This window comes from Mesorhizobium sp. B1-1-5 (genome assembly GCF_006443065.1).
Lineage (GTDB): Bacteria > Pseudomonadota > Alphaproteobacteria > Rhizobiales > Rhizobiaceae > Mesorhizobium.
This window is the reverse complement of the sequence record NZ_VFWS01000027.1, coordinates 1-52,306: the sequence shown is the minus strand read 5'-3', so window position 1 is coordinate 52,306 and position 52,306 is coordinate 1. Positions and strand designations below refer to the sequence as shown.

Genomic DNA, 52,306 nt, shown 5'->3' with positions numbered 1-52,306 from the left:
CCCCGGTGGGGAGAAGAGGCTGGCTCAGCCGCCGGCGACCTCTTCTCCCCTCGGGGAGAAGGTGGCCGCGAAGCGGCCGGATGAGGGGGAGTCCGTTCAGAGTGATTAGGCTCGCATGCTGCTGCAAAGATTCCTCGTTCGTCTGCTGACGATGCTGGTGACGCTTTTCGGCGTCGCCATCGTCGTCTTCGTCGTCATCCGCGTCGCGCCCGGTGACCCGATCGCCATGATGCTGCCGCCCGGCGCCAGCGATGACGACATTGCGCGGCTGCGCGCGCTCTATGGGCTGGATAAGTCGATCGTGCAGCAATTCTTCATCTGGCTCGGCGGCGTGCTGCATGGGAATTTCGGCACGTCGATATCATTGCGCCAGGACGTGCTAGGGCTGGTGTTCAACCGGCTGCCGGCGACGCTGGAGCTTGCGACGGTCGCGCTGCTGATGGCGATCGCGATCGGCACTACCGCCGCGATCCTCGGCGCGCGCTCGCGCGGCACGGCGGTCGAGGCCGGCATCGACATCGCCAGCGGCGCGACGCTTTCCATTCCCGATTTCCTGTGGGGCCTGGTGCTGATCCTGCTGTTCGGCGTGCTGGTGCCGGTGTTCGACATTTCGGGCCGGGTGTCGCCGCAGCTCGATCTGCCCTTCGCCACCCAGTTCTACCTAGTCGAGAGCATTCTAAGGCTTCGTTTCGACCTGACCTGGGACCTGTTGAAACACATGCTGATGCCGGCCGTGGCATTGGCGCTGCCGCTGGCGGCGATCATCGCTCAATTGCTCAAACAGTCGCTGAAGGAAGTGCTCGACCTCGACTATGTGGTGCTGGCGCGCGTGAAGGGGTTTTCCGAGACGCAGGTGATCCTGCGCGAGGCGCTGAAGAACGCGGCATTGCCGACGCTGACGCTGGTCGGCGTGCAGTTCACCTTCCTCATCGGCGGCACCGTCATCGTCGAGCGGCTGTTCTCCTATGAAGGCCTCGGCAACATGGCGATCGACGCCGTCATCAACCGTGACCTGCCGCTGATCCAGGGCATCGTGCTGGTGTTCGCGCTGCTTTTCGTGCTGATCAACCTCGCCGTCGACATGATGTATGCGCTGCTCAATCCGAGGCTGCGCCATGGATGACGCAAGTGTCGCCAGGCGAGGTTTGAGCCCGAGGCTGTGGCTGGCCGGCGGCTGGCTTCTGCTGGCGCTGCTCGCGGCCATCTTCGCGCCGTTGATCGCGCCGCAGGACCCGCTGGCGCAGGATTTGATGCTGGAGCGCCTGCCCCCCTTCTGGCTGGACGGGGCCGAGCCCGGCTATTGGCTGGGCACCGACAGCCTGGGACGCGATCTGTTGTCGCGGCTGATCTTCGGCGGCCGCATCGCCTTCATCGTCGCCTTCGCGGCGGCGACGTCCGCTTGTGTTCTCGGCTCCACGCTGGGGCTGATCGCCGGCTATTTCGGCGGCTGGCCCGACCGCATCATCTCGCGCATCGTCGATGTGTGGATGGCCTTCCCGCCAGTGCTGTTCGCCATTTTGCTGGTCGCCGTGCTCGGCACCGGCCTGAGCTCCGTCATCCTCGCCATCGCGATCATCGACTGGACGCGCTTCTGCCGGGTGATCCGGGCCGAGGCGATGAGCCAGGCACGCATGGATTATGTCGAGAGCGCGCGCATCGCCGGCTATGGCCGCATGGGCATCATGCTGCGCGAAGTGTTGCCCAACGTGCTGCCGTCGGTGGTGGCGCTGCTGTCGCTCGAAATGGGCATCGCCGTGATCGTCGAGGCGATCCTGTCCTTCGTCAATCTGTCGATCTCGACCGACGACCCGACTTGGGGCAGCATCATCGCCGAAGGGCGGCTGTCGATCCACCAGGCCTGGTGGGTGCTGGTGTTCCCGCTGATCACGCTGATCCTGACCGTGCTTTCCTTCAGCCAGTTCGGCGAAGCGCTGAAGACGCGCTTCGATCCGGTGCTGCGATGAGCGCGTGCCTGGACATCCGCGGCTTGAGCGCCGTGCTGCCCAACGGCCAGCGCGTGCTGCGCTCGGTGTCGCTTGTCGTGCAGCCGGGCGAAGTGCGCGCGCTGGTCGGCGAAAGCGGCGCCGGCAAGACGATGATCGGCAAGGCGGTGCTCGGCGTGCTGCCGAAAAGCGTGCGCATCGTCGAAGGCGAGATGCTAATCGAGGGCGAGGACCTCGGCCGCCTCGATGTCAAGGCGCGGCGAAACTTGATCGGCGCGCGCACGGCGCTGATCCCGCAGGATCCGCTCACCGCGCTCAACCCGTCGCGCCGCATCGGCCCGCAAATGACCGACCGGCTGGTGCGCATCCTTGGCTGGAACACAGAGAGAGCCGACAAGCGCATACGGCAGTTGCTCGACGAGGTGCAGATCCGCGATCCCGAGCGCGTGCTGAAGAGCTATCCGCATGAGTTGTCCGGTGGCATGCGGCAGCGCGTGCTGATCGCGGCCGCCTTCGCGGCGGAGCCCAGGCTGATCGTCGCCGACGAGCCGACGACGGCGCTGGACGTGACGGTGCAGAAGCAAATTCTGCGGCTGATCGCGCAACTGCAGCGCGACCACGGCACGGCGATCCTGTTCGTCACCCACGACCTCGGCGTCGTCGCCAAGATCAGCCAGAAAGTGTCGGTGCTCTATGCCGGCAAGGTGGTCGAAGAGGCCGAGACCGAGGCGCTGTTTGCGGCACCGCAGCACCCCTATACGCGCGCGCTGATGGCGGCGACACCGCGCTACACCGACCCATACGCCTCGCTGAAGCCGGTGGACGAAGGCGTGCTTGCCGGATTGGCCGTGGAGATCGCCGCCGCCGACAAGGACTGGAGGCCCGGCCATGGCTGAGCCGCTGTTTTCCGTGCGCGGGCTGAAGGTGGCGCTGCCCGACATGACGCGCAAGCCGCTGATCGGCCGCGCGCCGCTGGCCGAGATCCTGAAAGGGCTCGACTTCGACCTGCCGAAGGGATCTGTCACCGGCATCGTCGGCGAATCCGGCTCCGGCAAGTCGACGCTCGGCCGCGCGCTGGTCAGGCTGATCGAGCCGAGCGCCGGCTCGATCAGCTTCGAGGGGCGCGACATCAGCCGTCTTTCGGAAGCAGAGCTGCGACCGCTGCGCCGCGACCTGCAGATGATCTTCCAGGATCCGATGTCGTCGCTCAATCCGCGACATACGATCTTCAACATCATCGCCGCACCCTTGAGGCAGAACGGCCTTGGCGACAAGCTGAAGGAACGCGTCGCGGAAGCGCTGCAGCGCGTCGGCCTGCCGCAGAGTTTCGCCAGCCGCTACCGCCACGAATTGTCGGGCGGCCAGCGCCAGCGCGTCGGCATCGCACGGGCGCTGGCGCTGTCGCCGAAATTCGTGCTGGCCGACGAGATCGTCTCCGGCCTCGACGTCTCGACGCAGGCGCAGATCCTGACGCTGCTGGAGAAGCTTGCCGCCGAGATGGGGCTGACGGTGGCCTTCATCAGCCACGATTTGTCGGTGATCCGGCGGCTCTGCCAGCAGGTCATCGTCATGCGCGAAGGCAGGATCGTCGAGGCCAGCGCCACCGACGCGCTGTTCGAGAACCCGAAGGAGACCTACACGCGCGACCTGCTCGCCGCCATTCCGCTTCCGGAAATCGATCCTGACTGGCTGCAACCGACGCGTAGGGCGTGAAGAGCCGGATTGGACCGGTGAAGGAAGGGCAGGCGGCGATCATTCAATTATAAAACTTTAAGCTTGAAATAATTGCGACCCGGCGCGATACTGACAATTGGGATCGCCGTCTTGCCGGCGTTCCCGATGCAGCGTTTCATGCAATTCCGGACGGAAAACCGCTACGCATTTTTCCCGGAATTGCTCTAGAGGAGATCGCAAGACATGAAGGTTGCGGTTCTCGGCGGCGGACCAGCCGGCCTCTACTTTGCCATCTCGCTCAAGCTGCGCGACGCCGCACATGAGGTGACGGTCTATGAGCGCAACCGCGCCGACGACACATTCGGATGGGGCGTGGTTTTGTCGGCGGAGACGCTGGAGAACCTGACCAGGAACGACCCTGTCAGCGCCGTCTGGATCAAGAAGCATTTCGCCTATTGGGACGACATCGCCGTCATTCATGACGGCGTGCGCACGGTGTCTTCCGGCCATGGCTTTTGCGGCATCGGCCGCAAGCGGCTCCTGATCCTCTTGCAGCGGCGCGCCCGCGAGCTCGGCATCAAGATGATGTTTGAGACCGATATTTCCGACCCGAAACCCTTTATGGAAACGCATGACCTGGTGGTCGCCGCCGACGGGTTGAACTCGAAGTCACGCGCGGCCTTCGCCGATGTCTTCAAGCCCGACATCGACACCCGCAAATGCAAGTTCGTGTGGCTGGGCACCACGCAGAAATTCGACGACGCCTTCACCTTCATCTTCGAAAAGACCGAGCATGGCTGGGTGTGGGCGCATGCCTACCAGTTCGACAGCGAGACCGCGACCTTCATCGTCGAATGCAGCGAAGAGACCTGGGCTGCGTTCGGCTTCGGCCAGATGACGCAGCAGGAATCGATCGCGGTCTGCGAACGCATTTTCGAAAAGCATCTCGGCGGCCATCCGCTGATGACCAACGCCAATCACATTCGAGGTTCAGCGTGGATCAACTTCCCGCGGGTGCTGTGCGAGCGCTGGTCGTACAAGAATCTGGCGCTTATGGGGGATGCGGCGGCTTCAGCGCATTTCTCCATCGGCTCCGGCACCAAGCTCGCGCTGGAGAGCGCGGTGGCGCTCGCCGACTATGTCGAGTCCGAGCCGGACCTCGATGCGGCTTTCCGCAAATATGAGGATGCGCGGCGCACCGAGGTGCTGAAACTGCAATCGGCGGCGCGCAATTCGCTGGAATGGTTCGAAGAAGTCGAACGATATCTCGGTTTAGATCCAGTTCAATTCAACTATTCGCTGCTCACCCGCTCGCAGCGCATCAGCCACGAGAACCTTCGGCTGCGCGATGCCGAATGGCTGGCGGGCGCCGAAGAATGGTTCCAGCGCAAGGCCGGCGCCGGCGGCAACAGCTTACGCCGCGCGCCGATGTTCGCGCCGTTCAAGCTGCGCGGCATGACTTTAGCCAACCGCATCGTCGTCTCGCCGATGGCACAGTACAAGGCCGTCGACGGCTGCCCAACCGACTGGCATTTTTCGCATTATGCCGAGCGCGCCAAGGGCGGCGCCGGCCTGCTCTACATCGAGATGACCTGCGTCAGCCCGGAAGGGCGCATCACGCCCGGATGCCCAGGCTTCTACAGACCGGAGCATGAGGTCGCCTGGAAGCGGCTGGTCGATTTCGTCCATGCCGAAACCGAAGCAAAGATCTGCGCCCAGATCGGCCATTCCGGCGCCAAAGGCTCGACCCGGGTGGGCTGGGAAGGAACCGACGTGCCGATGCCGGACGGCAACTGGCCGGTGATGGCGCCTTCGGCCGTGCCATGGTCGCCGAAGAACCAGGTGCCGAAGGCGATGGACCGCGCCGACATGGATCTGGTCCGCGATCAGTTCGTCGCCTCGGCGCAAATGGCCGAGCGCTGCGGCTTCGACATGCTGGAGATCCATGCCGCGCATGGCTACCTGCTCTCCGCCTTCATCACGCCGCTGACCAACCGCCGCACCGACGACTATGGCGGCTCGCTGGAAAACCGCATGCGCTATCCGCTGGAAATCTTCCATGCGGTGCGCGCAGTGTGGCCGGCTGAAAAGCCGATCTCGATGCGCATCTCGGCCAATGACTGGGTGGGCATCGAAGGCGTCACGCCTTCGGATGCGGTCGAGATCGCGAAGATGCTGCACGAAGCCGGAGTCGACCTTTGCGACGTATCGGCCGGCCAGACCTCGATCGCCGCCAAGCCGGTCTATGGCCGCATGTTCCAGACGCCGTTCTCCGACCGCATCCGCAACGAGGTCGGCATGGCGACGATGGCGGTCGGCAACATCTATGAGCCGGACCACGCCAACTCGATCCTGATGGCCGGTCGCGCCGACCTGGTGGCGCTGGCAAGGCCGCATCTTGCCGATCCCTACTGGACGCTGCACGCGGCGGTGACGCTCGGCGACCGCGGCGTCAAATGGCCCGATCCCTATCTGCCGGGACGCGACCAGATCTACCGCCTGGCGGAGCGCGAAGCGTCTGCGGGGCTGAAGGTATGAGCGCCGTGCGCGAAATTGCCGGCAAGCACGCACTGGTCACCGGCGGCGGTTCCGGCGTCGGCAAAGCCATTGCGCAAGCGCTGGCGGCAGAAGGTGTGGCCGTCACCATATGCGGGCGGCGCGAGGCGGCGCTGGCCGAGGTTACAAAGGAAAACGACCGCATCTTTGCCGTCACTGCCGATGTCACGAACGAGGCCGACATGGCGGACGTGTACCAGAAGGCGGAAGCCGCGCGCGGACCCTTCGACATCGTGGTGGCCAATGCCGGCATGGCGGGCAGCGCGGCGGCGCACAAGACCGCGTTCGCCGACTGGCAGCGCACGCTCGACGTCAATCTCACCGGCGCCTTCCTGACCGTGAGGCCGGCGCTCGCCGGAATGCTCGCGCGAAAGGCAGGCAGGATCATTTTCATTGCCTCGACTGCGGGCCTCAAGGGTTATGCCTATGTCGCACCTTACGTCGCGGCCAAGCACGGCGTGGTCGGGCTGATGCGGGCCTTGGCGGCCGAGACCGCCAAATCCGGTGTCACCGTGAATGCCGTGTGCCCGGGCTTCGTCGAAACCGAGATGCTTGAGGAGTCCGTCCAACGCATCGTCGAGAAGACCGGACGTTCCACCGACGAGGCGCGCGCGAGCCTTGCGGCGACGAACCCGCAAGGGCGTTTCGTCCAGCCGGAGGAAGTCGCGGCGGCGGTGCTTTGGCTGTGCAGCGACGCCGCTCGGTCGATCACCGGGCAGGCCATTTCGATCTCGGGAGGCGAGACATGGTAGCGGGACCGACTTCCGCCGGGCCGGGCAAGGACAGGCTGCGGCTGTGGATACGCCTGCTGCGCGCCTCGCGCACCATCGAGGCGGAGCTGCGCGAGCGTTTGAAGAAGGAGTTCGACACCACGCTGCCGCGCTTCGACGTGATGGCGGCGCTCTACCGCTCGCCGGAAGGCATGCTGATGAGCGACTTGTCGCGCTTCCTGTTGGTGTCGAACGGCAATGTGACGGGCATCGTCGACCGGCTGGTTTCCGAAGGGCTGGTGACGCGGGCGCGCCGTAACGGCGACCGCCGCACCTCGATGGTGCGGCTGACCGAGGAAGGCTCGAAATCTTTCGCCGCGATCGCCGCCGCGCATGAGAATTGGGTCGGCGAGCTTCTCGGCAATGTCAGCGAGGACGAGGCGCGGCAGCTGACCGGCATGCTGAAATCGTTCCGCAGCAATTGGGAGGGACGCGAATGAGCGCCATGGCCAAGCTCAAGCCGAAGCATTTCCTCTGGCAGGTCGAAGGCCGGGTCGCAACAATCCGGCTGGACCGGCCGGAGCGCAAGAACCCGCTGACCTTCGACAGCTATGCCGAGCTGCGCGACACGTTTCGCGAGCTCGTCTATGCCGATGATGTCGATGCCGTGGTGTTCCTGCCCAATGGCGGCAATTTCTGCTCGGGCGGCGATGTCAACGACATCATCGGGCCGCTGGTCAAGATGGACATGAAGGCGCTGCTCGCCTTCACGCGCATGACCGGCGATTTCGTCAAGGCGATGCTCAACTGCGGCAAGCCGATCATTGCGGCCGTCGACGGCGTCGCGGTCGGCGCCGGCGCGATCATCGCCATGGCCTCCGATATCCGCATCGCCACGCCGGACGCGAAGACCGCCTTCCTGTTCACCCGAGTCGGGCTGGCCGGCTGCGACATGGGCGCCTGCGCGATCCTGCCGCGCATCATCGGCCAGGGCCGCGCCGCCGAACTGCTCTACACCGGCCGCACCATGAGCGCCGCCGAAGGCGAGCGCTGGGGATTCTACAATCGGCTTGTCGAGCCCTCGGCGCTGGAGGACGACGCGCTCGACATGGCGGCGCGCATCGTCTCCGGCCCGACCTTCGCGCATGGCATCACCAAGACGCAGCTCAACCAGGAATGGTCGATGGGCCTCGACCAGGCGATCGAAGCGGAAGCGCAGGCGCAGGCGATCTGCATGCAGACCGGCGATTTCGAGCGGGCATACAAGGCGTTCGCCGCGAAGGAAAAGCCGGTGTTCGAGGGGAGTTGAGGATGGGTGTGTTCTTGGAGAGATTGGCGGGACAGCGCCCCCCTCTGGCCTGCCGGCCATCTCCCCCTCTAGGGGGAAGATCGGATGTCGCCCCCGCTTTCGCCAACCACCAACGCCGCAGGATTGAGCGGGGCACCAAAACTGCCAATCTCCCCCCCAGAGGGGGAGATCTCCGGCAGGACAGAGGGGGGCGCCGTAGAGCGGAAACTTTTGAGAATAGCGGAGGCAAGCATGCCTGACCGCACCTTCCTCTCATGGCCCTTTTTCGAAGACCGCCACCGCCAACTCGCCGAGCGTCTCGAAGACTGGTGCGCAAAAAACCTTCCCGTCGACCATCACGACGTCGATGCCGCCTGCCGCGCGCTCGTGGCGATGCTTGGCCGCGACGGATGGCTGAAGCCGACGGCGCTCGACCCGGCCAAAGCCGCGCCGCTCGATGTGCGCACGCTCTGCATCACGCGCGAGACGCTGGCCCGCCACGATGGGCTCGCCGATTTCGCCTTCGCCATGCAGGGGCTGGGCACCGGCGCGATCACGCTGTTCGGCACGCCGGACCAGCAGCGCTGGCTGGAGAGGACGCGGGCCGGCCAAGCGATCTCCGCCTTTGCGCTCTCCGAACCACGCTCAGGATCGGACGTCGCCAACATGGAAATGACCGCCGTCCGCGACGGCGGCGACTATCTGCTTTGCGGCGAGAAGACCTGGATCTCCAATGGCGGCATCGCCGATCTCTATGTCGTGTTCGCCCGCACCGGCGAGGCGCCCGGCGCGAAAGGGATTTCCGCTTTCGTCGTGCCGGCGGAGACGAAGGGGCTCAGCGTCGCCGAGCGGCTCGAGGTCATCGCCCCTCACCCTCTGGCGCGGCTGTCCTTCGACAATGTGCGCGTTCCGGCTTCCGGCCTGATCGGCAAGCCCGGCGACGGTTTTCGGATCGCCATGTCCGTGCTCGACGTCTTCCGCTCGACGGTCGGCGCCGCCGCCCTCGGCTTTGCGCGGCGCGCGCTGGACGAAAGCATCAAACGCGCGGCCGAGCGAAAACTGTTCGGCGCGCCGATGGCGGAGCTGCAGATGGTACAGGGTCACCTCGCCGACATGGCGCTCGATGTCGACGCCGCTGCGCTCCTCATCTACCGCGCCGCCTGGACCAAGGACATGGGAGCCGCGCGGGTGACGCGCGAGGCGGCGATGGCGAAGCTCTTCGCCACCGACAGGGCGCAGGAGGTGATCGACAAGGCGGTGCAACTGCATGGCGGCGACGGCGTGCGCAAGGGCCACATCATCGAGAGCCTCTATCGCGAGATCCGGGCGCTGCGCATCTATGAAGGCGCCTCGGACGTGCAGAAGGTGGTCATCGCCAGGCAGGTGATGGGCGGGGCGTGACAACGAGTTTGAACCAGGGGGAACTGGACATGCACACCATCCTGCAGCCGGAAGGCTGGGCCAAACCGATCGGCTACGCCAATGGTGTGGCCGCGCATGGCCGGCTCGTCTTTATCGGCGGCCAAGTCGGATGGAATGCCGAATGCCGGTTCGAGACCGACGACTTCGTCGGCCAGGTGCGCCAGACGCTCGCCAATGTCGTCGCCGTGCTCGCCGAAGCCGGCGGCGAGCCGCGGCACATCACCTCGATGACCTGGTACTTTACCGACAAGGCCGAATATGTCGGCAATCTCAAAGGCATCGGCGAGGCCTATCGCGACGTGATCGGCCGACACTTCCCGGCGATGGCGGCGATGCAAGTGGTGGCGCTGGTCGAGGACCGGGCCAAGGTCGAGATTCAGGCGACGGCTGTTATCCCGGAATAAGCGCCCGATCGCTTCGTCATCCACGGGCGGAGCAGGAGCGATAGCGACGCAGCGCAGACCCGAGGATCCCTTCCGTGACTTCGACGCGCCGCATCGGTGCAGAATTCTGCTCCGCTGCGCCCTGCGTTCGAGGTAACGGAATGGATTCCAGGGTCTCCGCGACGGAGCTTCGCTCCTGCTCCGCCCTGGAATGACGAAGTTGCGAAAGCCCCCGCCAGCAGGTACCGACCGGACCTTATCCTCGCAGTCCTGCCTGTCTCAAAATCGGCAGAACATGGTCGCAGAAATAGGGCAGTTCCTGGGTGTAGTTGACGAAGGACAATGCGATGCCCTGGTAGCCATGCCCGGCAATGGCGACCATATCGGCGGCAATCTTTTCAGGGGTTCCGATCAACGGATAAGTGCCGGCGCCGCCGGCAAAGCGCTGGCGGTAGAGATCATAGGCGTGCGGATCGTGCGACTGGGAGAATTCCTTCTTGCCGGCCATATGGGCATCGACGGCTTCGTGATCGGCCATCGCGACGGCGTAGCGCGTGTAGTAGGCCTGCGCCTCTTCCACCGTCGGGCGGCAGACGACATGCGCTACCGTATAGACGCCGACATCGCGGCCCGCCTTGTCGGCGCGCTCACCGATGTCGGCGACATGCTTGCCGGCATCGTTCATCTCGGAAAAGGTCGTGAACAGATAGTCGCATCTGGCGGCGGCGAAATCCCGGCCTGGGCCGCCGAAAGCGGCATTCATCGTCACCGGACGCGGAACCTGAAGACTGGCCGGCCGGCTCACCGCCTCCTTGAGCCGATAATAAGCGCCTTCATAGTCGAGAGGCTCGCTCGACGTATAAAGCCGCTCGAGGATCTCGATCCATTCCGCCGCCTGGTCATAGCCCTTCTCGACCAGCGGCGTGCCGAACATGCCGAACTCCTTCGGGTTCCAGCCGCAGACGATGTTGAGCCCGGCGCGGCCCTGGCTGATGTGATCGACCGTCGCCAGCGCCTTGGCGGCGTAGAGCGGATGCACCAGCGGCACATGCACCGTCATGAACAGGCCGATCTGCTCGGTCACGGCCGCGAGCGCCGCCGCCCAGGTGAAGGTCTCGAAGGAGAATTCGCGGACCTTGTTGCGGCCGCCGAAACCGCGCCAGCGCGCGATCGGCAGCATGAATTCGAGCCCGGCGCGGTCGGCTATCTGGGCGGCCGTCAGATTATCCCGCCAGCTCGCGGTCCAGCGTTCCGGCACGTCGGTGATGGCAAGCCCGCCATCGGCATTGGTCGAGAAGACGCCGAGCTTCAGTCTGTTCGGGCCGTGCAGGGGATGGGCTTTGATCATCTTGGAAACTCGCGGCGGGACGCCACACGCTAGGCCGGCGTGAAAATATTTCAAGCCTGAAATAGCTTCGCCTCGCCGTCATTTGCGGGTATGCATTGGACAACTCAGAAGGGGACGGCATGAGCGAGTTCCGCCAGAAGTGCATCGGCAAGACGAACCTCATCGGGTCATTCGCCGCCATTCCCCATCCGGTCGCCGTCGAGGTGATGGCACTGTCCGGCCTCGATTTCCTCTGCATCGACTGGGAGCACGCGCAGATCTCGCGCGACATGATCGAGGCCATGGTGCGAGCAGCCGACGTGCATCGCGTGCCGGCGATGGTCCGGGTTCCCGGCCATGCGCCGGAAGCCATTCAGGCGGCGCTGGACAGCGGCGCGCAAGGCGTGCTCGTGCCGCGCGTCTCGACGGCGGAGCAGGCCGCAATGGCGGTGAAGGCCTCGCGCTATCCGCCGCAAGGCGCGCGCGGTGTCGGTCCCGGCCGGGCCGCGGGCTATGGCTATCGCATTCCCGAATATCTTGCCTCCGCCAACGACCGAACGATCGTCGCGGTCCAGGTCGAGACATCGGAGGGACTGGCCAATATCGAAGCGATCGCGGCGGTTGACGGCGTCGACGTGGTCTTCGTCGGCCCTGGCGATCTCTCGGTGTCGATCGACGCGATCGGCCCGGCAGGCGCGGACAAGCTCTCCGAGGCGATCGGAACAATCATTCGCGTAACGATCGCACATGGCAGGACTGCCGGCATATTTTGCGCCAGCCCCCAGACCGTCAGCCGATGGGCAGCCATCGGCGCGAGTTTCTTCGTGCTGGCCAGCGACACGATGTTTCTCGGTGCCGGGGCCGCGGCCAACGGCACCGCCGCCCGCGCCGAACTGGCGCAAGGGGCCGGCTAGGCGAGAGCATATCGGCAAGGCAGAGGGTCGCCAAACTTTAAGCTTAAAACTTTCGCCTTGAAAAGCGCCGTACTTTGGATAGCATCAGATCGCGACTGTCCGGCTGGAGGGGCTTTTCCGGTCCGTCGCAGTGTTCCGGGTGAGAGGGGTTCGGTCCTTGTCGTTCATACTGCCCCATTCATCGTCCAGCGCGCGCTATGCTTTCGACGGCGTGCGCGCCCAGATTCGCGACCTGCACACGGAGAATATCGCCAACCTCGCGGTTCGCGCGCGGGAACTCGGCGATGTCATCGCGCTCTGGTACGGCGAAGGCGATATGGTGACGCCAGCCTTCATCCGCGACGCGGCGAAGGCCGCCTTCGACGAAGGCCTGACCTTCTACGTTCCCAACATGCGTGGGCACGGCCCGCTGAACGAGGCGCTTTCAGAGTACCAGACGCGCATCCACGGCCGCTCGATCCCGATCGCGCGAACCACGGTGACGCCGGGCGGTATGCAGGCGCTCTATCTGGCGCTGGAACTGCTGGTCGATGCCGGCACCAATGTCGTCTATGTCGGGCCGCAATGGCCCAACATCCACAACGCCATCCATCTGATCGGCGGCGAGCCGCGCCCGTTCTCGCTCGATTTCAAGGGCGACTGGCAGCTCGATCTCGAGCGATTGTTTGCAAGCTGCGACGCGCGCACCCGCGCGATCTTCCTGTCGACGCCGTCCAATCCGACCGGCTGGACCGCGACGCGCGCGGAAATGCAGGCGCTGCTCGACTTCAGCCGGCGCACCGGCATCTGGATCATCTCCGACGAGGTCTACGGCCGGCTCTATTTCGACGGCGACGTCGCCCCTTCTATCCTGCAGATCGCCGAGGACGGCGACAGGGTGCTGTCGGTCAACAGTTTTTCGAAGGCCTGGGCGATGACCGGTTGGCGCATCGGCTGGCTGACCCATCCGTCGGGCGTTGCCGACCAGCTCGGCGCGATGACGCAATATGTCAACAGCGGCACCGCCGCGCCGATCCAGGCCGGCGCCGTCGCGGCGATCCGCCAGGGCGAGCCGCTGGTCGAGGAAATCAGGCAGCGGATCAGGATAGGCCTCGATCTCGCCTATGACCGGCTGGCGCGAATCCCGGGCACCATCCTGCCGACCAAGCCGCGCGGCGGCATGTATGCGTTCTTCGCCCTGGAGGGCGAGAACGACGCGCGCCGCGCCTGCGCCCGCATTCTGGAGACAGCGCGGGTCGGGCTTGCGCCCGGTCACCTGTTCGGAAATTCGGCGGCGGCGTTCCTGCGCATGTGCGTGTGCCGCGACAGCAACCAGATAGAAACGGCGCTTCAACGCATGACCGCCGCAATGAATTGACGCCCTGCCGGAAGCGGAGCGGCAAAAAGCCGTGCGGGGAAAACCCGCCCGTTCAACAACAGAGGGAACAGAAATGAGCTTTACTCGTCGCAACCTGCTTCTCATGGCCGCCGCCATCGGCATCGCCGCCGGCCCCGCCACCGCTTACGCCGCGGATGTGCTCAATGTCGGCGCTTATCCAACCAATCCACCTTTCGAATACAAGAACGAGAGCGGCACCTTCGAGGGTTTCGAGGTCGACATCGTCAACGAGGCGGCCAAGCGCATCGGCATGACCACCGACATCGCCGATCTCGGGTTCCAGGCGCTGTTCGCCGCCACCACCTCCAAGCGCATCGACGTCGCCATCTCCTCGATCACCATCACGCAGGAGCGGCTGAAGTCGCAGTCCTTCACGCAGCCCTATTATGACTCCGACATGGGCATAGCCACCAAGGCCGACAGCCCGATCAGCACTGAGGCGGACCTCAAGGGCAAGGTCGTCGGCGTGCTTTCCGGTTCCACTGGCGAAACCTGGGTCAAGGACCATCAGCAGGCCGACGGCTTCAGCGACGTGAAGGGCTACGACACGCAGCAGAACCTGTTGCTCGACCTCAGCGCCGGGCGTGTCGATGCCGCCGTCAGCGACATTCCCGGCATGCAATACTCCTTCAAGAAAATGAAGGACCTCGTCGTCAAGCAACGCATCAAGACCGGCGAGCAATACGGCCTGATGATGACCAAGGACCACCCGCTGCTCGGCAAGCTGAACGACGCGCTGACGGCGATGAAGAAGGACGGGACGCTGGCCGCGATCCATAAGAAGTGGTTCGACAGCGATGCTCCGGCGGACTCCTCCACGGTCAAGGAAATGCCGCTGCCCAAGGCCTGAGCGGCGACGAACGCAACAGGACGTGCCGGCGCGAGATGCCGGCACGTCCGTTTCTTTCACGCATGAGCCCTGCCATCGCCGAAGCCGGCGCGGCAAATCGGTGTCGGTGCCTGGCTCTGGCGTCTGTCTCCTTGATTTGACGCAATTCCAGACGAAAAGCCGTTTCGCATTTTTCGTCGAGTTGCTCTGGACGCAAAACGGTTCGGGAACCCTCGCATGTCGCTGATCGACACCTTCTTCAATCCCGATGTTATTGCATCCAGCCTGCCGGCGCTGCTGCGCGGTTTCCTCAACACGCTGCTGCTTGGGGTGATGAGCATCGTCATCGGCATCGCGGCGGGGCTGGCGATCAGCCTCGTGCGGCTCTATGCGCCGAAGCCGCTGCGGCTGCTCGCAGTCGGCTACACCGACATCTTTCGCGCTTTGCCGGTGCTGGTGGTTTTGATCCTGATCTACTACGCGCTGCCCTTCCTCGGCATACGCCTGTCGTCCTGGGCGTCCGCCGTGACGGCTTTCGCCATCATCATGTCGGCCTATTCGGCCGAGGTGTTCCGCTCCGGCATCGAAAGCATTCCGCGCGGCCAGTTCGAGGCGGCGCAGGCGCTTGGCCTGCCGTTCATGCTGACCCTGCGCAAAGTCGTGCTGCCGCAAGCGATCCGCGTGGTCATCCCGCCGATGACCAGCAACTGCGTCTCGATGTTCAAGGATACCTCACTTGCCTCGACTGTGGCGCTGCCGGAACTGCTCAAGGAAGCGACCAACGCGCAGTCGCTCTATGCCAACCCCTCGCCGCTGATCGGCGCGGCGCTTGTCTACCTCATCTTCCTCTGGCCGATGGTGCGCCTCGTCAGCCTGCTCGAGCGCCGCTTCCAGACCGAGAAGACGCGCTGAACCCGCCAACCGTCCAAGTCCCCCGCAGGAGCGTACCCCCGTGAACAAGTCCGACAATACCAACGCTGCCGCGTTTCCGGTCGATAAGATCCGCGCCATGTTTCCGGCGATTCAACAGGCGGGCGACTTCATCTTCCTGGACAATGCCGCCGGCGCGCAAATCCCGCAAAGCGTGCTCGACGCGGTAACCAACCATCTGGTGTCGCACAATGTGCAGCGCGGCGGCCGCTATGGCCGCAGCGTCACCGTCGATCAATCGGTCGCCGACGCGCGGACAAGTGTGGCACTGCTGATCAATGCCTACAGTCCGTCCGAAATCTGCTTCGGCATGAATGCGACATCGTTCATCCGCCTGGTCAGCCTCGGCATCGGCCAGATGCTTCAGGAGCGCGACGAGATCGTCATCACCGACATGGACCACGACGCCAACATTGCCACCTGGCTGGCGCTGGAATCCGCCGGCGCCAAGTTCAAATGGTGGCGCATGCGCGAGGACGGCAATCTGCACGTCGACGACCTCAAGCCGCTGGTGTCGGAGCGCACGCGCCTCGTCGCCTGCACGGTGACGGCGCATTCGATCGGCTCGATCGTCGACGTCGCCGCGGTGGCCAGGATCGTGCATGCGGCCGGCGCCGAAGTGTTCCTCGACTGCGTGCATTACGGCCCGCACGGGCTGATCGACGTGCAGGCCTGGCAGTGCGACTACCTCGTGTGCTCCGGCTACAAGAATTTCTCGCCGCATATGGGTTTCCTGTGGGGCCGCTTCGAGACGCTGAAGCGGCTGCCGACCTTCCGCGAGGATTTCATTCCCGACGAGCCGCCCTACAAGGTCGAGGCCGGAACCTTCATCTACGAGAACGTCTCCGGCATGGACGCGGCGGTGCGCTACCTGGAATCGATCGGCCGCAACTTCCTTCCCGAAAACAACCGCTCGCGCCGCGACAACATCGTCGCCGGCATGAACGCCATCCGCGACTATGAGCTGATGCTGGCGCGCGCAATGCTGAAGGTGCTGAAGGACTGCGATGCCACGATCTACGGCGTCGCAGACGAGAAGCGCATCACCGAGCGCGTGCCGACCTTCTGCTTCAACATCGGCAAGCTGTCGCCGCAGAAAATCGTCGAGGAGATGGCCGCCATGCAGATCGGCATCCGCGACGGCCACATGTATGCGCCGCGGCTGATGAAGCGGCTAAACCTGTCGATGGACAGCGGCGCGATCCGCGCCTCGCTGGTGCACTACAACACGGTGGAGGAAGTGCGCCGGTTTGGGGAAGCGCTGCGGGCGATTATTGCGAAGCTGTCTTGAAACAACCGAGCCTTCTTAGGGGGTGCGTAGCAAGTTCCGCTTCGTCATCCACGGGCGAAGCAAGGAGCGAAGCGACGCGGCGCAGACCCGAGGATCCATTCCGTGACATAGGAGCGTCGCAACGGTGCAGAATTCTGCTCCGCTGCACCTTTCGGCTGAGGTAACGGAATGGATCCTAGGGTCTGCGCGACGCTTCGCGTCGCTCCGCCCTAGGATGACGACCTCCTAGGCCGCGGCCTTCTTCTTCGCCAGTCGCGCCTTGATGCTGGAGATGTCGGCACGCGGCGTCGCGGCGAACAGCGTCTTGGTGTAGGCGTGCTTGGGATCGGAGAAGACCTCGTCGCGCGGGCCGTATTCGACGGCTTCGCCGAAATACATGACCATCACGTCGTCTGCGATATAGCGCACCACCGAGAGGTCGTGGCTGATGAAGACATAGGTCAGCTGGAATTCGTCCTGCAGGTCGGCAAGCAGGTTCAGCACCTGCGCCTGCACGGAGAGGTCGAGCGCCGAGACCGGCTCGTCCAGCACCAGCAGGCTCGGGTTCAGCATCAGCGCGCGGGCAATGGCGATGCGCTGGCGCTGGCCGCCCGAGAACATATGCGGATAGCGGTTGTAGTGCTCCGGTCCCAGCCCGACCTTCTTCAGCATCTTCATCGCCAGGTCGCGGCGCTCCTCGGCCGGCCTGTCGGTATTGATCAGGAGCGGCTCGCCGAGCACGTCGCCGATCTTCTGGCGCGGGTTGAGCGAGCCATAGGGGTTCTGGAAGACGATCTGCACCTTGCGGCGCATCTCCTTGGTGAGCCCGTCCCTGGCGATGTCGACCTTGTTGCCGTCGATGAAGAGCTCGCCGGAGGTGGCCGGATCGATCAGCGTGATGATGCGGGCAAGCGTGGACTTGCCGCAGCCGCTCTCGCCGACGATGGCAAGCGTCTTGCCCTTCTCGACGCTGAAGGACACGCCCTTCACCGCATGCACGGTGCGCGCGCCGCGGAACAGGCCGCCGCCGACATGGTAGTCGCGCTTGATGTCCTTGCCTTCGACGACCTTGGTCATGCGCCGGCTCCCGAAGGTGCGGGCTCGAACAGCATGTCGGAGACGGTCGGCAGCCGGTCGCCGACGGCGTTCTCCGGCAGCGCCGAGAGCAGCGCGCGCGTATAGTTGCTCTTCGGCGATTCAAAGAGCGACAGCACGTCGGCCTCCTCCATCTTGCGGCCCTTGTACTGGACGATAACGCGGTCGGCGGTCTCGGCCACCACGCCCATATTGTGGGTGATCATGATCAGGCCCATGCCGTATTTGGCCTGCAGCGAGACCAGCAGGTCGAGGATCTGCTTCTGGATGGTGACGTCGAGCGCGGTGGTCGGCTCGTCGGCGATCAACAGCTTCGGATTGCAGGCGATCGCCATGGCGATCATGACGCGCTGGCACTGGCCGCCCGACATCTGGTGCGGGAAGGAATTCAGCCGCTCCTCCGGTTCCGGAATGCCGACCTGCTTGAAAAGCTCGATGGCGCGCGCCCGGCGCTGGGCCTTGTCCATGCCCATGTGGAAGCGCAGCACTTCCTCGATCTGGAAGCCGACGGTGAAGCAGGGATTGAGGCTGGCGACCGGCTCCTGGAAGATCATGGCAATGTCCTTGCCGATGATCTTGCGGCGGTCGGCCGGGTCGATCTTCAACAGATCGCGGCCGTTGAAGGCCATACGGTCGGCGGTGACGGTCGCCGTCCATGGAAGCAGGCCCATCACGGCCAGCATCGACACCGACTTGCCGGAGCCGGATTCGCCGACGATGGCGAGCACCTCGCGTTCGTCGACATGGAGCGAGACGCCGTCGACGGCGCGGAACGGACCGGACGCGGTCTGGAATTCGACGACGAGATTCTGGATGTCGAGCAGCGCCATCACGACCTCCTGAGCTTGGGATCGAGGGCATCGCGCAGGCCGTCGCCGACGAGGTTGATGGCAAGCACGGTGATGAGGATGGCGAGACCCGGGAAAGTCACCACCCACCAGGCGCGCAGGATGAATTCGCGCGCCGTGGCAAGCATGGTGCCCCACTCCGGCGTCGGCGGCTGGGCGCCGAGGCCAAGGAAGCCGAGCGCGGCGGCTTCCAGGATAGCGTTGGAGAAGGACAGCGTGCCCTGGACGATCAAGGGCGCCAGGCAGTTGGGCAGGATAGTGGCAAGCATCAGCCTGACATGGCCGGCGCCGGCGACCTTCGCCGCCACGACATATTCGCGGCTCTTCTCGGCCATCACGGCGGCACGCACCAGGCGGGCGAAATGCGGCTGCAGGACCAATGCGATCGCCAGCATGGCGTTGAACAGGCCCGGGCCGAGAATGGTGACAAGCACCAGCGCCAGCAGCAGCGACGGAAAGGCCAGGATCAGGTCCATGACGCGCATGATCGCGACGTCGACCCAGCCGCGGAAATAGCCCGCCAGCAGGCCGAGCGTGATGCCGCCGGTGAGCGCCAGCGTGACCACCACCGCGCCGATCAGCAGCGAGAAGCGCGCGCCGTAGAGCAGGCGCGAGAGGATGTCGCGGCCAACCGGGTCGGTGCCGAGCAGATATTGCGTCGAGCCGCCGGCCTGCCAGGCGGGAGGCCGCAGAAACGCGGTCTTGTCCTGCACGTCGGGCGCATAGGGCGCGAGCAGCGGCGCGAACAGCGCGGCGAGCACCAAAAGGAGGAAGACGAACAGGCCGATGACGGCGCCGCGGTTGACGGAGAAATAGTGCCAGAAGGTCTTGATGCCGGTGAGCCGATCCGGGCTGCCGGCGGCCATCGGGGCGATTTCTGTCTGGGTCATTTATGCCGCCCTGATGCGTGGGTTGATGACGGCATAGAGCACATCGACGATGAGGTTCACCGCCATGACGATCAGCGCGATCAAAAGCAGGCCCGACTGCACGACGACATAGTCGCGCTTGAAGATGGAATCGACCATCCATTTGCCGATGCCCGGCCAGGCGAAGATGGTCTCGGTGAGGATGGCGCCCGCAAGCAGCGTGCCGACCTGCAGGCCGATGGTGGTGACGACCGGGATAAGCGCGTTGCGAAGGGCATGCACGCCGATGACGCGCGCCGCCGAAAGGCCCTTGGCGCGCGCGGTGCGGACATAGTCCTCGCCCAGCACCTCGAGCATGGCCGAGCGCGTCTGGCGCGCGATCACCGCCAGCGGAATGGTGCCGAGCACGATCGCCGGCAGGACGAGATGGCTAAGCGCGGAGCGGAATGCGTCCCACTTGCCATAGAGGAGGCTGTCGACGGTCATGAAGCCGGTGATCGGCTTGAAAAAGAACTGCAGGCCGATGCGGCCCGAGACCGGCGTCCAGCCGAGATAGCCCGAGAAGAAGATGATGAGCAGCAGGCCCCACCAGAAGATCGGCATGGAGTAGCCGACAAGGGCCGTGCCCATCAGCGATTGATCGAACCATGAGCCGCGCTTGACGGCGGCAAAAATGCCGGCGGGAATGCCGATCACCATGGCGAAGACCATGGCGAAGAAGGACAGTTCCAGCGTCGCCGGGAAGAGCGTCTTGAACTCCTCGAGGACCGGCCGCTTGGACGAGATGGAAACGCCGAAATCGCCGGTGGCGACCTCACCCACATAGCGCGCATACTGCTCCCAGATCGGCAGATTGTAGCCGAACTGTTGCTTGAGCTCTTCGTAGCGGGCGGGGGCGACGCCATGCTCGCCGGCCATGGCGAGGATCGGATCGCCCGGCAGCAGCCGGACAAAGGCGAAGGCACAGATGGTGATGCCGACCAGGGTCGGAATCAGGAGGGCGATTTTGTTGAGAAGGTATCGGAGCATCATCAAATGGAACGGGGCGGCGCTGGAAGTTGCGCCGCCCCGTTCGCAATATTACTCGGACTTGTCAACGCCGTCGAAACGGTGAATGCCGAGCGGGTCCATCTTGAAGCCGGTGACATTATTGCGAACGACCGCGTAAACCTGGCTGTGAGCCAGCAGGAAAGCGGGCGCTTGCTTGGCGAAGATGACCTGCGCCTGCTCATAGAGCTTGGTGCGCTCGGCCTGGTCGCTGGTCTTCTTGGCCTTCTGGATCAGGTCCTCGAAGTCCTTGTCGCACCAGCTCGAATAGTTCGAGACGCCGATGGCGGAGCAGGCGAAGAGCGTGGCGAAGAAATTGTCCGGATCGCCATTGTCGCCGGTCCAGCCGATCTGGAAGGCGCCGGGACGGTCCTTCTTCTTGCCTTCCTCGCGATACTTCGTCCACTCGTAGTTGACGATGTTCGCCTTGACGCCGACCTTGGCCCAGTCGGCCTGGATCAGCTCGGCCGCGCGCTGGAAGTTCGGATTGTAGGGACGAACGCGGTCGGCGGCCCAGAGCTGGATTTCCTTCAGGCCGGCATCGGCGAGAACCTTCTTGGCCGCTTCCGGATTGTAGGTGTCGGTCTTCACGTCCTTGTCCCACGACCACATGGTCGGCGGGATGAGGTTCTCGGCGGGCGTCGCGCCGGCATCCTGGAACAGCGACTTGATCAGGGCTTCCCGGTCGATCGCCTGATTGAGCGCATGGCGCACTTCCGGCTTATCGAGCGGCGGGATGGTGGTGTTGTAGCTCATATAGCCAATGTTCAGGCCCGCCTGATCCATCAGCGTCACGTCCTTGTTGGCCTTGATGGTGGCGATGTCGGCCGGGTTCGGATAGGGCGCGACGTCGCATTCGCCGGCAAGCACCTTCTGGATGCGGGCGGTCGCGTCAGGCGTGATGGCGAAGACGAGATCGTCGATTTTTTCCTTGCCCTTGAAGTAGTCGGGATTGGCCGCGTAGCGGATGACCGAATCCAGCTGGTAGTCGACGAACTGGAACGGACCGGTGCCGACCGGCTTGGTCGAGAAGTCGGCCATCTTGCCGTCCTTCTGGAGCTGGTCGGCATATTCCTTCGACACGATCGAGGCGAAATCCATGCCGAGATTGGCCAGCATCGGCGCGTTCGGCTCGGTCAGCGTCAGCTTGACGGTGAGGTCATCGACCTTCTCCCACTTGGCGACGTATTTCGGCATGTCCATGCCGGTGTAATAGTCCCAGGTGAGGTTCGGCAGATACTTGTCGCCGTTCCACGGATTCTGCTTGTTGAACTGGCGATCGAAGGAGAAGACGACGTCATCGGCGTTGAGGTCGCGCGTCGGCTTGAAATAGTCGGTGGTCTGGAACTTCACACCCGGATGCAGATGGAAAGTATAGACCAGGCCATCGTCGGAAATTTCCCACTTGTCGGCCAGACCAGGCTCGATCTCGGTGCCACCATGCTTGAATTCGACCAGTCGGGAATAGACGGTGCGCGAAGACGCGTCGAAGTCGTTACCGCCGGTTGTCGTACCCGGATCGAAATTGGCCGGCGACGCTTCCGAGCAATAAACGAGCGTCTTAGCACTGGCCATGCCGCTGAGGACGCTTGCAGCCAGCAACGCGGCTGCAAAAGTCATTGTCTTTTTCATTGACCACTCCCTGATGTTCTCTCAAGCCCCTCTATCAGGCTCGCGAAGGGCGCATATAAGCACCGTTTCTTCGCCTTTGGAACACCTCGTTTGCGTACCCCATGGGAAGCAGGAAAAGAATCTAGCTTTTGCTCAAACCGCAGAAAAATTGAGTAGTTTTTTCTGCTCACGACATTATTAACGACGGCATTTTTTTATTGATCACTCACCTGTTAAAATGAGCCGACAGGGCCCGACTGCCGGAGATCTGCCCGCCGCCGGACATGCTGTGGAAGGTGTCCGGATCATCGGATTTCGACGGCAAATCTTTCCCTGCCCTGCCGCTGGGGCAAGGCTTGCACCGTCGCCGATAGAGGCAATACATAGACTGTGGGCGGGATTTCCCGGAAAATCCGCGACGGCGTGGAGGACGCTTCCCTTGAAGCGGGCGCCCAGATCGAAGGCGACAGGGAGAGACAGGTGGCAAAAGCAGCCAAGACGACAGCCCCGGTGAACGCAAAGGCCAAGGGCGCCGCCGCAAGTGATGCGCCCAAGACTGCCAAGGCCGCAGCCGCACCGAAGGCGAAGACGACCGCAAAGTCAGCCCCAAAGCCGGCCGCTGCCAAGCCCGCAGCGGCAAAAGCCGGAAAAGCGGCCGCGAAGTCGCCCGCCGCGAAGACGGCGCCGGCAACGGGCAACGCGAAGCCTGTCTCGAAGGGCCTGCCGAAGGCGATCACCGAGCTCACCGTCGGCCTGCCGGAAAAGCCGTGGCTGAAAAGCTATCCGAAGAACATGCCGGCCGAGATCGGCGCCCTGCCCTACAAGTCCATCGGCGACTTCCTCGTCGGCGCCTGCAAGCAATTCGCCGGGCGTCCGGCTTTCATATGCATGGGCAAGTCGATCACCTATGCCGAGGTCGAACGGCTGTCGGCCGCGTTCGGCGCCTATCTGCAGGCGAGAGGCCTGGAGAAGGGCGCGCGCGTGGCGCTGATGATGCCGAACGTGCTGCAATATCCGGTGGCGATGATGGGCATACTGCGCGCCGGCTACACGGTGGTGAACGTCAACCCGCTCTACACGCCGCGCGAACTGGAACACCAGCTGAAGGATTCCGGCGCGCAGGCGATCGTCATCCTCGAGAACTTCGCCGGCACGCTGCAGGCGGTGATCGCCAGGACGCCGGTGAAGCACGTCATCGTCGCCGCCATGGGCGACATGCTGGGCGGCCTCAAGGGCGCCATCGTCAACCTGGTCGTGCGGCGGGTGAAAAAGATGGTTCCGGCATGGTCGCTGCCCGGCCATGTGAAGTTCAACGCGGTGCTCAAGACCGGCGCGAGCATCGCCTTCAAGCCGCCGACGATCTCCGGCGACGACATCGCCTTCCTGCAATATACGGGTGGCACCACCGGCGTCTCGAAGGGTGCCGTGCTGCTGCATCGCAACGTGCTTTCGAACGTCGCGCAGAATTCGCTGTGGGTGGAGGACGCCTATACCGTGAAGCCGAAGCCGGCGCATCTCAACTTCATCTGCGCGCTGCCGCTCTATCACATCTTCGCGCTGACGGTGAACGCGCTGATGGGCATGCAGCAGGGCGCGCAGAATGTGCTGATCCCCAACCCGCGCGACATTTCGGGCTTCGTCAAGGAACTGGCGAAATACCCGATGCACATCTTTCCCGGCCTCAACACGCTGTTCAACGCGCTGCTCAACAATGAGGAGTTCCGCAAGCTCGACTTCAAGCCGCTGATCCTGACGCTGGGCGGCGGCATGGCGGTGCAGAGGGGCGTCGCCGAACGCTGGAAGGCGCTGACCGGCTGTCCGGTGAGCGAAGGCTACGGGCTCTCCGAAACCTCGCCGGTGGCGACCGCCAACAAGTTCAGCTCGGCCGATTTCACCGGCACGATCGGGCTGCCGCTGCCTTCGACCGAGATCGCCATCCGCGACGACGACGGCAACAACGTGCCGCTCGGCGAAGTGGGCGAGATCTGCATCCGCGGCCCGCAGGTGATGGCCGGCTACTGGAACCGGCCCGACGAGAGCGCCAAGGCGATGACCAAGGACGGCTTCTTCAAATCCGGCGACATGGGCTTCATGGACGAGCGCGGCTACACCAAGATCGTCGACCGCAAGAAGGACATGATCCTGGTTTCCGGCTTCAACGTTTATCCCAACGAACTGGAAGAGGTGGTGGCGCATCACCCTGGCGTGCTGGAAGTGGCGGCCATCGGCGTGCCGGACGAGCATTCCGGCGAAGTGCCTAAATTGTTCGTGGTGAAGAAGGATCCGGCGCTCACCGTCGAGACGTTGATGGCCTATTGCCGCGAGAACCTGACCGGCTACAAGCGGCCGCGACATATCGAATTCCGCACCGAACTGCCGAAGACGCCGGTCGGCAAGATCCTGCGGCGGGCGCTACGGGACCAGGTTTGAGCGATTATTCCGCCGGCAAGGCACGGGAGCGAGGCAAGCGGCTCGATCCGGCGGATTTCATCAAGGCGAACATGCGGCTGGCGCCGGTACCGTCAGTGCCGGAGGTCCGGCTCTATCAGGCGCATCCCGGCAGCGGACTGCGGCGGCTGCTCGAGCCGGAAGACGAGAGCGACGGAAGCCCGCCTGACCCACAGCCGCCTTATTGGGCCTATGCCTGGGCCGGCGGCACCGTGCTGGCGCGGTATATCCTCGACCGTCCGTCGATCGTAGCCGGCAAGCGCGTGCTCGACCTCGGCGCCGGCTCGGGGCTGGTCGGCATCGCGGCGACAAAAGCGGGAGCGAGCGCGGTGATCGCAGCGGAGATCGACCGCAACGGCATCGTGGCGCTCCGCCTCAATGCCCAAGCCAATGGCGTCGCCATCCAGATACGCGATGAGGACGTCACCGGCGGTCCGCCGCCGGCGGTCGACCTGGTTCTCGCCGGCGACGTCTTTTACGCGCAGGATGTCGGGCAGCGGATGATCCCGTTCCTCGACCGCTGCCTTGCTGCCGGCATCGATGTGCTGGTCGGCGATCCCGGCCGCGCCTGGCTGCCCAGACCGCGGCTTTGCCTGCTCGGCGAGTATCACGTGCCGGATGTCGGCGGAAACGGCGGCAGCGACCCCAGGCCCAGCGCGATGTTCGCTTTCGTTGCGAAATCCGGTTAACCCGCCGGCACACTCATCCGCGCAGTCAGAAAATCCGGCAGGTCGGCGACCGAGTCCAGAACGACGTCCGCCATCGGCGCCAGCGAGTCGCGCGTGCCGGTGCCGGAGAGCACGCCCACCGCCAGGCCGCAGCCGCCGGCGCGCGCCATTTCCAGATCGTGGCGGTTGTCACCGACCATGGCGATCTCGCCCGGCTTCAACCCGGTCAGATCGCAGAAAGCGACAACCGTGTCGGGCGCCGGTTTGGAGTTGGCAACGGCGTCATAGCCGAAGGCGGCATCGAAGAGCTGCGCGATACCGAGCGTGGCCAGCGTCTTTTCGGCGCCGCTGGTCGAATCGTTGGTGGCGACACCCATGCGATAGGATCGTTTGTGCAAGGCCCGCAACGAATCGACGACGCCCGGCAGCGCGACCGCCATGGCCGAACCTTGCGCCGAAGTGATCTCGTTGAAGCGGGAAACGGCGTGCATCTGGTCTTCCTCGGACAGGCGCGGAAACCAGAGCTCGACGACATCCATGTTCGAGCCGGAGGCGAAGATCGAATCCGGCTTGAAGCGCTTTGTGACGAAGTCGAAGCCGGCGGCGGCGAGCAACCGATCCGCTTTCCAGCGATCGCCCTCGGCGGCATCCATCGCCATGAAGTCGGCGACGCCGAGCCAGGTTGCGTTGAAGTCGACAAGCGTGCCGTCCTTGTCGAACAATATTCCCTTGATATCCGCCAATCCGGTTTACTCCGCGCCGCGCAATTGGTGGATATGTCCCACCAGCCCGGCAGTCGAGGCGTCGCGTTTTGCGGCAGTCTCCTTGCCTTCCACGACAGGCAGCAGGCCCGTCGCCAGTTCCTTGCCGAGCTCGACGCCCCATTGGTCGAAGGAATTGATGTTGAACAGCGTGCCTTCGACGAAGACGCGGTGCTCGTAAAGCGCGATGAGCCGGCCGAGCGTGCGCGGGTCGAGCTTTCTGTAGAGAATGGTCAGCGAGGGGCGATTGCCCGAGAAGACGCGGTGCGGCGCGATCCGGTCAACGTCGGCCGGATTCATGCCCTTGGCCAGCATCTGCGCGCGCGCCTCTTCCAGCGTGCGCCCCTTCATGAAGGCCTCCGACTGCGCCAGGCAGTTGGCGAGCAAGAGATCGTGCTGGTGTTTCAATTCGGGCTCGTGACCGACGGCGGCGGCGAGGAACTCGACGGGAATGAAGTCGGTGCCCTGATGCAGGAGCTGGAAGAAGGCATGCTGGCCGTTGGTGCCGGGCTCGCCCCAGACCAGCGGGCCGGTCGGCGTGGCGACTGCGGTGCCGTCCAGTGTGACGCTCTTGCCGTTCGATTCCATATCGAGCTGCTGCAGATAGGCCGGCAGGCGCGACAGGCGCTGGTCGTAAGGAATGACGGCGCGGGCCGGATATTTGCAGACGACGCGATGCCACCAGCCGATCAGCCCCAACAGCACCGGCAGGTTCTTCTGCATCGGCGCCGAGCGGAAATGCTCGTCCATCTCGTGCGCGCCGTCGAGGAAGGCGCGGAAGTTGCGCGGGCCGACGGAAATCATCACCGGTAGGCCGATGGCGCTCCAGACCGAATAGCGGCCGCCGACCCAGTCCCAGAAGCCGAAGACGCGGTCCTGCTCGATGCCGAACTTCGCGACCAGGTCGAGGGCGGTCGAGACGGCGGCGAAATGCTTGCCGACCGCTTCCTTGCCCAACGCCTTCTGAACCCAATCGCGCGCCGTCTGCGCATTCGTCATCGTCTCGACCGTGGTGAAAGTCTTGGAGGCAATGACGAACAGGGTCGTCTCGGCAGACAGGCCCTTCAGCGTGTCATGAATATGAGCGCCGTCGACATTGGAGACATAATGCGCGCGCGGTCCGTCATGATAGGGCGCGAGCGCCAGCGTCACCATCGCCGGGCCGAGGTCCGAGCCGCCGATGCCGATATTGACAATGTCGGTGATCTTCTTGCCGGTGGCGCCGGCGGCCTTGCCGGAGCGGACGGCGTCGGCGAAGGCGCCCATGGCGTCGAGTACGGCGATCACATCGGCCTTGGTGTCCTGGCCGTCGACGATCACGCTCTTGCCGGTCAGGTTGCGCAGCGCGGTGTGCAGCACGGCGCGGTTCTCGGTGATGTTGATCTTCTTGCCGTCGAACATGGCGGCGCGGCGCCCCCCGAGATCGGCGGCGGCGGCGAGCTTCTCCAGCATCGTCATCGTGTTTGCGTCGACCGCGCATTTCGACCAGTCGAGCAGAAGATCGCCATCGGTGGCGGAGAATGTCTCGAAGCGCTTGGGATCGGCGGCGAAGGCCTCGCGCATTGTGCCCTTGGCCGCCGCGCGCTGCTCACGCAGAGCGGTGACCTGCTTGTCGAAGGCTGACTGATCCACTGGCGGGCTCCTGGCGGGTTTTTAGACCATTTTAACAGGCCGGATGTTTCCGGCGCGTGTCGGCGCGTCATTCTATCGAGCCGATTTCCATTTCGTTCAAGCGTGGCTTTGCCGCACCGCATTCACGCTTTGATGAGGGGGGTGTTGGATGGTGAGGTGCGGGGATTTCGCCGCAAGATGCCGTGCGGTGTGGGCGACGATGCTGCGCATTGCTTGGGTGGTGTGGGCGCATCGCGGGGGCGACGATGCTGCGCATCGCGCCTGGGCAGTGCCGCGACGATGCTTCGCATCGCGCTTGCGCCGCGACGACGCTTCGCGTCGCGCTTGATAGATCACTGGCATAAATCCCAGCGATCAGAAAAATTGATTGGCGCAACCCCTTATGCCACCCATACACTCCACTGGTCCAGCCAAGTGAAAACAGCTGGCCGTCCGAGGAAGATTTCCCATGCCACAGCGCAATGACACGGCCATATGGTCCGGCCTGTTCCGGATTTCGGCTGAATCCGGCCAAACCCTCCAGGCGCAGATCCGCCAGGCGATCGTCGCGGCCATTCTCGACCGACAGATCGCCGCCTCGATGCCGTTGCCGTCGTGCCGAATTCTCGCGGAAAAACTCGGGGTTGCCCGCGGCACGGTAGTGCTCGCCTTCCAGCAGCTGGTCGACCAGGGTTTTCTGGTGGCGCGCGAACGGCGCGGCCATTTCGTCAATCCGGACGTGTTGGCCACCCCCGCCAAGCCGCACCAGAAGGCGCCCGACCAGCAGAACGAGATCGACTGGAAGGCACGCCGGCAGATCGCCGCAAGCGACATGCCGCCGCCGGCCAAGCACGACAACTGGATCAAGTCCTCCTATCCGTTCGTCTACGGCCAGTTCGATCCGGCGCTGTTTCCGACCGCCGAATGGCGCGAGTGCAACCGCATGGCGCTGGCGGTGCTGGAGATCCGCAATTGGGCATCCGACATGGTGGATCGCGACGATCCGCTGCTGATCGAACAGATCCAGGCCAGGCTTCTGCCGCGGCGCGGCATCTTCGCCAATCCGGACGAGATCATCGTGACGCTGGGCGCGCAGAACGCGCTTTATATGCTCGCCACGCTGCTGATGACCAAGGGCTCGAAGGTGGCCATGGAAGACCCGGGCTATCCCGACGCCCGCTCGATCTTCCGGCTGGCCGGCGCCGATATTCAGCCGGTTCCTGTCGACCAGTCGGGCATCCTGACCTCGGCGATCCCCAGCGATTCCGGCTTCGTCTTCGTCACGCCCAGTCACCACTGCCCGACCATGGTGCCCTTGTCGGCCGAACGGCGGCAGGATCTCCTGGCGCGCGCCAACCGCAACAACCAGATCATTATCGAGGACGGCTATGACAGCCAGCTGCTCGACGAGGCGCCGCAGCAGGCGCTGAAGAGCCTCGATCGTTCCGGCCGCGTGATCTATGTCGGCTCGATGTCGAAGACGCTGGCTCCGGGTCTCAGGCTTGGCTACATCGTCGCCTCGGCCGGACTGATCGCCGAGCTTCGCGCGCTGCGCCGCTTCATGCTCAGGCACCCGCCGGCGAATAACCAGCGCGCCGTTGCGCTGTTCCTGTCGCTCGGCCATCACGAGGCGCTGGTGCGCAGACTTTCCACCGCCTTCGACGAACGGCGCAAGCGCCTGGTCCATGCGATTTCCGCTTTCCTGCCAGAGTGGCGCTCGACCGACTCGGCGGGCGGCACATCGCTGTGGCTGGAAGGGCCGCGCGGTACCGATTCACGCGGCCTGGCCGAAGCCGCCGCGTCGCGCAGCGTCATCATCGAACCCGGCGACCGGTTCTTCGATCGAAGCGAAAAGCCCTCTCGTTTCATGCGCTTGGGCATCTCCTCGATCTCGCTGCAGCATATCGAGCCGGGCATCCGCGAACTTGCCACCGCCGCCGGCCGCAGGCCCGCGGCCGCCTGATCGCCACAGACCTCCTGAAAAAGAGCCGGCGCCGCGCCGGCTCTTTTTGTTTGGGCGCATGTTTGCCGCTTTAGCATTCTGGCATATTCGACGGGATTGCTTGGCCCATAGGCTGTGCCAATGCCGGCGGCATAGTCGGAGCCAGAAGGGGACGAGGCAGGCCGATGGTGGACCAACCGCCGCGCCCGCCTCGCAGATAAAGACAAAGGTGGAGTGCTTCCATGTCAGTGGCTCTCGAGAAGCAGGAATCGTCGTCGGACCAACGTTCGCGGCGGTCCGGCGGGCGCGAAGCGCGCCGCGCGATGCGGGCAGCGCCCTTGGCCGACGACATCCGTCCGGTGCGGCCGGGGCTTGAAGGCGGCAGCTATGGCCCATTGAGCCAGAACGACCGCGAACGCATCCACGAAGCGGTGCTGACGCTCTTGGAAACGGTCGGCTTCGCCAATGCCATCCCGTCCTGCATCGAGGCGCTGACCCGGGTGGGTGCTACCTATGGCGACGACGGCCGCGTCCGGCTGCCGCGCGCCTTGGTGCTGGACACAATCAGACAAGCCGCGCGCAACTTCACCCTCCATGGCCAGGATCCGAAGCACGACATGCTGATCCAGGGCAAACGCGTGCATTACGGCACGGCGGGCGCGGCGGTGCATCTGGTCGATGTCGAGAAGCGCGAATATCGCGAATCGCTGCTGCAGGACCTCTACGACGCCGCCCGTCTCGTCGACGGGCTGGACAACATCCACTTCTTCCAGCGCACCATGGTGCCGCGCGACATTCCCGACCCGCTCGATATGGATTTCAACACGCTCTATGCCTGCGTGATGGGGACGTCCAAGCATGTCGGCACCTCGTTCACGGTGCGCGAGAACGTCAAGCCGGCGCTGGAAATGCTTTATGCGATCGCCGGCGGGGAGGAGAATTTCCGGGCGCGGCCGTTCGTGTCGAACTCGAACTGCTTCGTCGTGCCGCCGATGAAGTTCGCCGAGGACGCCTGCGGAGTGTTGGAGGCCTGCGTCGAAGGCGGCATTCCGATCCTGCTTCTGTCGGCCGGCCAGGCCGGCGCCACGGCACCTGCCGCCATTGCCGGCGCCGTCGTGCAAGCGGTCGCGGAAGTGCTGATGGGCCTGGTTTATGTCAATGCCGTCAAGCCTGGACATCCGGCGATCTTCGGCACCTGGCCGTTCGTCTCCGATCTCAGGACCGGCGCCATGTCGGGCGGCTCGGCGGAGCAAGCAGTGCTGACCGCGGCCTGCGCCCAGATGGCGCAATATTACGACCTGCCCGGCGGCTCGGCAGCCGGCATGTCGGACTCGAAGCTGCCCGACATCCAGGCCGGCTACGAGAAGGGCATCACCAATGTCATGGCGGGCTTGTCCGGCCTGAACCTGGTCTATGAATCGGCCGGCATGCATGCCTCGCTGCTCGGCTTCTGCCTCGAAAGCCTGATCATCGACAACGACATGCTCGGACATTGCCTGCGCTGCGTGCGCGGCATCGAGGTGACGGACGACGCGCTGTCGATCGACACCATCGCCGATGTCTGCCTCAAGGGCCCTGGGCACTATCTTGGCAACGATCAGACGCTGAAGCTGATGCAGACGGAATATTTCTATCCCGCCGTCGGCGACCGTTTCTCGCCCAAGGAATGGAACGAGAAAGGCCGGCCCGACATCCTGTCGCGGGCGATCGCGGAGAAGAAGCGTGTGCTTGCCGAGCGCTTCCCGCGCCACGTCTCGCGCCTGCTGGACGACAAATTGCGCGCCCGCTTCGGCGAGATGATCAAGTTGCCGCGCAACAAGATGGGCGGCTAGGACGCATTGATATTCCGGTGAGGCCGGCCTGCAAATGGCGGCTGTGCTTCCGGTGCTCACGTACTTTAAGTACGCTCCGCTCCGGCCTTCGCCGGCCGAAGCTGTCATAAGCGTCTCCGCTCTATGAAGGCTACGGCCCGGCGTAGGCCAGTTCTCGGAACCCACCATTTTCGACTCGGCCTGACCGAAATCTCAACGCATCCTGTTCGTCGGATCATTCCGCCCTCAGCCCGTAGCGCTCGACGACCTCGGCGTTGATCAGCTTGGCGTGCAGCGTCATCAGCACGATCTGCGCATCGAAACTGTCGCCGGCCTCCAACGCCGCCTCGATGCGGCGCTCGACCTGCAACGTCGGCTCGCGGCCATTGGCCTGCTCGAACACATGGCGTCCGGCGACGCAATAGCCGCAGAGCTGCGCCACGGATCCATAGGCGTCCGCCGGCGGCTCATCGGGCCAGCGGTCGTTCATCAGGTTGACGATGGTGAGTTTCACGCCCTCGGGTACCAGCGCCGGATGCAGGTCGGCCGCACGCAACGCGTCGTCGAGCTGGCGCAGATCGCCGGAGCGGCCGAACATGCCGAGAAAGCCGAGGGAAGAACGCCGTTTCGCCACGATGATCTGTCCCTTCCTGAACTGCCGAGGTCGAGCTTATCTGTGGGTTCCTGGGAGGTGAAACAAGGGCAACAGAAAAGGGCGGCCCGCCGTCGGCAAGCCGCCCTTTTTATTGGCCGAACATATAAGCTTAGTGATTGTCGCGCGGCACGCCGCTGGTATGGGCGACGTCCTGGTATTTCACCGCCGGTTTCAGCACCATGCCGGCCGAGAACTGGTCGACCATGCTGCGCTGGATCTCCTGCCATGGCGTCTGGTGCTGGGGATAGTGATAGCCGCCATTGGCCTGCAGCGCGGCGCGCCGCTTGGCGATTTCCTCGTCGCTGACGAGGATATTGGCCGTGCCCTTTTTCAGGTCGATGCGGACGCGGTCGCCGCTCTTGAGCAGCGCCAGCCCGCCGCCGATCGCGGCTTCAGGCGAGGCATTGAGAATCGACGGGGAGCCCGACGTGCCGGACTGCCGGCCGTCACCGATGCAGGCAAGGGCGTGGATGCCCTTCTTGATCAGGTAGGCCGGCGGCTGCATGTTGACCACCTCGGCGCCGCCCGGATAGCCAACCGGACCGGCGCCGCGCATGAACAGGATCGTGTGCTCGTCGATGCCCTGCGCCGGATCGTCGATGCGGGCGTGATAATCCTCCGGCCCGTCGAAGACCATGGCGTTGCCCTCGAAGGCTTCCGGGTCGTTCGGGTTGGAGAGGTAGCGCTCACGGAATTCGGGCGAGATGCCGCTGGTCTTCATGATGGCGGAATCGAACAGGTTGCCCTTGAGGTTGATGAAGCCGGCATTGGCCTTGAGCGGCTTGTCGGCGCCGCGGATGACGTCGTGATTCTCGTTGACGGCATCCCGGCAATTGTCGCCCATCGACCTGCCGTTGGCGGTGACGGCATCGGGATGCGGCAGCAGGCCGCCCTTCATCAGTTCGGCGACGACCGCCGGCACGCCGCCGGCATGGTGATAGTCCTCGCCGAGATACTCGCCCGTCGGCTGCAGGTTGACCAGCAGCGGGATGTCGAGGCCGATCTTCTGCCAGTCGTCATTGTCGAGCGGCACGCCGAGATGGCGGGCGATGGCGTTGAGGTGGATCGGCGCATTGGTCGAGCCGCCGATGGCCGAGTTGACGACGATGGCGTTCTCGAACGCCTCGCGGGTCATGATGTCGGACGGTTTCAGGTCCTCATGCACCATCTCGACGATGCGCTTGCCCGTCTCGTAGGAAATCTGGCCGCGCTCGCGATACGGGGCCGGGATAGCGGCCGAGCCCGGCAGTTGCATGCCGAGCGCCTCGGCCAGCGAATTCATCGTGGTCGCCGTGCCCATGGTGTTGCAATAGCCGGTCGACGGCGCCGAGGAGGCGACGATGTCCATAAATTCGTCATAGTCGATCTCGCCGGCCGACAGCCGCTGGCGCGATTCCCAGACGATGGTGCCCGAACCGGTGCGCTTGCCCTTGTGCCAGCCATTCAGCATCGGGCCGACCGAAAGCGCGATCGCCGGAATGTTGACGGTGGCCGCCGCCATCAGCAAGGCAGGCGTCGTCTTGTCGCAGCCGATGGTCAGCACGACGCCGTCGAGCGGATAGCCGTAGAGCACTTCGACCAGGCTGAGATAGGCAAGGTTGCGGTCGAGCGCGGCCGTCGGGCGCTTGCCGGTCTCCTGGATCGGATGGCAGGGGAACTCGAATGGGATGCCGCCCATCGAGACGATGCCCTCGCGCACGCGCTTGGCGAGCTCGAGGTGATGCCGGTTGCAGGGCGAAAGATCGGAACCGGTCTGCGCGATGCCGATCAGCGGCTTGCCCGACATCAGCTCGGCGCGGGTCAGGCCGTAATTTAGGTAGCGCTCGAGATAGAGCGCCGTCATGCCCGGATTGTCGGGATTGTCGAACCACTCCTGCGAGCGAAATTTCTTCTTCTTGGTGGGGGCGCCTGCCATGGTGGTCTCCGTATTTGTATGACAAATCGATAGGACAATGCGTCCATGCAGGCAAGAGGCAGGCGCAGCCGGAACCCGGACTTTGGTGCGATAGACTTGTTTCGGGCCGCGCGCTACGACCAACCGGCATCAGCAATGCGGGAGGTCTTGATGGCTTTGGTGATCGAAGGCGAGGAGCGGATCGCCGCACCTATCGCGAAAGTGTGGGAGGCCCTTAACGACCCGGAGATCCTGAAGGAGGCGATTCCCGGCTGCCAGAGCCTCGAGAAGAATTCGGACACCGCCATGGCGGCGACCGTGGTGCTCAAGATCGGCCCGATCAAGGCGACCTTCAACGGCGAAGTCACGCTGAAAAACCTCAAGCCACCGCATTCCTACACCATCCAGGGCGAAGGCAAGGGCGGCGTTGCCGGTTTCGCCAAGGGCGGCGCCGACGTGACGCTGACCGCCGACGGGGCGGACTCGACAGTGCTCAAATACGCCGCCAAGGCCGAGGTCGGCGGCAAGATCGCTCAACTCGGCAGCCGGCTGATCCAATCGACATCGAAGAAATTGGCAGGGCAGTTCTTCTCGACGTTCGGCGAGAAGGTCGGCGCCTGATCCTCAAAGGAAGAGGCGTTTATTCGAACACGATGCTCGGCACGGCGGCTTCAGCGGCGCCGCGCTCTTCCTGGACCCTTTCCCAGACCTTGCTGGCAATATCGCGGTAGATCTTTGCCTCCGCGCCCTCCGGCTTGGAGGCGACGACCGGGGTGCCGGCATCCGAGCTTTCGCGGATGCCCATTTCCAGCGGCACCTCGCCGAGGAAGGTGACGCCCAGGCGCTCGGCCTCGCGGCGCGCGCCGCCATGGCCGAAAATGTCGTAGCGCTTGCCGGTGTCGGGAGCGAGGAAGTAGCTCATGTTCTCGACGATGCCGAGCAGCGGCACATCGACCTTCTTGAACATGTTGAGGCCCTTGCGGGCGTCGATCAGCGCCAGATCCTGCGGCGTCGAGACGATGACAGCGCCGGCGAGCGGCACCTGCTGAGCCATGGTGAGCTGGGCATCGCCGGTGCCGGGCGGCATGTCGACCACCAGCACGTCGAGCGGACCCCATTCGACCTCGCGCAGCATTTGCGTCAACGCCGACATCACCATCGGGCCGCGCCAGATCATCGGCGTCTCCTCATCGACGAGGAAGCCCATCGACATCACTTTGAGGCCGTAATTCTGCATCGGCTTCAGCACCTTGCCGTCGACGGTCTGCGGCCGGCCGTGGATGTTGAGCAGCCTGGGCATGGACGGGCCGTAGATGTCGGCATCGAGCACGCCGACCTTCAGCCCGTTGGCGGCAAGGCCGAGCGCAAGGTTGACCGCGGTGGTCGACTTGCCGACGCCGCCCTTGCCGGAGGCGACCGCGATGATGGCGTCGATGCCGGGCACGCCGCGCCTGCCATGGCTTTGCGACGCGGGCGCGTGCGGCGCGGGACGCTGCGGCGCCGGCTGCGGAGCGGCGGGCAGCGGGGCAGCCGGGCGCAGCGGAACCGGCGCTTCCATGCCGCCGCCCTTCTTCTCCGCCGTCAGCGCGACGACGGCGCTGGCGACGCCGGGGATGGCCTTCACTGCGCGCTCGGCCGCGGCACGCAACGGCTCCAGCTCCTGGGCGCGGGCGGCGGGCACGGTGATCGAGAAGAAGACTTTGGAATCGGCGATGAAAATCTCCGAGACCATGCCGAGATCGACGATGTTGCCGGTGAAGTCCGGTCCGTTCACCGTCTTCAGGCGCTCGACGACGGATTCCTTGGTAACGGTCATGATCTTTCCTCGGCGTTTGGCGTTCCAGATAGTGCAGTTTGCCGGCAGAACCAAGCCCTGGCGCAACGGCTCGCCCGGCGTGCCCCGGAAAGCGACGGATGGTGTCGGATTTGGCCACGGCCGCGGCGCAGATTCGGGCCCGGTCATAGCCAAACGGTGCGCCCGCGCTATCTCCATCGCCATCACGACAACCGGAGAAGGAAGACGGTCATGCTTGAAAACAGCAATGTGACAGCCAATCTCGCGGTGAAGGACATCGCCAAGGCAAAGGCGTTCTACGAGGGCACGCTGGGCCTCAGCCAAGTGGACGACATGGATGGCGAGCTGATCGTCTACAAAAGCGGTGACACGCTCCTCAATGTCTATCGCTCGCAATTCGCCGGCACCAACAAGGCGACGGCCGCAACCTGGGCGGTCGGCGACCGGATCGGCGAAATCGTCAAATCGCTGCGGTCGAAGGGCGTCACCTTCGAACACTATGATATGCCCGGCCTGTCGCTCGAAGGCGACATCCATGTCGGCTCGGGCATGAAGGTGGCCTGGTTCAAGGATCCCGACGGCAACATCCTGAACCTGGTGGGCAAATAGCGCCCACTCTCAGGCGGAGCCGGAACCCGTCATCCGGCCAGCCTTGTGGCGAGAAAGTCGACTTTTGGCACCAGCGGTCGATGTCCTTGCCCTGGAGAAGCTGCTCGATGGCCTCGGCGCAGCCGACCACGGTGCGCGAATGCCGCTCGAACATATCGAAGAAGCGATCCTCGCGCGGCAACAGCTTGCGAAACCCACCCCGCATGTCGTCCCCATCCCACTAACGCCATGCGCGGCGCGGGAAGACAGATAGCCGGCTCAAAAATGTGGACGAGGCCGATTGCGTATGCGTCTTGCGAAGCAACGCGATTTCCCCGACCTTGGGCGAACCGCGGCGGATCGGACGGCATGATCGACAAGCTGGAATTCTTCATCGCATTGGCCAAGGAGGAGCATTTCGGCCGGGCCGCGGAGGTGTGCGGCGTCACCCAACCGACCTTATCGGCCGGCATCAAGCAGCTCGAGGGCCAGTTGGGCGTCATGCTGGTGCTGCGCGGTTCGCGCTTCCAGGGCCTGACGCCGGAAGGCAAGCAGGTGCTGGGCTGGGCGCGCCGCATCGTCGGCGACTCACGCACGATGCGCGAGGAGATGCGCGCGGCGCGCCACGGGCTGTCCGGGCGCATCCGCATCGCCGCGATCCCGACGGCGCTCGCCATGGTGGCGCGGCTGACGACGCCATTCCGCGAAAAGCATCCGGGAGTCACCTTCTCGGTGCTGTCGCGCACATCCATCGAGGTGCTGTCGCTGCTCGGCAATTTCGACGTCGATGCCGGCATCACCTATCTCGACAACGAGCCGCTCGGGCGCGTCACCAGCGTGCCGCTCTATGACGAGCGCTATCAGTTGATCACCGCGGTCGGGAACCCCTATTCCGACCGCGACAAAGTGTCGTGGGCCGAGATCAGCCAGCTGCCGCTCTGCCTGCTGACGCCGGACATGCAGAACCGGCGCATCATCGACCAGCATCTGGCGGAAGCCGGCGTGCAGGTGCGGCCGACGCTGGAATCGAATTCGATGATCGTGCTGTTCTCGCATATCCGTACCGGCAAATGGTCGTCGATCATGCCGCTCAACCTTGCGGAAACGTTCGGCTTTTCCGAGCCGATCCGCGCCATCCCGATCGTCGAGCCGGACGCCAGCCATACGGTCGGGCTGGTGGCGGCGCCGCGCGAGCCGCACACGCCGCTGGTGCAGGCGCTGCTGGACGAGGCGATGGCGCTGGCGGACGATTTCCGCGCCCACCGCTAGGCTAGACCATGCGAGCTGCCTGATTTCGATAGAAAATTTCTATCAAGCGACGGGAGCGCTTTATTGATTTCGGAGGTTTCCTCTGATTTCGTAAGGACTTAGCGATATTGCGCCCTATGCATGTCGTTGCCCCGAAACCGCTCTATATTCCGGGGTGACATACATTGGCCGCCACGACCAGGGAGGGCGCTGCGTGACCATGCAGGCCGCAAGTACCGAGATCGCGTCGCGCACGGCGGCGATCATTGACGAGATGAAGGGCCTTGAAGGCCCGTTGCTGCCGATCCTGCACAGCATACAGGAAGAGTTCGGCCACGTTCCGAAGGACGCGCTGCCGGTGATCGCCGATGGGCTGAACCTGTCGCGGGCCGAGGTGCACGGCGTGGTCAGCTTCTATCACGATTTCCGCGCCAAGCCTGCCGGCCGGCACGTGCTGAAGCTCTGCCAGGCGGAAGCCTGCCAGTCGATGGGCTCGGAGGCCGTCGCGGCCAAGGTCAAGCAGTTGCTCGGCATCGATTTCCACGAGACCGCCCGCGACGGATCGGTTACACTGGAACCGGTCTATTGCCTCGGGCTTTGCGCCTGCTCGCCGTCGGCGATGCTCGATGGCGAAGTTATCGGCCGGCTCGATGACGAGAAGATCGAAGAGATCGTCGCGGAGGTACGTTCATGATCCCGCGCATCTATATCCCGGCAGATTCCGGCGCGCTGGCGCTCGGCGCCGAAAAGGTCGCCAAAGCGATCGAGAAGGAGCTCAAGGAGCGCGGCGTCGAAGCCAAGATCGTGCGCAACGGCTCGCGCGGCGCCTATTTCCTGGAGCCGATGGTCGAGGTGGCGACGGCTGAGGGCCGCGTCGCCTACGGGCCGGTCAAGCCGTCCGATGTCAAGAGCCTGTTCGACAGCGGCTTCCTCAAGGGCGGCCATCACAAGCGCTGGCTGGGCTCGCCCGACAAGATCCCCTTCTTCGCCAAGCAGACGCGGCTGACCTTCGCGCGCTGCGGCATCATCGATCCGCTGTCACTCGACAGCTACAAATCGCATGGCGGCCTGAACGGACTGCAAAATGCAGTGGCGATGGCGCCCGCGGACATCGTGAAACAGGTGACCGACTCCGGCCTGCGCGGCCGCGGCGGCGCCGGCTTCCCGACCGGCATCAAGTGGAAGACGGTGCTGGATACGGTTGGCGAGCAGAAATACATCGTTTGCAACGCCGACGAAGGCGACAGCGCCACTTTCGCCGACCGCATGATCATGGAAGGCGATCCATTCGTGCTGATCGAAGGCATGGCGATCGCCGGCATCGCCACCGGCGCGACCAAGGGCTTCGTCTATATCCGCTCGGAATATCCGCACGCGGTAGCGACGATGAACAAGGCGGTCGCTATCGCCCGCAAGGCGGGCGTGCTGGGCATCAACGTGCTGGGCTCGCCCAACGCCTTCGACATGGAAATCCGCGTCGGCGCCGGCGCCTATGTCTGCGGCGAGGAAACCTCGCTGCTCAACAGCCTCGAGGGCAAGCGTGGCGTGGTGCGCGCCAAGCCGCCGCTGCCCGCGATCCAAGGCTTGTTCGGCAAGCCGACGGTGATCAACAACGTGATCAGCCTGGCCTCGGTGCCTGTAATCATGGACAAGAGCGCTGCCTACTACAAAGATTTCGGCATGGGCCGCTCGCGTGGTACGATTCCGATCCAGATCGCCGGCAACGTCAAGCATGGCGGCCTGTTCGAGACGGCTTTCGGCCTGACGCTGGGCGAGATCGTCGATGACATCGGCGGCGGCACGGCTTCCGGCCGTCCAGTGAAGGCGGTGCAGGTCGGCGGCCCGCTCGGCGCCTATTTCCCGCGCGCTTTGTTCGACACGCCCTTCGACTACGAGGAATTCGCCAAGCGCGACGGGCTGATCGGCCATGCCGGCATCACCGTGTTCGACGACACGGCCGACATGCTGAAGCAGGCGCGCTTCGCCATGGAGTTCTGCGCCATCGAAAGCTGCGGCAAGTGCACGCCCTGCCGCATCGGCTCGACCCGCGGCGTCGAGGTTCTGGACAAGGTCGCCGCGGGCATCGAGGCGGAGAAGAACCTCGCTCTGGTCACCGACCTCTGCAACACGATGAAGTTCGGATCGCTTTGCGCGCTGGGCGGCTTCACGCCCTACCCGGTGATGAGCTCGATCACGCATTTCCCCGAGGATTTCAAGCCCGCGCCGGCGCGCGTGGCTGCTGAATAGGAGCTGGCAGATGAACATCAAGGCCGACTTCCCGACACTCATCCAAGAGATCGACTACGGCACGCCGGAGTCGAACGCGACGAAGCAGATCACGCTGACCGTCGACGGGCAAAGCATCACCGTGCCGGAAGGCACGTCGATCATGCGCGCGGCGATGGAGGGCGGGGTCGAGATCCCGAAACTCTGCGCCACCGATATGCTGGACTCCTTCGGCTCCTGCCGCGTCTGCCTGGTCGAGATCGAAGGACGCGGCGGCACGCCGGCCTCCTGCACGACGCCGGTCGGCGAAGGCATGGTGGTGCGCACGCAGTCCGACCGGCTGGACGCCATCCGCCGCGGCGTCATGGAGCTCTATGTCTCCGACCATCCGACCGGCTGGAACGAGAAGGCCGGAACCGGCGCCAGCGAGTTCGACGCGGTGGCGAAGTCGGTCGGCCTTGCCGAGAACCGCTACGGCGTCGAAGGCCGCAACCATGTCAAGCAAGAGGGCGGCGTCGCGCCCGGCCATGGCTCATTGGCCGTCGACTACATCGCGCGTGACGAATCCAACCCCTATTTCACCTACGACCCGGCACAGTGCATCGTCTGCTCGCGCTGCGTGCGCGCCTGCGAAGAGGTCCAGGGCACCTTCGCGCTGACCATCGAGGGCCGCGGCTTCGAATCGCGCATGGTCGCCGGTATGCATGAGGACTTCATCGCCTCCGAATGCGTCTCCTGCGGCGCCTGCGTGCAGGCCTGCCCGACCGACGCGCTGCGCGAAAAGACCGTGCTCGAGAAGGGCATGCCGGAGCGCTCTGCCGTCACCACCTGCGCCTATTGCGGCGTCGGCTGCTCGTTCAAGGCGGAGGTCAAGGGCGACGAAGTCATCCGCATGATGCCCTACAAGGACGGCAAGGCGAACCACGGCCATAGCTGCGTCAAGGGCCGTTTTGCCTATGGCTATGCCACGCACAAGGATCGCATCCTGTCGCCGATGGTCCGCGAGAAGATCACCGATCCGTGGCGCGAAGTGAGCTGGGAAGAGGCGATCGCCCATACGGCGAAGGAATTCCGCCGCATCCAGTATCAGTATGGACGCACCGCGATCGGCGGCATCACGTCCTCGCGCTGCACGAATGAGGAAACCTATCTCGTCCAGAAGCTGGTGCGGCAGGGCTTCCGCAACAACAATGTCGACACCTGCGCGCGCGTCTGCCACTCGCCGACCGGCTACGGGCTCGGCCAGACCTACGGCACCTCGGCCGGCACGCAGGATTTCGATTCGGTCGAGTTCACCGATGTCGCCGTCGTCATCGGCGCCAATCCGGCTTCGGCCCATCCGGTGTTCGCCTCGCGGCTGAAGAAGCGGCTGCGCCAGGGCGCCAAGCTGATCGTGCTCGATCCGCGCCGCACCGAGATGGTCAAGTCGGCGCATATCGAAGCCGACTACCACCTGCCCTTGAAGCCCGGCACCAACGTGGCGGTGCTGACGGCGCTGGCGCATGTCATCGTCACCGAAGGCCTGTTCGACGAGGCCTTCATCCGCGAGCGCTGCGACTGGGCCGAGTTCCAGGACTGGGTGTCCTTCGTCGCCCTGCCGGAGAACAGCCCTGAGGTGGTCGGCAAGCTCTCGGGCGTCGATCCGGAACTCATCCGGGGTGCCGCGCGCATGTACGCCAAGGGCGGCAATGGCGCGATCTACTACGGCCTCGGCGTGACGGAGCACAGCCAGGGCTCCACCACGGTGATCGCCATCGCCAACCTCGCCATGGCTACGGGCAATATCGGCCGTCCGGGCGTCGGTGTGAACCCGCTGCGCGGCCAGAACAACGTGCAGGGCTCCTGCGACATGGGCTCGTTCCCACATGAATTGCCGGGCTACCGCCACATCTCGGGCGAAGCGGTGCGCGACATCTATGAGAGCCTGTGGGGCGTGAAGCTGGACGATGAGCCGGGCCTGCGTATCCCCAATATGCTGGACGCCGCCGTCGACGGTTCGTTCAAGGGCATCTACATCCAAGGCGAGGACATCCTGCAGTCCGATCCCGACACCAAGCATGTCGCCGGCGGCCTCGCCGCGATGGAATGCGTGGTCGTGCACGACCTCTTCCTCAACGAGACGGCGAACTACGCGCATGTCTTCCTGCCGGGCTCGACCTTCCTCGAAAAGGACGGCACATTCACCAATGCCGAGCGCCGCATCAACATGGTGCGCAAGGTCATTGAGCCGAAGGCGCGCTATGCCGACTGGGAAGCGACGCAGGAGCTTGCCCGCGCCATCGGGCTCGACTGGAACTATACCCATCCCTCGCAGATCATGGACGAGATCGCCCAGACGACGCCGAGCTTCGCCGGCGTCTCGTTCGAACTGCTCGACCGCGTCGGCTCGGTGCAGTGGCCGTGCAACGAGAAGGCGCCGCTCGGCACGCCGATCATGCATGTCGACGGCTTCGTGCGCGGCAAGGGCAAGTTCATCCGCACCGAATATGTGGCGACGGACGAGCGGACCGGTCCGCGCTATCCGCTGCTGCTGACCACCGGACGTATCCTGTCGCAATATAATGTCGGCGCGCAGACAAGGCGCACCGAAAACGTCGCATGGCATGCCGAGGACCGGCTGGAGATCCATCCGCACGACGCCGAAGTCCGCGGCGTGCACGAGGGCGACTGGGTCCGACTGGCAAGCCGTTCGGGTGAAACGACACTGCGCGCGCTGATCACCGACCGCGTCTCGCCGGGTGTCGTCTACACGACCTTCCACCACCCGGACACGCAAGCCAACGTCATCACGACCGACTTCTCGGACTGGGCGACCAACTGTCCGGAATACAAGGTCACCGCGGTGCAGGTGGCGCCGTCCAACGGCCCGACCGACTGGCAGAAGGACTATAACGAGCAGGCCAAGCAGAGCCGGCGCATCGCCCCGCTGGAAGCGGCGGAGTAGGTGTGTCGAGGCACGAGCTTCAATCTTGACGGCTGATCGACCCCCACTCCGTCGAGCTTCGCTCGACACCTCTCCCCCGATCGACGGGGGAGAGGAAAGGCGCGAGTTGCTGCGAAGGATGGGCAGTACAGGGAGGCGCGCCTCGTGACGAAAGAACGCCCCGCCATTTCCCAGATCTCTCGTCTCGCGCACCGCGCCGGCGGCACCGCGGCCGCGAACCGCATGGTGCCGGAAGAGACGCCGGTGGCGTTCTCCTATGCCGGCACCACGCATGCGGTGATGATGGCGAGCCCCGCCGATTTCGAGGATTTCGCGCTCGGCTTCTCGCTGACCGAAGGCATCATCGCCGACCCGGCAGAGATCGAGGCGATCGAGGTCGAGGACCTCGGCGCCGGCATCGACATCCAGATAAGGCTGAAGGACAAGGCCAACACGCGTTTCCAGGCGCGGCGGCGCAGGCTGGCCGGGCCGGTCGGCTGCGGGCTGTGCGGCATCGAATCCATCGAGGAGGCGATGCGCTCAGTCGATGCCGTTGGTGCGTCGCGACTTACGCTTCAGTCGGAAGATATAACAAGCGCCGTCCGCCTGCTGTCGAAGCAGCAGCCGCTGCATAAAGAGACGGGCGCGGTGCATGCCGCCGGCTTCTACGTTCCCGGCAAGGGCATCGTCATGGCGCGGGAGGATGTCGGCCGTCACAACGCGCTGGACAAGCTGGCCGGCGCGCTGGCCAAGGCCGGCATCGACGGTGCGAGCGGCGCCGTCGTGGTGACCTCGCGCGTCTCGGTGGAGATGGTGCAGAAGTCGGCCGCCATCGGCGCCGCGATCATCATGGCGGTTTCGGCGCCGACGGCGCTCGCCATTCGCACGGCCGAGGCCGCCGGCATGACACTGGTGGCGCTGGTTCGCGGCGACGATTTCGATATTTTCACCCACCCTGAACGGGTGGCTTCCGGAGTTGCCAAGCATGTCGCATGACGAAGACCACATCGCCAGCACCAGGGAAAAGCTGGTGCGCATGGCCAACCAGATCGCCGCCTTCTTCCATTCGAAACCGCGCGAGGAAGGCATTGCCGGCGTTGCCGAGCACATCAACAAGTTCTGGGAGCCGCGGATGCGGCGCCAGTTCTTCGAGATGCTCGACGCCGGCACCGAGAATTTCGACGAGCTCGTGATCGCTGCCTCGGCCAAGATCAAGCGGCCGATCAGCCCCGCGGAGGCCGACATGAAGCTTGGGCTTACGGCCTTCCCGGCCGATATCGCCGCTTCGCAAAAATAGCGTAGCGACCGGGCGGCCTTATATTTCTTTCTGCTAAAATTTAAGCTGCCGCTATCGGCGCGGCTCTGCTATGTTTGACGATCGGAAATCGTCGGGCCGGGCGGAAGAACTCGTGAGGCCGATCGAGACGCGATATGCCCGCAGCGGGGACGTGCGGATCGCCTATCAGGTGGTCGGCCAGGGTGCGTTCGATCTTGTGTTCGTGCCGGGCTTCATCTCCAATCTCGACCTGCACTGGGAAGACGAAGGCTACAGCCGCCTGTTGAAACGGCTTTCGGCTTTCTCGCGGCTGATCCTGTTCGACAAGCGCGGCACCGGACTCTCCGACCGTGTCGATACCCGTCATCTGCCGAGCCTGGAGACCCGCATGGACGACGTGCGCGCCGTGATGGACGCCGCCGGCAGCGGCCGCGCGGCGATCCTCGGCGCCTCGGAAGGCGCGCCGATGGCGATGCTGTTCGCCGCCACCTATCCGGAGCGGACGCGCGCGCTGGTGCTTTATGGCGGCTATGCGCATTTCCACAAATGGGTGATGCCGCCGGAGCGGCTTGAGGCCTTCATCGAGACGGCGGAGACAGCGTGGGGCACCGGCGCCACCTTGCCCAATTTCGCGCCCGGCCGGGTCGACGATGCGCATTTCGCCCAGTGGTGGGCCCGGTTCGAGCGGCTGTCGGCCAGCCCGACCGCCGCGGCAGCCCTTGCCCGCATGAACGCCGATATCGACGTGCGCGGCATCCTGGCGATGATCAGCGCGCCGACGCTGCTCATCCATCGCCGCAACGACGTCCGTGTCGACCCTGACGCCAGCCGCTTCCTCGCGAAGAAGATCCCGCATGCCCGGCTGGTCGAGATAGCCGGGCGCGATCATCCGATCTGGACCGGCGATGTCGATCGGGTTGCCGACCTGATCGAGGAATGCCTCACCGGCGAGCCGGCGGTGGCCGACACCGAGCGCGTGCTGGCGGCGCTGCTGGTGACGCGCATCTACGACACGGCCAGGCTCGGCGATCGTATGTGGAGCGAGCGCAGCCAGCGCTTCCAGGAAACCTGGCGGCTTCTGGTCGGCCGCCATGGCGGCCGGACGGCCGGCACGCATGGCGAATTGATGATGTCGCGCTTCGATGGGCCGGCGCGCGCCGTGCGCTGCGCCGCGGCATTGCGCGAGGCGGCGCAGCAGATCGGCGTGGCGAGCGCGCAAGGCGTGCATGTCGGCGAGACCGAAATGCGCGGCCAGCCGGTCGGGCTGACGGCACGGGTGACAATGCAACTCGCCGCGCATGCCGGGCGCGGCGATATCCTCGCCTCGCGGCTGGTCGCCGATCTTGCGACAGGTTCCGGCCTGCACTTCGTCGATGCCGGCCGCGTCAGCCTCGACGAGCTGGACGAGCCCATGCCGGCGGTTCTTGCGACGTCGGAGCAGCATCTGGAGCCGGCCTGCCGTCCCAAGCCCAAGCCGGCCGAGCCGACGGCGCTGACAGCTCGCGAAAGCGAGGTGGTGAGCCTGATCGCCGACGGCAAGAGCAATGCCGCGATCGCCGCCGAGCTCAGCCTCAGCGAGCACACGGTCAAGCGCCATGTCGCCAACATACTGCTCAAGCTCGACCTGCCGTCGCGGGCGGCGGCGGCGGCGTTCTCGGCCAGACATGCTGGCCCGGACGGGCCATGAGAGCCATGGCGCTTTCGGGCGAAGCGGTCGAGGCGCCCTAAGAGGTATCAATTCTTCCCATGCGGGCTGGGCGATGTCGCCGAAAAGGCCCCGCCAAATGGAGGATGAAATGCTGAAACTCAGTCGCAAGATCGGATTGCTGGCATTTGCCGCGGGCGCATTGCTGGCCATCACCCCCGCGATGGCCGAAGACGCTTCGGCTACCGCCGCCTACAAGGACATCCAGGCCACGCTCGGCACGGTGCCGGACATGTTCAAGATTTTGCCCGATGTGGCGGTCGCCGGCGCATGGGCCGAAATCAAGGGCGTGCAGCTCAATCCGAACACCGCCCTCAACGGCAAGACCAAGGAGCTGATGGGTCTCGCGGTCGCCTCGCAGATCCCCTGCCAGTACTGCATCTATTTCCACACGCTGGCGGCCAAGGCGAACGGCGCGAGCGACGAGGAGATCAAGGAGGCCATCGCGATGGCGGCGATCGTCCGCCACTGGTCGACGATGCTCAACGGCAGCCAGGTCGACCTGGCGACCTTCAAGAAGCAGACCGACGACCTGTTCGCGGCAGTCAAAACCAAGTCGCAGTGAAAAAACCCCTGCCCGGCACCAAGCGCCGGGCGGCACTTTCGCATATCAACCGCCCAGACGATGGGCACATGGAGGACGACATGCTGACCAAGACACAGACAGTGGACGGCGCGGCGATCAAGAAGGCGATCGAAGGCCGTGACGGCAAGCTCCTATCGAGCTTCTACAATGACGACGCGCTGGTGCGGGTGATCGACCGCAACAATCCGCCGAGCAAACCGCGCGAGATCCGCGGCCGGGCGGCGATCAGCACCTTCTGGGATGACATCTGCAGCCGGGCGATGACGCACAAGGTGGATACCACCATTACCGAGGGGGACAACCTCGCCTTTATGCAAGCCTGCGCCTATCCGGACGGCACGAAAGTGTACTGCGCGGCGATGGTGGAGCTGAAGAACGGGCGGATCGCGCGGCAGACCGTGGTGCAGGCCTGGGACGAATAGTTAACAGCGGGCTCAACCGCAAATCAGGGAGGAGAACCAAAATGTTCAGTGCCAGATGGCAGATCGACGCCAAGTTCGGTCACAAGCAGACCGCGCTCGAGCTGATGCGCAAATGGGAGCGCGAGATCGGCTCGCAGGTCGGGCTCGCCGACATGAAGTTCCAGCTCATGACCGGTTCCGTGGGCGCGCGCGAAGCGACGATCGAGGCGCACCACCAGGTCGAAAGCCTGGCCAAGTTGGAGGAATTCTTCGCCAAGATCGCCAAGATCGACGCGCATGCCAAATGGGGCAAGGAGCTGGAGCCCTATGTGGTGTCAGGCACCAGCAAATGGACGATCTTCCGGATCGTGGAGTAGCTGCACCGAAGAGCCGGGGCTGAGAGGCCACCGGCGAGCACGAAGGCGCGAGTGGCCGCGACGCGAGCGGCCGCCCGTTATCACCAGATCGACAAGGCCAGGGGCCGAGCACCCCAGCATGGGCAACCCCGGCGGCACTCCTGGCCGCCATATCATGGCTCACCTGGGCCATGCTCCGCTGGTCCTTTCGGGCGAAGCGGCGCGCACCGGATTGGTGCAATGTGCTGTTCCTGCACCATCCAACGCACCCGTCCGTCGAGGCGGCATAACGAAGCAACAAATGCGTCGCGCCGACGCCGCATGGCGATGGGCGCAATCAAGGGAGCAAATCGATGACCGACGAAACCCATGCAAAACTGCGTGAAAGCCTGCGCGGAGACGTGATCGCGCGTGACGATGCCGGGTATGACGAGGCCCGCAAGGTCTATAACGGCATGATCGAAAAGCGCCCGCTGCTGATTGCGCGTTGCGCCGATGTCGCCGACGTGATCACCGCTGTGAAATACGCGCGCGACAACGACCTGCTGATCGCTGTGCGCGGCGGCGGGCACAACGGCGCCGGTTTGGGGATTTGCGACAACGGGCTCGTCATCGACCTGTCGATAATGAAGGGGATCCATGTCGATGCGAAAACGTGCACCGTGAGGGTCGCACCCGGCTGCACATCGGGCGACGTGGACCATGCCACCCATCCTTTCGGGTTGGCCGTTCCGGCCGGGATCGTCTCGACCACAGGCGTTGCCGGTCTAACACTCGGCGGCGGGACGGGCTATCTCACACGCAGATACGGCCTCACCATCGACAATCTGGTCGAAGCCGATCTGGTGCTGGCCGACGGCAGCGTGGTGACAGCCAGCAAAGCGGAGAACCCCGACCTGTTCTGGGCGCTGCGGGGCGGCGGAGGGAATTTCGGCGTCGTGACCAGCTTCCTGTTCCAGGCCCATCCAGTGAACATGATCTTCGGCGGTCCGGTGTTCTGGGAGGCCAAGGATGCGCTGGCCGTCATGCAGACCTATCGCGACTACCTGCCGGAGGCGCCCGAAGATCTTGGCGCTTTTGTCGGCCTGAAAACCGTTCCCTCGACCGACCCCTTCCCGCGCGAATACTGGGGCAAGCGCGCATGCGCCATCATTTCTTGCTATAACGGCACCGAGGAGGACGGCCGCAAGGCCATGGCGCCACTGCTCGACACTCTGCCCCCGCCGATCTTCAACTGGATGGGCGTGATGCCGTTCCCGGCCCTGCAGGCATTGTTCGACCCGCTGCTTCCGAAAGGCCTGCAATGGTATTGGAAGGGCGATTTCGTCAAGTCGCTTCCCGACGAAGCCATCGCGACCCATATCGCGCAGGCCGCCGAGGCGCCGAGCGAATTGTCGCTCATGCATCTTTACCCGATCGATGGCGCCGTTCGCCGCATCGGCAAGAACGAGACGGCATGGAACGCGCGCGACGCAACCTGGTCAATGGTCATCGCCGGCATCGATCCCGATCCAGGCAAGGCCGCCGACCTCACCAAATGGGCCAAGAATTACTGGGCGAGCATCCATCCCCATAATGGCGAAGGCGGATACGTGAATTTCATGATGGACGACGAAGGAGAAGCACGCGTGCGGGCGAGCTATGGCGCAAACCACGAGCGGCTGAGCCAGGTGAAGCGCACCTATGACCCCCTCAACGTCTTCCGGGTCAACCAGAACATCAAGCCCGCTACATCGGAGATGGGCAGGACGGCTGCTTAGTTTTACGCTGTCTCCGCCGACACAGGGACCGTCGCCGAGGTCGGATCGCCTCCGAATTGCTCTTCGCAATCCGGCCGGCAATCCGGGTGAGGGGTGACTTGGCGCCAAGCTGGAACACCCCTCATCCGTCTCGGCGCTGCGCGCCGATCCACCTTCTCCCACAGGGGGAGAAGAGAAAGCTGCACTACCCGTGCGCCACCATGACGTGGCGGACGGCGGTGTAATCCTCCAGCGCGTAGAGCGACATGTCCTTGCCGTAGCCGGACTGCTTCAAGCCGCCATGCGGCATCTCGTTGGTCAGCATGAAATGGGTGTTGATCCAGGTGCAGCCATATTGCAGACGGGCAGCGGTCGCCATGGCGCGCGAGACGTCCTTGGTCCATACCGACGAGGCAAGGCCGTAGTCGCTGTCGTTCGCCCAGCTCACCGCCTCATCGACATCCGTGAAGCGGGTGACCGAAACGACCGGACCGAACACCTCGCGGCGCACGATCTCGTCCTCCTGGAGCGCGCCGGCGACGACCGTCGGCTGGTAATAGAAGCCGGAGCCTTCGCCCGGCTTGCCGCCGGTGGTGATTTCGATGTGCTTCAGTTCCGAAGCGCGCTCGACGAAGCTCGACACACGGTCGCGCTGGCGACGCGAGATCAGCGGCCCGATCTCATTGTCGGTATCGTCCGGCTGGTTGTACTTGATGGTCGAGACGGCCGAGGAGAGCTCGGCGACGAGCTTTTCGTAGATCTTCTTGCCGGCATAGATGCGGCAGGCGGCGGTGCAGTCCTGACCGGCATTGTAATAGCCGAAGGCGCGCAGACCGTTGACCACGGCGCCGAGGTCGGCGTCGTCGAAGACGATGACCGGCGCCTTGCCGCCGAGCTCCAGATGCGTGCGCTTGACCGACTTGGCGGCCGCCTGCAGCACCTTTTTGCCGGTTGCGACATCGCCGGTGATGGAGATCATGTTGACCTTGGGGTGGTTGATCAGCGTGTTGCCGACGCTGTCGCCGCGGCCGAGCACCACATTGACGACGCCCTCGGGCAGGATCTCGGCGAGGATCTTCGCCAGCTTCAGCGCCGTCAGCGGCGTCTGTTCCGACGGCTTGAAGACCACCGTGTTGCCACCGCCGATCGCCGGCGCCACCTTCCAGGCCATCATCATCAGCGGATAGTTCCAGGGCGCGATGGAGGCGACGATGCCGATCGGGTCGCGCCGCACCATCGAGGTGTGGCCTGGAATATACTCGCCGGCCACCTGGCCGGGCATCGAGCGCACCGCGCCGGCGAAGAACCGGTAGCAGTCGACGATCGCCGGAATCTCGTCATTGAGCACGGCGTTGATCGGCTTGCCGCAGTTCAGCGCCTCAAGCGCGGCGAACTCCTTCGCTTCGGCTTCGATGCGGTCGGCGATCTTGAGCAGGTAGCCAGAGCGCTGCGCCGGCGTGGTGCGCGACCAACTGACGAACGCCTGTTCGGCGGCCCTGACGGCGGCTTCGATCTGCAGCGGACTAGCCTCCGGCATATTGAGGATCGTCGCCCCGGTCTTCGGATTGAGGATCGGCTCCTCGGCCTCAGTGCCCTTCTCGAATCTCGAGCCGATCAGCATTTGGGTGTCCATTGGATTTCTCCCTTAACAGGAGCGAATAGGGAGTAGCGAATAGCGAGTAGGGTTGGGCCATCGATTTCCCTATTCGCTATTCGCTACTCCCTATTCGCTGTTTTTCATTTTCCACTCCCCGCAATCTGATCGCCGTCGCGGGTCAGGTAATAGGCAAAGAGGATCGGCAGCAGCGTCACCAACACCACGACCATGGCCACGACATTGGTGACCGGGCGCTGGCGCGGGCGGATCAGCTCCTCCAGCATCCAGATCGGCACGGTCTGCTGCTGGCCGGCGGTGAAGGTGGTGACGATGACCTCATCGAAGGACAGCGCGAAGGCGAGCATGCCGCCGGCAAGCAGCGCGGTCGCGATGTTCGGCAACACGACATGCCGGAAAGTCTGAAAACCGTCGGCGCCGAGATCCATCGAAGCCTCGATCATCGAGCCCGAGGTGCGGCGGAAGCGGGCGACGGCGTTGTTGTAGACGACGACCACGCAGAAGGTGGCGTGGCCGAGCACGATCGTCCAGAACGAGAACGGGACGTCGGCCAGCGCGAAAGCGGAGCGCAGCGCAATGCCGGTGATGATGCCGGGCAATGCGATCGGCAGGATGACAAGCAGAGAGATGGCCTCGCGGCCGAAGAAGCGCGTCTGCGAGACGGCCGCGGCGCAGAGCGTGCCCAGCACCAGCGCGATCGCCGTCGATATGGCGGCGACGCGGACCGACAGCGACAGCGCCTCCCATACGTCGGGCCGGTTCCAGGTGACGGCGAACCATTGCGTGGTGAGCCCCGGCGGGGGCCACACGAAACTCTTTTCCTCCGTCGTGAAGGCATAGACGAAGATCAGCAGGATCGGCAAATGCAGGAAGAGCAGGCCGCAGGCGGCGGCGATCTTCAGGCCGAGCGGAGCGGATTGACCACGGTCAGAGCGCATCGAAAGCCCCCATGCGCTTGGCGCCCCAGAGATAGAAGCCCATGATGACGATGGGCACCACGGTGAAGGCGGCGGCCAAAGGAATGTTGCCGGCGGTGCCCTGCTGCGAATAGACGGCCTGGCCGATGAACAGCCGCGAGGTGCCGATGATCTGCGGGATGATGTAGTCGCCGAGCGTCAGCGAGAAGGTGAAGATCGAACCGGCGACAATGCCGGGCAGCGCCAGCGGGAACAGCACATTGCGGAAGGTCTGGCCTGGCGAGGCGCCGAGATCGGACGAGGCCTCGACGAGATTGCCGGGCACCCGCTCGAGCGCCGCCTGAACGGGGAGGATCATGAAGGGCAGCCAGACATAGACGAAGACAATGAACGTGCCGGTGAAGGAGACCGACAGCGAGTTGCCGCCGACAACGGGGAGCGACAGCCAGCCGTCGAGCAGCCACAGCAGGTTCAGCTTGGCGAGCAGCCAGGTGAGGATGCCTTCCTTGGCGAGGATCAGCTTCCAGGCATAGATCTTGACCAGGTAGCTCGACCACAGCGGCAGCATGACGCCGAGATAGAACAGCGCCTTCCAGCGGCCGCGCGCATAGCGCGCCGCGTAATAGGCGATGGGGAAAGCGATGATCGCCGAGGCAAGCGTGACCAGCGCCGCCATCGTCACCGTGCGCAGGATGATGTCGAGATTGGCGGCCTGCAACAGGTCGCCATAGGTCTTCAGCGTGAACTCGCGGTTGATGAGACCGGAAAACTCGTCGATCGAGAAGAAGCTCTGCAGGAGCAGCGCGAACAGCGAGCCGATATAGACGATGCCCAGCCAGAGAACCGGCGGGGCGAGCATCAGGAGGAGGAGCAGCTTTGGCCGGCGCCAGAAGAGGTCGGAGAGCGCGCCACGCATGCCGCCGCTGCCGGGCAGGATGGCGGGGGTGGGGTTGGAATTGAGCGCGGCGACGGTCACGGCGCCACCGTGTACAGAGGGAAGCCGCGATCCTTCGCGTCCCCCTCTGTCCTGCCGGACATCTCCCCCTC

General features: G+C 64.5%; 46 protein-coding genes and 1 pseudogene. 32 read left to right on the top strand and 15 right to left on the bottom strand.

Annotated elements, in window-relative coordinates; all coding sequences use genetic code 11:
- The first annotated feature begins 115 nt into the window (after positions 1 to 115).
- From FJ980_RS12155 to FJ980_RS12110, 10 genes are all read left to right on the top strand, one after another.
- Positions 116 to 1,123, top strand: a complete 1,008-nt coding sequence (locus FJ980_RS12155) for an ABC transporter permease (RefSeq protein ID WP_140543125.1) — start codon at positions 116 to 118, stop codon at positions 1,121 to 1,123.
- The gene (locus FJ980_RS12150) at positions 1,116 to 1,964 is read left to right on the top strand and encodes an ABC transporter permease (RefSeq protein WP_140543124.1); all 849 of its coding nucleotides are present in this window, start codon (positions 1,116 to 1,118) and stop codon (positions 1,962 to 1,964) included. The genes FJ980_RS12155 and FJ980_RS12150 overlap by 8 nt, the downstream gene beginning before the upstream one ends.
- Complete coding sequence (locus FJ980_RS12145) at positions 1,961 to 2,839, top strand: ABC transporter ATP-binding protein (RefSeq protein WP_140543123.1); 879 nt, start codon at positions 1,961 to 1,963, stop codon at positions 2,837 to 2,839. The genes FJ980_RS12150 and FJ980_RS12145 overlap by 4 nt, the downstream gene beginning before the upstream one ends.
- Positions 2,832 to 3,656, top strand: a complete 825-nt coding sequence (locus FJ980_RS12140; protein WP_140543122.1) for an ATP-binding cassette domain-containing protein — start codon at positions 2,832 to 2,834, stop codon at positions 3,654 to 3,656. The genes FJ980_RS12145 and FJ980_RS12140 overlap by 8 nt, the downstream gene beginning before the upstream one ends.
- 204 nt (positions 3,657 to 3,860) lie before the next feature.
- Positions 3,861 to 6,155, top strand: a complete 2,295-nt coding sequence (locus FJ980_RS12135) for a bifunctional salicylyl-CoA 5-hydroxylase/oxidoreductase (RefSeq protein ID WP_140543121.1) — start codon at positions 3,861 to 3,863, stop codon at positions 6,153 to 6,155.
- Positions 6,152 to 6,925, top strand: coding sequence for an SDR family NAD(P)-dependent oxidoreductase (locus FJ980_RS12130; protein ID WP_140543120.1), 774 nt, complete (start codon positions 6,152 to 6,154; stop codon positions 6,923 to 6,925). Before FJ980_RS12135 ends, FJ980_RS12130 begins: the two co-directional genes overlap by 4 nt.
- Positions 6,919 to 7,383 carry a MarR family transcriptional regulator gene (locus FJ980_RS12125; RefSeq protein WP_140543119.1) on the top strand — a complete coding sequence of 155 codons (465 nt, stop codon included), beginning with the start codon at positions 6,919 to 6,921 and terminating at the stop codon, positions 7,381 to 7,383. Before FJ980_RS12130 ends, FJ980_RS12125 begins: the two co-directional genes overlap by 7 nt.
- Positions 7,380 to 8,192, top strand: coding sequence for an enoyl-CoA hydratase family protein (locus FJ980_RS12120; protein ID WP_140543118.1), 813 nt, complete (start codon positions 7,380 to 7,382; stop codon positions 8,190 to 8,192). Before FJ980_RS12125 ends, FJ980_RS12120 begins: the two co-directional genes overlap by 4 nt.
- 231 nt (positions 8,193 to 8,423) lie before the next feature.
- Positions 8,424 to 9,572, top strand: a complete 1,149-nt coding sequence (locus FJ980_RS12115; protein ID WP_140543117.1) for an acyl-CoA dehydrogenase family protein — start codon at positions 8,424 to 8,426, stop codon at positions 9,570 to 9,572.
- A gap of 29 nt (positions 9,573 to 9,601) precedes the next feature.
- Positions 9,602 to 9,997, top strand: a complete 396-nt coding sequence (locus tag FJ980_RS12110; protein WP_140543116.1) for a RidA family protein — start codon at positions 9,602 to 9,604, stop codon at positions 9,995 to 9,997.
- A gap of 235 nt (positions 9,998 to 10,232) precedes the next feature.
- Here the strand turns inward: FJ980_RS12110 and FJ980_RS12105 are convergent, their stop codons facing one another.
- Positions 10,233 to 11,324 carry an LLM class flavin-dependent oxidoreductase gene (locus FJ980_RS12105; protein ID WP_140543115.1) on the bottom strand — a complete coding sequence of 364 codons (1,092 nt, stop codon included), beginning with the start codon at positions 11,322 to 11,324 and terminating at the stop codon, positions 10,233 to 10,235.
- A gap of 119 nt (positions 11,325 to 11,443) precedes the next feature.
- Between FJ980_RS12105 and FJ980_RS12100 the strand changes: the two genes are divergently transcribed.
- From FJ980_RS12100 to FJ980_RS12080, 5 genes are all read left to right on the top strand, one after another.
- Entirely contained in the window at positions 11,444 to 12,217 is a 774-nt protein-coding gene (locus FJ980_RS12100; RefSeq protein WP_140543114.1) for an aldolase/citrate lyase family protein, read from the top strand.
- Between the two features lie 157 nt (positions 12,218 to 12,374).
- Entirely contained in the window at positions 12,375 to 13,574 is a 1,200-nt protein-coding gene (locus FJ980_RS12095) for a pyridoxal phosphate-dependent aminotransferase (RefSeq protein WP_140543113.1), read from the top strand.
- Between the two features lie 73 nt (positions 13,575 to 13,647).
- A complete protein-coding gene (locus tag FJ980_RS12090) occupies positions 13,648 to 14,445 on the top strand; it encodes an ABC transporter substrate-binding protein (protein ID WP_140543112.1) in 798 nt (265 codons plus the stop codon).
- A gap of 216 nt (positions 14,446 to 14,661) precedes the next feature.
- On the top strand, positions 14,662 to 15,336 hold the full coding sequence (locus tag FJ980_RS12085) for an amino acid ABC transporter permease (protein ID WP_140543111.1): 675 nt from the start codon (positions 14,662 to 14,664) through the stop codon (positions 15,334 to 15,336).
- A gap of 40 nt (positions 15,337 to 15,376) precedes the next feature.
- The gene (locus FJ980_RS12080; RefSeq protein WP_140543110.1) at positions 15,377 to 16,645 is read left to right on the top strand and encodes a cysteine desulfurase-like protein; all 1,269 of its coding nucleotides are present in this window, start codon (positions 15,377 to 15,379) and stop codon (positions 16,643 to 16,645) included.
- A gap of 225 nt (positions 16,646 to 16,870) precedes the next feature.
- Here FJ980_RS12080 and FJ980_RS12075 read toward each other — a convergent pair whose 3' ends face one another.
- The 5 genes from FJ980_RS12075 to FJ980_RS12055 are packed head-to-tail and all read right to left on the bottom strand — an operon-like array spanning position 16,871 to position 22,115.
- On the bottom strand, positions 16,871 to 17,701 hold the full coding sequence (locus FJ980_RS12075; protein ID WP_140543109.1) for a dipeptide ABC transporter ATP-binding protein: 831 nt from the start codon (positions 17,699 to 17,701) through the stop codon (positions 16,871 to 16,873).
- Entirely contained in the window at positions 17,698 to 18,549 is an 852-nt protein-coding gene (locus FJ980_RS12070; protein WP_140543108.1) for an ABC transporter ATP-binding protein, read from the bottom strand. The genes FJ980_RS12075 and FJ980_RS12070 overlap by 4 nt, the downstream gene beginning before the upstream one ends.
- Entirely contained in the window at positions 18,549 to 19,457 is a 909-nt protein-coding gene (locus FJ980_RS12065) for an ABC transporter permease subunit (RefSeq protein ID WP_140543107.1), read from the bottom strand. Before FJ980_RS12065 ends, FJ980_RS12070 begins: the two co-directional genes overlap by 1 nt.
- Positions 19,458 to 20,465: an ABC transporter permease subunit gene (locus FJ980_RS12060; protein ID WP_095766207.1), complete on the bottom strand. Its 1,008-nt coding sequence runs from the start codon at positions 20,463 to 20,465 to the stop codon at positions 19,458 to 19,460. It abuts the gene before it with no gap.
- A 51-nt stretch (positions 20,466 to 20,516) separates the two neighbouring features.
- Positions 20,517 to 22,115, bottom strand: a complete 1,599-nt coding sequence (locus tag FJ980_RS12055; protein ID WP_140543106.1) for an ABC transporter substrate-binding protein — start codon at positions 22,113 to 22,115, stop codon at positions 20,517 to 20,519.
- A gap of 459 nt (positions 22,116 to 22,574) precedes the next feature.
- Here FJ980_RS12055 and FJ980_RS12050 point away from each other — a divergent pair, with 459 nt between their 5' ends.
- Together FJ980_RS12050 and FJ980_RS12045 are read left to right on the top strand one after the other, a co-directional pair.
- On the top strand, positions 22,575 to 24,524 hold the full coding sequence (locus FJ980_RS12050) for a long-chain fatty acid--CoA ligase (protein ID WP_140543105.1): 1,950 nt from the start codon (positions 22,575 to 22,577) through the stop codon (positions 24,522 to 24,524).
- 71 nt (positions 24,525 to 24,595) lie between these two features.
- Positions 24,596 to 25,231, top strand: a complete 636-nt coding sequence (locus FJ980_RS12045) for a 50S ribosomal protein L11 methyltransferase (RefSeq protein ID WP_140543126.1) — start codon at positions 24,596 to 24,598, stop codon at positions 25,229 to 25,231.
- On the opposite strand, the gene FJ980_RS12040 is transcribed toward FJ980_RS12045, so the two are convergent.
- The gene (locus FJ980_RS12040; protein WP_140543104.1) at positions 25,228 to 25,953 is read right to left on the bottom strand and encodes an HAD family hydrolase; all 726 of its coding nucleotides are present in this window, start codon (positions 25,951 to 25,953) and stop codon (positions 25,228 to 25,230) included. The genes FJ980_RS12045 and FJ980_RS12040 overlap by 4 nt on opposite strands.
- Positions 25,954 to 25,959: 6 nt before the next feature.
- Complete coding sequence (gene pgi, locus FJ980_RS12035) at positions 25,960 to 27,603, bottom strand: glucose-6-phosphate isomerase (protein WP_140543103.1); 1,644 nt, start codon at positions 27,601 to 27,603, stop codon at positions 25,960 to 25,962.
- 448 nt (positions 27,604 to 28,051) lie between these two features.
- Here pgi and FJ980_RS12030 point away from each other — a divergent pair, with 448 nt between their 5' ends.
- Positions 28,052 to 29,545 carry a PLP-dependent aminotransferase family protein gene (locus FJ980_RS12030; RefSeq protein WP_140543102.1) on the top strand — a complete coding sequence of 498 codons (1,494 nt, stop codon included), beginning with the start codon at positions 28,052 to 28,054 and terminating at the stop codon, positions 29,543 to 29,545.
- Positions 29,546 to 29,766: 221 nt separating this feature from the next.
- Positions 29,767 to 31,356 (top strand): trimethylamine methyltransferase family protein, encoded by a 1,590-nt coding sequence (locus FJ980_RS12025; RefSeq protein ID WP_140543101.1) that lies wholly within the window; start codon positions 29,767 to 29,769, stop codon positions 31,354 to 31,356.
- A 214-nt stretch (positions 31,357 to 31,570) separates the two neighbouring features.
- Here FJ980_RS12025 and FJ980_RS12020 read toward each other — a convergent pair whose 3' ends face one another.
- Together FJ980_RS12020 and FJ980_RS12015 are read right to left on the bottom strand one after the other, a co-directional pair.
- Positions 31,571 to 31,969 (bottom strand): hypothetical protein, encoded by a 399-nt coding sequence (locus FJ980_RS12020; protein WP_140543100.1) that lies wholly within the window; start codon positions 31,967 to 31,969, stop codon positions 31,571 to 31,573.
- 130 nt (positions 31,970 to 32,099) lie between these two features.
- Positions 32,100 to 33,905 carry an IlvD/Edd family dehydratase gene (locus tag FJ980_RS12015; RefSeq protein WP_140543099.1) on the bottom strand — a complete coding sequence of 602 codons (1,806 nt, stop codon included), beginning with the start codon at positions 33,903 to 33,905 and terminating at the stop codon, positions 32,100 to 32,102.
- 150 nt (positions 33,906 to 34,055) lie between these two features.
- Here FJ980_RS12015 and FJ980_RS12010 point away from each other — a divergent pair, with 150 nt between their 5' ends.
- On the top strand, positions 34,056 to 34,505 hold the full coding sequence (locus FJ980_RS12010; protein ID WP_140543098.1) for a carbon monoxide dehydrogenase subunit G: 450 nt from the start codon (positions 34,056 to 34,058) through the stop codon (positions 34,503 to 34,505).
- A 19-nt stretch (positions 34,506 to 34,524) separates the two neighbouring features.
- On the opposite strand, the gene FJ980_RS12005 is transcribed toward FJ980_RS12010, so the two are convergent.
- Positions 34,525 to 35,700, bottom strand: coding sequence for an Mrp/NBP35 family ATP-binding protein (locus tag FJ980_RS12005; RefSeq protein WP_140543097.1), 1,176 nt, complete (start codon positions 35,698 to 35,700; stop codon positions 34,525 to 34,527).
- 210 nt (positions 35,701 to 35,910) lie between these two features.
- Between FJ980_RS12005 and FJ980_RS12000 the strand changes: the two genes are divergently transcribed.
- On the top strand, positions 35,911 to 36,288 hold the full coding sequence (locus FJ980_RS12000; protein WP_140543096.1) for a VOC family protein: 378 nt from the start codon (positions 35,911 to 35,913) through the stop codon (positions 36,286 to 36,288).
- A 67-nt stretch (positions 36,289 to 36,355) separates the two neighbouring features.
- Here FJ980_RS12000 and FJ980_RS35360 read toward each other — a convergent pair.
- Positions 36,356 to 36,493 (bottom strand): annotated as a pseudogene (locus FJ980_RS35360) (nuclease PIN); the annotation flags it as partial.
- A 143-nt stretch (positions 36,494 to 36,636) separates the two neighbouring features.
- Between FJ980_RS35360 and FJ980_RS11990 the strand changes: the two are divergent.
- From FJ980_RS11990 to FJ980_RS11935, 11 genes are all read left to right on the top strand, one after another.
- Positions 36,637 to 37,536 (top strand): LysR family transcriptional regulator, encoded by a 900-nt coding sequence (locus tag FJ980_RS11990; RefSeq protein WP_140543095.1) that lies wholly within the window; start codon positions 36,637 to 36,639, stop codon positions 37,534 to 37,536.
- Positions 37,537 to 37,729: 193 nt separating this feature from the next.
- Positions 37,730 to 38,209, top strand: a complete 480-nt coding sequence (locus FJ980_RS11985) for a formate dehydrogenase subunit gamma (protein ID WP_140543094.1) — start codon at positions 37,730 to 37,732, stop codon at positions 38,207 to 38,209.
- Positions 38,206 to 39,762, top strand: coding sequence for an NADH-quinone oxidoreductase subunit NuoF (locus FJ980_RS11980; protein WP_140543093.1), 1,557 nt, complete (start codon positions 38,206 to 38,208; stop codon positions 39,760 to 39,762). The genes FJ980_RS11985 and FJ980_RS11980 overlap by 4 nt, the downstream gene beginning before the upstream one ends.
- A gap of 10 nt (positions 39,763 to 39,772) precedes the next feature.
- Positions 39,773 to 42,685, top strand: a complete 2,913-nt coding sequence (gene fdhF, locus FJ980_RS11975; RefSeq protein ID WP_140543092.1) for a formate dehydrogenase subunit alpha — start codon at positions 39,773 to 39,775, stop codon at positions 42,683 to 42,685.
- A 144-nt stretch (positions 42,686 to 42,829) separates the two neighbouring features.
- Positions 42,830 to 43,660: a formate dehydrogenase accessory sulfurtransferase FdhD gene (fdhD, locus tag FJ980_RS11965; protein WP_140543091.1), complete on the top strand. Its 831-nt coding sequence runs from the start codon at positions 42,830 to 42,832 to the stop codon at positions 43,658 to 43,660.
- Positions 43,650 to 43,961, top strand: coding sequence for a formate dehydrogenase subunit delta (locus tag FJ980_RS11960; RefSeq protein WP_140543090.1), 312 nt, complete (start codon positions 43,650 to 43,652; stop codon positions 43,959 to 43,961). The genes fdhD and FJ980_RS11960 overlap by 11 nt, the downstream gene beginning before the upstream one ends.
- Before the next feature lie 112 nt (positions 43,962 to 44,073).
- Positions 44,074 to 45,627, top strand: a complete 1,554-nt coding sequence (locus FJ980_RS11955; protein ID WP_140543089.1) for an alpha/beta fold hydrolase — start codon at positions 44,074 to 44,076, stop codon at positions 45,625 to 45,627.
- 109 nt (positions 45,628 to 45,736) lie between these two features.
- Complete coding sequence (locus FJ980_RS11950; protein ID WP_140543088.1) at positions 45,737 to 46,210, top strand: carboxymuconolactone decarboxylase family protein; 474 nt, start codon at positions 45,737 to 45,739, stop codon at positions 46,208 to 46,210.
- A gap of 80 nt (positions 46,211 to 46,290) precedes the next feature.
- Positions 46,291 to 46,653, top strand: a complete 363-nt coding sequence (locus FJ980_RS11945; RefSeq protein WP_140543087.1) for a nuclear transport factor 2 family protein — start codon at positions 46,291 to 46,293, stop codon at positions 46,651 to 46,653.
- Positions 46,654 to 46,694: 41 nt separating this feature from the next.
- On the top strand, positions 46,695 to 47,009 hold the full coding sequence (locus FJ980_RS11940; protein ID WP_140543086.1) for a hypothetical protein: 315 nt from the start codon (positions 46,695 to 46,697) through the stop codon (positions 47,007 to 47,009).
- A 332-nt stretch (positions 47,010 to 47,341) separates the two neighbouring features.
- Complete coding sequence (locus FJ980_RS11935; RefSeq protein WP_140543085.1) at positions 47,342 to 48,748, top strand: FAD-binding oxidoreductase; 1,407 nt, start codon at positions 47,342 to 47,344, stop codon at positions 48,746 to 48,748.
- Positions 48,749 to 48,932: 184 nt separating this feature from the next.
- Here the strand turns inward: FJ980_RS11935 and FJ980_RS11930 are convergent, their stop codons facing one another.
- From FJ980_RS11930 to FJ980_RS11920, 3 genes are all read right to left on the bottom strand, one after another.
- Entirely contained in the window at positions 48,933 to 50,360 is a 1,428-nt protein-coding gene (locus tag FJ980_RS11930) for a gamma-aminobutyraldehyde dehydrogenase (protein WP_140543084.1), read from the bottom strand.
- Between the two features lie 104 nt (positions 50,361 to 50,464).
- Positions 50,465 to 51,280 (bottom strand): ABC transporter permease, encoded by an 816-nt coding sequence (locus tag FJ980_RS11925; protein ID WP_140543083.1) that lies wholly within the window; start codon positions 51,278 to 51,280, stop codon positions 50,465 to 50,467.
- The gene (locus tag FJ980_RS11920) at positions 51,270 to 52,175 is read right to left on the bottom strand and encodes an ABC transporter permease (RefSeq protein WP_181181176.1); all 906 of its coding nucleotides are present in this window, start codon (positions 52,173 to 52,175) and stop codon (positions 51,270 to 51,272) included. The genes FJ980_RS11925 and FJ980_RS11920 overlap by 11 nt, the downstream gene beginning before the upstream one ends.
- Positions 52,176 to 52,306: the final 131 nt, after the last annotated feature.

Coding starts and splice junctions, on each gene's coding strand:
- FJ980_RS12155 (WP_140543125.1), top strand. CDS start 116: ATGCTGCTGCAAAGATTCCTCGTTCGTCTGCTGACGATGCTGGTGACG.
- FJ980_RS12150 (WP_140543124.1), top strand. CDS start 1,116: ATGGATGACGCAAGTGTCGCCAGGCGAGGTTTGAGCCCGAGGCTGTGG.
- FJ980_RS12145 (WP_140543123.1), top strand. CDS start 1,961: ATGAGCGCGTGCCTGGACATCCGCGGCTTGAGCGCCGTGCTGCCCAAC.
- FJ980_RS12140 (WP_140543122.1), top strand. CDS start 2,832: ATGGCTGAGCCGCTGTTTTCCGTGCGCGGGCTGAAGGTGGCGCTGCCC.
- FJ980_RS12135 (WP_140543121.1), top strand. CDS start 3,861: ATGAAGGTTGCGGTTCTCGGCGGCGGACCAGCCGGCCTCTACTTTGCC.
- FJ980_RS12130 (WP_140543120.1), top strand. CDS start 6,152: ATGAGCGCCGTGCGCGAAATTGCCGGCAAGCACGCACTGGTCACCGGC.
- FJ980_RS12125 (WP_140543119.1), top strand. CDS start 6,919: ATGGTAGCGGGACCGACTTCCGCCGGGCCGGGCAAGGACAGGCTGCGG.
- FJ980_RS12120 (WP_140543118.1), top strand. CDS start 7,380: ATGAGCGCCATGGCCAAGCTCAAGCCGAAGCATTTCCTCTGGCAGGTC.
- FJ980_RS12115 (WP_140543117.1), top strand. CDS start 8,424: ATGCCTGACCGCACCTTCCTCTCATGGCCCTTTTTCGAAGACCGCCAC.
- FJ980_RS12110 (WP_140543116.1), top strand. CDS start 9,602: ATGCACACCATCCTGCAGCCGGAAGGCTGGGCCAAACCGATCGGCTAC.
- FJ980_RS12105 (WP_140543115.1), bottom strand. CDS start 11,324: ATGATCAAAGCCCATCCCCTGCACGGCCCGAACAGACTGAAGCTCGGC.
- FJ980_RS12100 (WP_140543114.1), top strand. CDS start 11,444: ATGAGCGAGTTCCGCCAGAAGTGCATCGGCAAGACGAACCTCATCGGG.
- FJ980_RS12090 (WP_140543112.1), top strand. CDS start 13,648: ATGAGCTTTACTCGTCGCAACCTGCTTCTCATGGCCGCCGCCATCGGC.
- FJ980_RS12085 (WP_140543111.1), top strand. CDS start 14,662: ATGTCGCTGATCGACACCTTCTTCAATCCCGATGTTATTGCATCCAGC.
- FJ980_RS12075 (WP_140543109.1), bottom strand. CDS start 17,701: ATGACCAAGGTCGTCGAAGGCAAGGACATCAAGCGCGACTACCATGTC.
- FJ980_RS12070 (WP_140543108.1), bottom strand. CDS start 18,549: ATGGCGCTGCTCGACATCCAGAATCTCGTCGTCGAATTCCAGACCGCG.
- FJ980_RS12065 (WP_140543107.1), bottom strand. CDS start 19,457: ATGACCCAGACAGAAATCGCCCCGATGGCCGCCGGCAGCCCGGATCGG.
- FJ980_RS12060 (WP_095766207.1), bottom strand. CDS start 20,465: ATGCTCCGATACCTTCTCAACAAAATCGCCCTCCTGATTCCGACCCTG.
- FJ980_RS12055 (WP_140543106.1), bottom strand. CDS start 22,115: ATGAAAAAGACAATGACTTTTGCAGCCGCGTTGCTGGCTGCAAGCGTC.
- FJ980_RS12045 (WP_140543126.1), top strand. CDS start 24,596: ATGCGGCTGGCGCCGGTACCGTCAGTGCCGGAGGTCCGGCTCTATCAG.
- FJ980_RS12030 (WP_140543102.1), top strand. CDS start 28,052: ATGCCACAGCGCAATGACACGGCCATATGGTCCGGCCTGTTCCGGATT.
- FJ980_RS12025 (WP_140543101.1), top strand. CDS start 29,767: ATGTCAGTGGCTCTCGAGAAGCAGGAATCGTCGTCGGACCAACGTTCG.
- FJ980_RS12015 (WP_140543099.1), bottom strand. CDS start 33,905: ATGGCAGGCGCCCCCACCAAGAAGAAGAAATTTCGCTCGCAGGAGTGG.
- FJ980_RS12010 (WP_140543098.1), top strand. CDS start 34,056: ATGGCTTTGGTGATCGAAGGCGAGGAGCGGATCGCCGCACCTATCGCG.
- FJ980_RS12005 (WP_140543097.1), bottom strand. CDS start 35,700: ATGACCGTTACCAAGGAATCCGTCGTCGAGCGCCTGAAGACGGTGAAC.
- FJ980_RS12000 (WP_140543096.1), top strand. CDS start 35,911: ATGCTTGAAAACAGCAATGTGACAGCCAATCTCGCGGTGAAGGACATC.
- FJ980_RS11990 (WP_140543095.1), top strand. CDS start 36,637: ATGATCGACAAGCTGGAATTCTTCATCGCATTGGCCAAGGAGGAGCAT.
- FJ980_RS11980 (WP_140543093.1), top strand. CDS start 38,206: ATGATCCCGCGCATCTATATCCCGGCAGATTCCGGCGCGCTGGCGCTC.
- fdhF (WP_140543092.1), top strand. CDS start 39,773: ATGAACATCAAGGCCGACTTCCCGACACTCATCCAAGAGATCGACTAC.
- FJ980_RS11960 (WP_140543090.1), top strand. CDS start 43,650: ATGTCGCATGACGAAGACCACATCGCCAGCACCAGGGAAAAGCTGGTG.
- FJ980_RS11950 (WP_140543088.1), top strand. CDS start 45,737: ATGCTGAAACTCAGTCGCAAGATCGGATTGCTGGCATTTGCCGCGGGC.
- FJ980_RS11945 (WP_140543087.1), top strand. CDS start 46,291: ATGCTGACCAAGACACAGACAGTGGACGGCGCGGCGATCAAGAAGGCG.
- FJ980_RS11940 (WP_140543086.1), top strand. CDS start 46,695: ATGTTCAGTGCCAGATGGCAGATCGACGCCAAGTTCGGTCACAAGCAG.
- FJ980_RS11935 (WP_140543085.1), top strand. CDS start 47,342: ATGACCGACGAAACCCATGCAAAACTGCGTGAAAGCCTGCGCGGAGAC.
- FJ980_RS11930 (WP_140543084.1), bottom strand. CDS start 50,360: ATGGACACCCAAATGCTGATCGGCTCGAGATTCGAGAAGGGCACTGAG.
- FJ980_RS11925 (WP_140543083.1), bottom strand. CDS start 51,280: ATGCGCTCTGACCGTGGTCAATCCGCTCCGCTCGGCCTGAAGATCGCC.
- FJ980_RS11920 (WP_181181176.1), bottom strand. CDS start 52,175: ATGCGTGGCGCGCTCTCCGACCTCTTCTGGCGCCGGCCAAAGCTGCTC.